Raw genomic sequence first — 57,671 nt, forward strand, 5'->3', positions numbered from 1 at the left:
CCTCACTCGCGTTGCGGTACGAAGCCGTTTACGTGAGCAGAATGAGTGATAATAACTCTCGCAACACCATCATAACTCAACCGGATCCAGCGGTTGAGTATTCGAAACGATGATCAAGGGACATCACTTGATCATGCTTTCGCTCCAAATCGATGAAACTGGAACAATGATCAAGGTAACAAACCCTAAATCTCATCAATTGAACCTCGCGATCTTTCATCGCAAATGATCGGATCAATGATCAAGTGAATTGATGCTTAGGAAGCATGTAAAATAGAGGTTTATTTACGGACAAATGCAGATGGAATAAGAACTCATGCCAAAATAGCGGTGTTTAGCCAATAAATCAGATTGACAGGCACAGAATATGGGAAGAAACACGAATCACTTGATCATGCTTTCGAGCTACATCGTCATAGAAGCCGTTGAGAGCAAAGTTGGCCGAGGTTGTCGTTCAAATGCGATGATGGACAATAAACGGTGGAAATCTGAGCGAAATAAGCGACACTGCTCAAAAACATCAGCAGAAATGGCGTTGCCTTGATCATGTTTTCGGTATCACAGAGCGCTCAGCACAACCAATAAACCGCCGCTTATTGACACTTAACTATTCGCTCTGTGGATAACGTGTGAGAGAGTGATGATCATGCTTCTGCCAGCCCAATGATCATTGATTCAGAAACCACATGATCATGGTTCTTGGATATTTTGATCATGCTTTCAATAACTTAATGATCATGCTTTCGTCTTTTACATGATCATGCTTTCCAAGTCAGAAAAAATAACGCGCCAATAAACAATGACTTAGAAGACAACTGACGGCCAGATCATAAGATCATATAACCAATATAGATCAAATAAATCAAAAAGATCAGTTATTTAAAAACCTTTAATTTTTTCTTTATTTATGATCTTTTTTTCTTTATTCTTCAGGAACTATAGCGATATTACGGCTAGTGTGATACGGATCTAATCATGAGTTCTGACGAAAAAATACTGATCAAAGCCCCAAGAAGCCACAAGGATGGCCATTTATTTGAGGTGTCTGAAACGGCTGTCCACTGGATAGAACAATACCAACACTTCAAAGGGGTGACGAAAAGTATTGTCGAACTGCTCAACCTCATCTCACTACGAGGATTCAGCAGCAAAGATGGTTTGGTTTCAACCACTGAGTTGATCGATGCAACAGATGGGCAAGTCACACGAGCAGCCATTCAGCAGCGATTACGCGCCGCAGTCAACATCGGCCTTTTTTTGCAGGTACCAGTGCGTTTTGAAGAAGGACTAGCGGGCAAAACCATGCTCCATCGCTTTGTTAACCCAAACCAGTTGATTTCCGTGTTGGGCGCCACCAGCTTGGTCACGGAATCGGTGAAGCAAAGTGAGAAACAAAAACGCTCTAAGGCACTGGCTCAAACTCAAGTGAACAAACGCTTGCTCAATGAGCATGGCTTGAATATTCCCCCAGCAATGAAAGATGAGGCGGATCAGTTTGTGGTATCGCCTACCAACTGGGCGGGCATTATCGATCAAGCCCTAGCGCCGCCCAGAACGCGCAAACAGTACCAAAAAAGCATGGTGTCGATCTCAGGTACGCGTGCAGTGATCGAAACACGATCATCAAAAAACATCATGACGGTGGATGATCTGATGACGCTCTTTGCGCTGTTCACCTTAACCGTGCAATACCATGAGCACCACCAGCAACAATATCAACTCGATGCAACGCACGTGCCTAACAAAACGCCACTCTACATCACCGACATTTTGTCGCTGCGTGGCAAAAAAGACAGCGGCCCTGCACGAGACTCCATTCGTGACAGCATCGATAGAATCGAGTTTACCGACTTTCAGTTACACGAACTCACCGGCCGCTGGCTGAGCGAGAACATGCCAGAAGGCTTTAAGAGCGATCGTTTTCGTTTCTTGGCCCGAACCATTACCGCATCGGAAGAGGCACCTACAGAGGGCGCTGACGGCGAAATTCGCATTAAACCGAACCTCTACATCTTGGTTTGGGAGCCGTCGTTCTACGAAGAACTGCTCACGCGTGACTATTTCTTCTTGTTCCCACCTGAAATTCTGAAGCAGCATACCTTGGTCTTCCAGCTGTACAGCTATTTCCGTAGCCGTATGGTTCGTCGACACACAGATCAAATGCTCTTAAGCGAGCTAAATCAAAAGCTTGCGCGCAACATTGAGTGGCGCCGTTTTTCAATGGATTTGATCCGAGAGCTGAAAAAACTCTCGGAAGGGAAGGGCAGTGACGATCTGTTTGTGGTCAATTTGTGGGGTTATCACTTAACGATCCGCACGATCGCGGAAGGCGACAAGATCAAAGATTACGAATTCGACATCAAATGCGATGCTGAAGAAGTGCTGCGTTATTCGCGTGCACGTACCACCAACGCGGGTAAGCGCAACATGGCGCCGACGCTGCCCAACCCGCTACGTAATGAGATGGTCACACGCCAACAGCTTGATGAGATGTCGCAGATCATTGATGGCGAATTCGAGCCTATCCAACGTAAAGAGCGCGCGGCAAAAGGCAAATTGGGCCGTCGGGTAAAACAGCGTAAGCACTTAGTTGAGATCAACGCCGATGAGATCACCATTACTCTCTCCAAATATACCTCTCCAGAGGCTCTAGAACGCTCTATAACGGCGTTAGCGGCGATGACAGGGCACTCCCATAACTCCATCCAAGAAGAGTGTCTGGAGCTCATTGACAAGCTTGATTACCTGCGGGTCGGTGAAGAGGTCATCCCATACGAGACTTTGAGTAAAATGGTCGAGTTGTACAACAGCCAAAGTGAAAACAAGCACTTGTCGATCGAACGCTTGATTGCGGGCCTCGCCGTGCGCCGAAAAGTGTGCAAACAAGTCCATGAAGGGCATCTGGATGAGACCGTATTCCGCGCATTAGATGAAGTGGCGGTGTAGTTTGCGGCCTTGTCTGACAATTGGACACTATCACTACATTACCCTGACACTTTACTGACATAAAGCGCGCCGAGCTTGGCTATTATTTATCCCGAATAGACAACCTTTTGTCCTTTCTGATGAATGAGAGATAGGATTATCTCTGATAGATTGGCTCATATTGTTACATTCATTCTGAATATTTGGCGAGTTCGATGAACTCGCTATTTTTTTGCCTGTTGATCCCCTATTTCTCCTTTTACGCAGCTTCTCTTAAGCGCCCGCGCGACCTTCATCTCCTTGATCATGCTTTCGGATCACAGTGCAAGATTACCGACATCCCTTGATCATTCTTCCCAAGATTGAAATCTCGGTACTGACACCGCTTCGCTTGAATCTTTTTGTTTGGATAAACCTTGGTCTCAGGATGGAGTCAGCCCGTTGTTACGCTTCGGGAGTGCGGAGAGTTGGATGTGGCAGAGGGAGAGAGTAGGGCACACCTTAGAAAAAATGAGAGCTGGATCGCCTGACTTTTCTTAAGGGTAATCATTTAAATGTATCGCTAGTTTTTCTGCCCTGCAAAGGCTATTTATAAAATAATCGGTAAGAGTGTTCGAACTATTAGCGCAATCACATTCTGACGCTAAAATTCTTAACAAGGGATAGGCGTATTTGCTACAGATTAAGCGTCCCTAGCATGGTTTGTTCGGAGGTTACTATGTCCATCAATTCTATTGACCATGATGAAATGACTCATATTGCCGGTAAGTGGGACTTCACGGAAGAAGTAGAAACAAAAGAGCCAACCAAGGCAGTCAAATCTGCCGAGGCACGTAGACGTATTGAAGCATTGAGAGAGATACGTGAAAGCGGCTTATCGATTGAAGAAGCGAAAGAACTTGGCTTACTTCATTAAGCAATCCCCTAATTAGTTAAGGGCGGCCATAGTGCCGCCCTTAGTTTTTGCCAAAAGAGCGCTGTTTTTTGATCTCGGCGGGTGAGCGAGGTGATTGAGACTCTACTTTGCTCGCTGGTGTGTGGTATATTCCCACTCCATATTTTTACAGAAACTGAGCGTGATTTATGTCGATTAACCTGTCGAACCTTCCTGCCGAAGAAAAAAACAAGGTTGAGCTTGATAAACAAGCATCATTTTTGGTTTGGAAGCTCCGTGAGGCCAAAACTGGCCCTGATGAAGTGAATCAGCAAGCGGCCAAAATCAAAGACGAGAACGAGAAAGCGTTCTTCTTAGACTCTGTAGCCAAATATAAGCGAGTAATGGGCGTGTTATGACCCCATTTCTCAGCAAGGCGAGAAATTGAAAAGCCCTCGCATTTTGCTAAAATCCTTCGCGTTAAATTGAAATTAGAGAGAACATCCCGATGGGAAGAAGTTTTGAAGTGCGCAAAGCCTCAATGGCGAAAACTGCAGGCGCAAAAATTAAAGTTTATTCCAAATACGGTAAAGAAATTTACGTGTGTGCAAAAAACGGCGGTTCAGACCCAGACATGAACCTGTCGCTTAAGCATTTGATTGCTAAAGCGAAAAAGGACCAAGTTCCTGCGCACGTGATCGATAAAGCGCTAGATAAAGCCAGCGGCGGTGGCGGTGAAGATTACCAACCTGCACGCTACGAAGGTTTCGGTCCGGGTGGCACGAGCGTTATCGTTGACTGTTTGACTGATAACGGCAATCGTACTTTCCAAGATGTTCGCCAGTGCTTTGTGAAAACAGGCGCGAAAATCGGTGTGGAAGGCTCAGTATCACACATGTTCGACCATCAAGCGGTGTTCCAGTTTAAAGGTGATGACGACGAGGTCATCCTAGAGACCTTGATGATGGAAGATGTGGACGTCACTGACGTAGAACTGGAAGATGGCGTGATCACAGTGTTCGCACCTCATACCGAGTTCTTCAAAACCAAAACGGCATTGAGCGCAGCGTTCCCAGACTTAGTTTTGGATGTTGAGGAAATTACTTTCGTACCGCAGACGCACACGCCAGTCAGTGGTGAGGATGCGGAGAAATTCCAAAAGTTCCTTGATATGCTTGATGATTGTGACGATGTTCAGCAGGTTTACCACAACGCTGAATTGTCGTAATCGACGAGTAAGACGAATAGAGTAACAAAAACCGAGCTTGGCTCGGTTTTTTTATGCCTGTGAGGTGGCCAACCAGGCTGATAAGCGGCGAATTTGTGGCAGTACCGTGAGGTTCAAGACCAAAGCGCATGGCCACGCCAAGGTAAAGCCTCTCATCCAAGCGGCGGGCCAGGTGGCGTTAAAGCCCAAATTGTAGCCAGACAGCAGCCCAGACATGATAAACGCCATTGTGAAGGATGACAGTAGGGCTGAAATCCAAAATTGTTTACGACTCATTGTAGCTCCTCAATAAAAGGTTGTTTTGTCTATTCTGCATGCGAGTGAGTCATATGTCTAACCGGTTTACAGTGTAAACCTCGTCGATTATGCGACACGCTTTCTATCGTGCGCTAGTGCCGAGACCGCTTGAGGAAGCAGTGACATAATGATCATGCCCAGCATTAAGCTGTACTGAAAGGGAGTGAAGGATTCACCAAGCAGTATCATCCCTGAAACGATGCCTGCGACCGGATTGGCAATGCCGCCAAAAGTAAAATCCACCACAGTCATTCTTTGTAGCAGCCAGACATACATGGCGTAGCTAAACGCCGTATTCAGACCGACTACCCAGAGTAACCCGAGTGCATTGCTCATTGAAAAATGCTCAATGACGGGGGCGTACTGCTCCGGGGATGAGACACTGTGGAGCAGCGCCGCTGCGGTGAGTACACCACCCCCAATGAGTAATTGCCATGTCAGGACTTTCCACCAGTGGATGCGATTGCCCAAAGATTTGGTCAACGCGCTGCCTGTTACTATGCATAAAATAGCGCCCATCATGGCGAGCAAGCCAACCGGATCTAGGACAATCGCACTGGGATCGAACAACCACCACGCAAGCATGATCAAGGATGCGCCGCAAATCGATTGCAGCAAGGTCGGTCTGATTTTATGAACGAGCGCAGCGTACCCCAGCGCAAACACAGGAACAGAGACCATGCCAACACCGGCAATTGCAGACGGCAATCGCAGTGCCATGACAAAAATCAAGCTGAAAAACAGCCCGATGTTGACCGTTCCGAGTAGAGCCAGTACTCGCCATTCGCCTCTTTTAGGCCAGCTCGGCTTTATTGCAAGCAATAACAGCCCAGCCGGCAGCGCACGCAATGCGCCAAGCAGCAAAGGCGGCCAGTCTGTAAGGGCGAACTGTGTCACGGCGTAAGTGGTACCCCAAAAAAATGCAGGGATCATGGCAAGCAATATATTCATTTAATTTATCTTTACGTTAAGATATTGGCTCGGACCATACGCCTATTCACCGTGCTTGTAAAGTATCTTTATGTTAAGGTAAATCCGCATGTCAGAATAATGAAGAGGCACCCCGGTGGATGTCATTGACACCTTGACCCAGCAGTGGTCGACAGAAAAACCGCATCTCGACACAGGACCGATGGCCATGATGGGGCGGTTATTGCGCATTGCGAAGCAGATCGAAGCGGCGCTGGCTCAATTGCACAAGCAGTATGACTTGAAATTGGGAGAATTCGACGTCTTGGCCACCCTGCGCCGCAGTGGCGCGCCGTATCGTTTGACTCCTTCTGAGCTTATCAACGCGATGCTGCTGACCTCTGGGGCGATGACCAACCGTCTTGATAAACTCACAAGTAAAGGCTTGATCGTACGTATTCACAGTGAGCAAGATAGACGCAGCGTTGCGGTTGAATTGACGGAGCGTGGGCGCACTGTGATTGATGCCTTGCTCGACGAGCACGTGGCCCTTCAGCATCGCCTTGTCGAAGGGCTGAACGTTTCGCAGCGTGAAGCGCTGACCGCTCTGCTTAAAGAGTGGCAGCAGCAACTGGAATCTTAGATGACGGACAACCAAAGAGTATGCCGATGCAATTAACCCCTGCCATCGCGCTTCATATTGTTGAGCGCGCCTCGTCCATCTTGCCTTATCCCGTCAATGTGATGGATGAATGTGGCATCGTCATTGGTTCGAGTGACGAGAGTCGTCTTCATCGCTCTCATAAAGGCGCCTTATTGGTACTGCAAGAGCAACGTGCGGTCGAAGTGGATAGTTCGATGGCTAAGGCGTTAGTGGGGGTTAAACAAGGGATCAATTTACCGATTCGTTATCGTGGACAATTGATTGGCGTAGTCGGCTTATCCGGAGAACCCCAAGAGGTACGCTATTACGCTGAGTTAGTCAAAATGACGGCGGAAATGGTCATTGAGCAAGCCGCTTTGGTGGCGGAACTGCAATGGGATAATCGCCATAGAGAAAAACTCCTGCAGCAATTACTAGGAGCGCCAAATGTTCAAGAAGGGCAATTGGCGACGATTGCCGAGCGGCTTACCATTGATTTGCGTCAGCCACGTCTTGCATTGATCCTCAAAGTGAGCTCAACGGTGCCAACGCCTTTGTCGCTAGAGGCGATTCAAGCGCTCATTGCGGATTTAGAGCATACTCAGCGTGACGCATTAATTGGCCTGATGCCTGATGCACCGGATGAGATTGTCTTGTTGGTGCCTGCGCAAGTTAAGGCTCAGCTCTGGGATAAATCTCGTGAGGAACATGCATGTTTGAGGCGATGGCAGACCATTGAGCAGTGCATCCAGCGCCATTGTGATAGCGGCTACTCCGCTCGGTTGAGCGTTGGGCACTACTATCCAGGGCTAGATGGTCTTAAGCGCTCGTATCTCAGCGCTCAATCACTGCTGTTTATCGCCACTTCTGAGTCTCTGTCCATCCAGTTTTATCATCAACACGCCTTGGCGGCATTGGTGGCGAGTTTACGACAATCGTCCTGGCATCAGCATCAGCTTGTAGAGCCGATTGAGCGTCTAATAGCCAAAGATCGTAAGGGCGTGCTGCTACATACGCTACGCACCTATTTTGAGCACAATGAGGATGCGATGAGCACGTGCCAAATGTTGGATATTCATAAAAATACGCTGCGCTACCGTCTAGAGAAAGTGGAAGTACTCACTGATAAACGACTTTCTTGCCTCGAGGATAAAGTGGCGCTTTACCTTGCGCTGCAAGCAAAAATTGTTTGTTGATACAATAAATCAGCATTATTTTTTTGGTTTTATTGTAAAAATGTCCAATTTAATGGCGTTCAAGCCATTCTATACTGGTGATACTCATTTGTGCTTGGCGAAATAGGAAAACCGATGAAAGTAGTGATTGCTCCAGATTCATTTAAAGAAAGCTTAACCGCGATGGAGGTCGCTGATGCGATTGAGCGAGGCTGCCGCTCCGTTTGGCCGGATGCGAATTACATCAAGCTGCCGATGGCCGATGGCGGGGAGGGCACAGTGCAGTCGCTGGTTGACGCCACGGGAGGCAGCATTGTACCCGTCGTGGTAACCGGCCCGATGGGTGAGCCTGTTGAGGCGTTTTATGGATTGCTGGGTGATGGCCGCACTGCGGTGATAGAGATGGCTGCGGCATCGGGCATTCACCTCGTTGCCGCAGAGGATCGCAATCCGCTTACCACCACCAGCTATGGAACGGGAGAGCTGATTCTCGCTGCCATCGCACAGGGCGTCACGTCCATCATCATTGGTATTGGTGGGAGTGCGACCAACGATGGCGGAGTCGGCATGTTGCAGGCGCTTGGCGCGCGTTGTCTGGACAGACAAGGCAATGAGATCGCATTCGGTGGCGGTGCGTTGCGTGAGCTAGATTGCCTTGACCTCAGTGGACTCCATCCTGCCTTGACTCAGGTGGAGCTTAACGTCGCGTGCGATGTGGACAACCCACTGTGTGGTGAGCTTGGCGCTTCTGCTGTGTTCGGTCCGCAAAAAGGGGCGACACCAGCGATGGTGAAGCAGCTAGATGACAACTTAGCGCATTATGCTGACATCATTGAGCGCACCACTGGGGCTATGGTCAAACATCAGGCCGGAGCGGGCGCCGCTGGTGGTCTAGGGGCGGCGTTACTGGGCGTGCTTCATGCGAAGCTGACACCCGGCATTGATATTGTGATGCAAGCGCTGGCGCTTGATTCTCACCTCCAAGGTGCGGATTTGGTGATTACAGGTGAAGGACGCATCGATAGCCAAAGCATTCATGGTAAAACCCCCATCGGTGTGGCTAAAGCCGCCAAACGCTACGATATTCCTGTGATCGGTATTGCTGGTAGTCTTGCCAAAGATTGCGCGATTGTCCATCAACATGGGCTTGATGCCGTGTTCAGCGTCGTACTCGGCGCCACCGATCTTCCTACTGCACTAAAAGAAGCCGCCTTTAATGTGGAGCTGACGGCGAGAAACGTTGCGGCGGCGCTGGCTCTTTGTGTTAAGTGAACATTTTCAAAAGATTAGGAAGGGAGCAATACGCTCCCTTCCTTGCCATTTAACGCGGCTCTCGCACTATTTTGATGGCCCCGTCGAGGTGAATATCACGCTGCGGGTAGGCGATGGTGATGCCGTGCTCGTTAAACGCGGCGTCAATCTCGAAGCGAATCTCACTTGAGACGGATCGGATGCCCCCTTCAACTTGCGAGTGAATCCAGAAGAAGGATTCAAAGATCAGCGCGTTGTCGCCAAAGTCTTGGAAAAAGACTTTGGGTTCAGGTTTAGGCAGCACCTTTGGATTGCTGGTGGTGATCTCACGCATCAGCTTTTCGACCAAGCGAACATCACTGCCGTATGCCACACCGACGACAACCGACGCGCGCACCAGTTCATCGCGTAGCGTCCAGTTGATCACTGTATTTTCAAGCAACTTGCTGTTTGGGATCAACATATGCACGCCATCGACACGGCGAATACGGGTCGAGCGGGTGTTGATTTGCTCCACCGTGCCCTTTGCGCCTTCCACTTCAAGAAAGTCGCCGATTCGAATCGGCTTTTCGCCTATCAAAATCCAACCACTGATGAAGTTGTTGATGATGTTTTGGGCGCCGAAACCAAAACCGATCGCAATGGCACCGGAGAGAAACGCAAACGCCGTGATCGGGATGTTGAGCATCGACAAGGTGGTGAGGAAGATCATGCCAAGGGCAATCACAAACAAAATCCGCTCAATCAAATGGATGATGTTGGGATCTTTGCCATTGGACGCCAGCCTTGATGAAACCGCTTTGATCATCAATTTCGCGATCCACAAGCTCACCACCACCCAAGTAGGGACCATCAAGATGGCCCACAAGGTGATCGGTTGTTCGTTAAAGGTAAAGAGCGTCATTTCTAACCATGAAATGGCTTGCTCAAACATAGTGTTCTACTCCTGTATGCTAGACCCGCAAAATACCTGCGCAGGGTCGATTAAAAAGCGTTTGCCCATCGCTTGGCGGCCTAGCAACATCAAATAAGTCATGTCTGAGCGGTCGGTGAGCGTGATTTGAATCGGCCACTCTAACTCGCCCAATTTGGCCATCGTTTCAATCACGTAGCGCTGCTCTGACATACCGTTGGATGACTTGATTTTGCGCAGGTCATACAACTCAGATTTGCATCGCACCACTTTGTCGACGTCGTGCACTTCTGGGTGAATATCAAACTGAATACCGGGTTTACCGTTCACTTTGATAAGCTTAATGTGATCAACGTGTAGGGACGAGGTTTGCGCGCCTGAATCCACTCGCACTGTGAGATTATCAATGCCCAGTTCAGGCAAGGAAATGTTCTCTAAGCGACCAATAATGACTTTTTCTGTGTTGCTGCTTTTCATTACAGACCTTCTTTTATCTCTCTAGAGGCGACGTCTTCAGACAGCTTATCTATCTGTTCGGCTACCGCTTTTTCATCTTCATCAAAATAGGCGATGTGATACATGGCTTCGCCTTCTTGAACCAAAGGAATGTTTTGCTTACCGATGATGACCCCTGTGCGAGGCGCGACAATCACCGCCAATTTTTCACCGTACGCACTGCTAATGGTAGCCAGTTCATCGCCCTTCTTGACGTAGTCACCCAACTGGTACTTATGTCTGACGATGCCACTGGCACTGCCGCGCACCCATTGGCTGCCACGAGCGACCACAGGCTCAGGGACCCCTTTGCGTTGGTTGCGACCTTTGCTGACCATGTTGAGATGGCGCAGGACGCGAATCACGCCACGGGTGCCCATACGAATAGAGGTCTCATCAAAGCGCAGTGCTTCGCCTCCTTCATACACCAAGACTTTGGTATTCGAGTTGGCGGCGCAATCGCGCAGTGAGCCGTCAATTTCTTCCGAGTGCAGTACCACAGGCGCACCAAAGGCGTTGGCGAGTTCTGCGGTCACCTCATCTTCGACGTTAGCCCGGATCTGTGGCAAGTTGGTGCGATGAATCGCGCCGGTATGCAAATCGATACCGTATTGGCATTTGTCGATGATTTCGGTTTTAAAAATATTGGCGACTCGAGCCGCGAGCGACCCTTTAGGCGAGCCCGGAAAGCTGCGGTTAAGATCGCGTCTATCTGGTAAATAACGGCTTTGATGAATCACACCATGCACGTTAACCATAGGCACAAAAATCACCGTACCACGCAGGACACGAAAGCGTTTCATGTTGATGATGCGATGGACAATTTCAATGCCATTGAGCTCATCACCATGCACCGCGGCACTGACGAAAATCGTCGGCCCTGCCTGTTTTCCACGCACGATATACACCGGCAGCGAAACTTCGGCGTCTGTATACAGCTTTGCTACTGGCAGCGCAATCTTTTTACGCTCGCCCGGCTTAATCGTGTGAGCGCCAATTTTCAGTTCTGTCATGCTTATTAACCCTTGCCACGCGTCTTGTTGGCGTTAAATTTGGCGTTTTTCTCAATAAATTCGTACAGCTTGCCCGCCACATCGAGGTTGGTTGCTTTTTCAATGCCTTCTAGACCTGGAGAGGAATTGACTTCCATCACCATCGGGCCGCTGTTGGAGCGCAGCAAATCAACGCCACAGAAATTCAAGCCCATTACTTTGGCCGCATTGACCGCGGTTTCGCGCTCTTCTTTGGTCAAACGAATGATCTCCGCAGAGCCGCCACGGTGCAGGTTGGAGCGAAACTCCCCTTCCGCCGCTTGGCGCTTCATTGCAGCAACCACGCGTCCACCAATCACCAAACAGCGAATGTCAGCGCCGCCAGACTCTTTGATGTACTCTTGAATCAAAATGTTCGCTTGCAGTCCCATAAAGGCTTCGATGATGCTCTCCGCCGCTTTTGAGGTTTCCGCAAGTACCACGCCAATGCCTTGGGTACCTTCAAGCAATTTAATGACCAGCGGTGCGCCGCCGACGTTTTTGATCAAGTCTTTGATGTTGTCCGGTTTGCTTGCAAAGCCTGTTCTTGGTAGACCAATGCCTTTGCGAGACAGCAATTGTAGCGAGCGCAATTTGTCACGAGAGCGGCTGATCGCCACCGACTCATTGACGTTAAAGGTGCCCATCATTTCAAACTGTCTTGCCACCGCAGTGCCATAGAAAGTGATGGAAGAGCCAATACGCGGAATCACCGCATCGTACAGCGGCAACTCTTCACCGTGATAACGTACGGTAGGGCGGCTGCTTGTTATATCCATGTAACAGTGTAGAGTGTCGATCACATCGACTTCGTGGCCACGTTCGATACCCGCCTCGACGAGACGCTGAGTGGAATAGAGTTTTTTATTGCGAGACAGAATAGCGATTTTCATGAGGCACTCCTTTGTGTTTGTGTGACTTAACTGTAGTCTTTGAAAATCGATAAATAAAACTCTATATTTCTTACAGTTTGTTTGAAAAAATTTATCAAAGCCGATGAAGATTGAATTATTAAAGACCTTTATTGAAGTGAGCCAAACGCTCCATATTCGGATGTCTGCTCAGAACTTACACCTGACGCAGGCGGCGGTCAGCTCCCGAATCAAACAGCTTGAAGATGAGTTGGGGGTGATGCTGTTTGATCGCGCTAACAAGCGCCTAAAACTGACCGCAGAAGGCGATAAAATGGTCAAGCACGCCAACGACATGATGGCGATGTGGCACAAAATTAAGCAAGAAGTCGGCGTGACAGACAGCGATGGCTCGCAGCTATTTTTAGGTGCCATGATGTCCATTTGGGATATCGTGCTGCATGACTGGTTACAAAAAATTCACCGTAATATTGATGATGCCCATCTTTACACCCACACATACTCATCGGTGGAATTGCGTAAACGGGTCCTCAACCGAATCTTAGATATCGCGTTTCTGTTTGAGCCGCCACATACCGATGAAGTCGTGGCGAAAAAGCTCTGCACTGTCCCTTTGGTGTTGGTCAGTACGACGCCAGTAAGGGAAGCGTCGGAGCTAGAGAGCTTTGTGATGGTGGATTACGGTGATGCGATTAACTCTATGTTTTCCCATCACTTTGGCGAAGAGCTCGCGCCAAGGCATCATATGACGCAGCCCAATGTTGCCCTCTCATTTATTCTCGAGGCGGGCGGGGCGGCGTACTTGCCGCGGCAGATGTGTTTTGCTCAGTTGCGACGTCAGCAACTGCATTTGGTGCCCAATACGCCGACGTTTCATCGTGATATCTATGCGATTTACTTGGCCAACAGCCACAAACGTGAGCTGATTGAGGATTCACTGATGCTGTTTCCCTATAGTATTAGATAACCTTCAGCATTAGATAATGTTTGTTTTATCCCGTTAATTGTTCGATTTTTTTTATCAACTCACTTTTTAACCGTAAAAAATCACGGTTGGGCGTGAAAATTAAGGAGCGTCAGAGTGCTAAAAGCGTTTTATCTACATGACCATCAGTTGTCCGAAGGCGGCGAGGAGTTAATCACTCAGTGGCAAACTCAAGGTGGCCACATTTGGTTAGATTTTTATGCAGAGCCCGCTCAGCAGGAAGCCGAGCTTCTCGCTAAGCTAGGCTGCCACCCATTAGCCATTCAAGATGCGCAGCGCGATCGCCGTCCGCCTAAGGTGGAAGAGTTTGATCAGCATACTTTTGTGCTTTATCGCGGATTTAGTCATGTCGAAGAACATCTCGATTTAAAAACCATGGCGCTTGCCTGTTTTGTCGGTGAAAAAATCCTGATCACCCGCCGTGTGGAACACTCGTTTGGTATTGAAGCGTTAGCGGCGCACAAATCGCTGGCGAAGTATTTGCGTTCACCAAGCTTGCTGTTGAGTAAAATCATGAACGCCTCGGCGCAGCGTTTTACCGATGCGGTGTTAGAAGCGGAAGATGAAATCAGTGAGTTGGAAGATGGCATGCTGACGCAATCGAGTGATGAGCTGATGCAGCGACTGATTTTGCTTAAATCCCATCTGCGTAAAATTCACCGCGTGCAGTCCTACCACGTGAAGTTGATTGATCAGGTGATGGAAGAAGAGCTGGCCTTCATTGATATGAACGATTCAGAGGTGAAACACAGCTTCCGTGATGTGTTTGATAAATTCGATCGTCTCGAAAGTTTAACTTCTATGTACTACGACTTGTGCGGCGACTTGATTGAAGGTTACATCTCGCTGAGTTCGCATCAACTGAACAAGACCATGCAGCTATTGACGGTGGTATCAGCGATTTTCGTGCCGCTGACCTTTATTGCCGGTATCTACGGAATGAACTTCGAATACATTCCTGAGCTGCGGTTTGAGCACGGCTATTTTGTGTTGTGGGGCGTGATGATTGGTGTCGCGTCGGCGCTATTGTACGTCTTTAGGCGCAAACGCTGGTTGTAGCGAGCGGTTATTCATAAACGCCATCGCCCACCAAATCGGTGGGCGATGGTTTTTTATGGCTTGGCGTGTGATGCTTCGCCGAGCGCCGTTACTCGGCTTTTGCCTCTCGGCCGTTATTGTCTTTGAGAGTGCTGTCTTTGTGATTGTTCTCTTTGCTGTGGATCAGTGACACCATGATTTCGCCCGCCACGGGCTTGAGTTCATCAGGCTGGCTGACAATATGGATGCGGTTTTTCACATTGACCACAAACAACGGCACTACGGTGGCGTCTTTGTATTGCGCCTTGTAATCCTCAAAGGTGAAGTTATCACTGATCTTGGTGTGCTTCATTTCTGCCCCTTGACCAATCATACTGGCCAACTTTTTATAGCTGACTGTGCCACCGAGCAGCAGGGAGTAGGCGTGTTCAGAGTTGTGAGTATGCTTATCTTGTGACTCATCGCTTTTCTTTTCATGCAGACAAAACACCTTGCGATGGCCAAAGTCGGTCGCCAACTGCACACTGGCAATAGAGTTGAAATGTTGGTCGGGGGTGACCGCCAGCACCTGACCAATACCAATCAGGTCGAGGTTGTCTTCGGCATGGCTCGAGGTTGGGTTGCCGTAGTAGCTATCAAACCCGTCCATGCGCGCTTTGCGTACGTAGTCCCAGTTGGAATCGGCCATCAGAATTCGGCAGTCGTAGGTTGAAATCGCTTTACCAATTTTGCGCGCAACATCGTTGGCACCCACAATCAAAAAGCCTCTTGGCGAAGGCTCTGCGACACCCAGCCAAGCCGCGATCGGGCGGGCCGTGGCACTTTGCAGCACCACGGTGCCGATGATGACCATAAAGATCAGTGGCACCAGCAAGTTTGCGCCGTCGACCTCCAAAAAGGTCAGTTTAATGGCAAACAGTGAAGAGACCGCAGCGGCAACGATACCGCGCGGGGCAACCCAAGCGAGGAAGGCTTTCTCTTTGGTCGACAGCTGGCTGCGCGCCGTGGACAGGAAAATTGACACCGGACGAGACACCAACTGGATGACGGCAAACAGCACCAACGCCGCGAAACCAAGCTGCTCAAAGTCGGACACTTGCACTCGCGCGGCGAGTAGAATAAACAGACCAGAGATAAAGAGAATGGTGAGGTTCTCTTTAAAATGGAGGATGTGTGCAATGCTGACGCCTTTGACGTTGGCAAGCCATACGCCCATCACGGTTACGGTCAAAAGACCCGATTCGTGTTCAAGATAATTGGAGGCGGCAAATACCCCTAGTACAATGGTCAGCACGGCAAACGGTTGCAAATACTCTGGTAACCAATGGCGGCGCATCATGGCGGCCACCAACACGCCTGCTGCGATGCCCAAACCAAAACCGACCACCAAAATGGTGCCGAATACGGCTAAGCTGTGCACTTCGCTTTGTGAGACGATGAATTCATACACCATCACCACAAACAGCGCGCCTAATGGGTCAATTAAGATCCCTTCCCAGCGCAAAATATTGGCCAGGCGTGAGCTTGGCCTGACCGTGCGTAGCAGCGGCACGATCACCGTTGGCCCTGTCACCACCGTCAAGCTGCCAAAGAGGAAGGCGATGCTCCAGTCTAGGCCAAGCAAATAATGGGTCGTGAACGAGGTAATGATCCAAGAGATCACTGCCCCTATGGTGACAATACTCCAAACACTTTTACTGATCCCCCTTATTTGTTTGAAGTTTAGGGTTAAGCTGCCTTCAAACAGAATCACGGCAACAGCCAGTGAAATGATGGGGAAAAACAGATCGCCCAAGGCTTGCTCGGGTGAGAACAGGCCAAGCACTGGCCCCACTAGCAATCCAGCAATCAACAAAAATAGAATCGCCGGCAGTTTAAGTTGCCATGCGACCCATTGACAGACTAAGCCTAGAACCCCGACACCGGCTAGGGTCAAGGCGATCATCTCTGAACTCATTGTTATTCCTTTTGAAAATGGATGATGTCTTTGAAATTCAAGCTACACATGAAACTGGGCGCTTGCACCCTTTTTCTTATCCACTTAGAGTGAAAATCCATACGTTAAGTGAACAAGAGCTGTCAGTGGACAAGCGCAGTCAGTAAGAACTGTCAATCAGTAAGAATAGTCAAGTTAGGGGAACATCATGGAAAATAGGCTTGATCCGAGCGAGATTTCATTTCTTTTACCAGACACCGACGCTGGGCTTGCCGTGCATAACCCTGCAACAGGCGAGCCAGTGGGTGTAGTGCCTGTTAGCACTTCGCAAGAGATAGAGCAGGCCATCGGGCGCGCGCATAAGGCACAGCCTGAGTGGGCGGCACTGAGCGCCAAAGCGCGGGCGAATCGCCTGCTTGCCTGGCATGCCTTGCTGCTTGAACACCAAGAAGCACTGGCAACCCTGATGACGCTTGAGCAAGGTAAACCGCTGCCCGAAGCGCGAGGTGAGGTGGCCTATGGCGCGAGCTTTATTCAGTGGTTTGCAGAAGAGGGAAAGCGAGCCTACGGTGAAACCATCCCCGCACCAAGTGGGGATAAGCGCATTGTGACCATAAAGCAGCCGGTAGGCGTGGCTTGCGCCATTACGCCGTGGAACTTTCCGATTGCCATGATCACTCGCAAAGCGGCGCCAGCGTTGGCGGCGGGATGCAGCTTTATCGCTAAGCCGTCTGAACTCACCCCGCTGAGCGCGTTCGCATTGGCCAAATTGGCGTATCAAGCGGGCATCCACCCTGATCTGTTTCAGGTGGTGATTGGGCGCAGCGCGCCAGAGGTGGGTGAACGGTTTACCTCTTCTCCGTTGATTCGCAAACTCTCGTTTACTGGCTCTACTCGAGTGGGCAAAACCTTGCTGGCGCAAAGCGCACATGACGTTAAACGCACATCGATGGAGCTGGGCGGTAACGCCCCTTTTATCGTGTTTGCCGATGCAGATGTAGATGCGGCGGTAGATGGGGCTATCGCCTCTAAGTTTCGCAATGCTGGGCAGACCTGCGTGTGCGCCAACCGCTTTTATGTTCAGCGTGACATCTACGACTTATTCGTGGCGAAATTTGTTGCGAAAGTGGAGGCGTTAAAGGTTGGCAATGGCCTCGACGAAGGCGTAGAGATAGGCCCCATCATTACCCATGAAGCCAAACAAAAGCTTTTGTCGCTGGTGGAACAGGCCAAAGCGCAAGGCGCGGTCGTGGCCAACAAAGCGCGGACGTTAGACGGGCAGTTTATGGCGCCAGTGGTACTGACAAATGTTGAGCACACGATGGCACTGGTCCAAGATGAAATTTTCGGCCCCATCGCGCCCATCATCGCCTTTGACGATGAGGCGCAGTTAATTGAGCAGGCCAACGACACGCCATATGGTCTCGCCGCCTACTTTTATACTCAGCATATTGGCCGAGCTTGGCGGGTCGCCGAGGCGCTGGACTATGGCATGGTTGGCATCAATGAAGGGATTATCTCTACCGAAGTGGCGCCATTTGGCGGCGTAAAGCAGTCCGGTATCGGCAGAGAAGGTGCCAAGCAGGGACTGGATGAGTACCTCGACATCAAATACCTCTGCTTTGGTGGCGTATAGCGCTAAGTCAATCGGTGGACTGTGCAGAGCGCTCGGCTGCGGCTGAGCGCTCAACTTCATCAAACCCGCGCAAAATATTGCTCAGGGTCACCGCCGCAAACAGTGCGATGACAAACGATAAATGCCAAGCCTGACTGAGACCGAGCTGCACTAGCGTCATACTCACTAGCGCAGAGACGACCATTTGCCCGCCTCCCGACATTGCCGCCGCCGCGCCCGCTTGCTTTTTGTAGGGCAGCATCACCATCGCTTGCGCGCAAGGCAGCGCAATACCATTGCCTAAGATCATCAACAGTTGCCCCAACATTAAAAACAGTGGTTCTACCGGGCAAAAGAACAGCCATAGCGCTGCGCTGAGGTGTAAGGCGGGGGTAAACAGCAGCATCTTTTTGGTGCCAATCAGCGGTCTTACTCGGTTGCACAGGCTCGTCCCTGCCAACATACCCAGTGTTGGGATCAGCGCCCACATTGCGTATTCGTCGGAGGTCATGCCGATGTGATCTTGCATAATAAATGGCATCACCGACACCGTGGTGATCATCAAGCTAAAATTAAGCCAGCCGATGCTAGCAAAGCTCATAAAGTAGCGCGAGGTCAGCAGAGCACGGTATTGGCTCACCATCGCCTTTGGCGAGGGGATGGCGCTGGTGCTGTGCAGCGTTTCATCAAAACGGAGCGCAATCACTACCCAGGCTAACCCGAGATAGCCGAGCAGTGAGACGAACACCATCGTCCAGCCAAAGTGAAAGTTGATAAAGCCGCCAAGCACCGGCGCCATGACTGGGGTAATGGACGCCGCCATCGCAATGTATGACATTGCCACAGGCAGCTCTGGGCCGCTAAATCGGTCACGAGTCGAAGCGCGCGCTAATACTGCGCAGCAGCCAGTGCCGAGCCCTTGTAGAAAGCGCCCCGCGACCATGCCCATAAATGAGTCGCTCAGCGCAATGATCAGCATAAGACCTGACATGGCGATCAGCAGCCCAGTCAGCAACACTTTTTTGCGACCCAAGGCATCAGAGATAGGACCGTAGATAAATTGCGAAGGACCAAAGCCGAGCAGGTAAATGCCGACCAACAGCTGCGCTTCATCAAGCGTGATCGCGAAATCTTTTGCGATCCAAGGCAGCGCTGGAAAGACCAACCCCATACTGAGTTGGCCGATACTGATGATAAGACACGCCAGTAAGATGGAGCGAAAGTGAATCGCCTTGGCCATTAACGGTCCCCTTTGCGTGTCAAGTTAGCGTGTTTTCCATGACCGCGGCGGCGCAATCCACCTTCGTGGTCATGCTCACTGAGCTTGGCTTTAACGCGTTTGACAGTCGATAAACTGACATCACACTGCTCGGCAACCTGAGCTAAGGTAAGGCCTTCAAAGAGCAGCGCGGCAATCTGTTTGTGCTTGCTGCGATCGGCAGGTCTACCACGAAATTTCTGTTTCCATTGTTCAGGCTGACGCTTGAGTGCTCGGCGCCCTTGCTCGGCGGCAAACAAACGATGCTGTGTTTGTACTTGCGCGTATCCGCTGAGCATACTCAGTAGCGTTTGCGTTTCTGCGGAATTAGGCGCAAAGGTCATGGGTTGGCAAAGGGTTTGCAGTGTCACGCCCTTGTCGAGAATATCCTCGATTGTTGCGAGAGCTTGGCTAAAATCACGCCCAAACACGGTGAACCACCAAATCACCAGCGTATCGCCAGATTGTAGAGTGTTGGAGAGTGATTGAAATTGCTCCCGTTCATTGGGTGGCACGCAGCCTTGTACTTGGTCTTCAAAGTGCTTGGCATCGCGGGTGTGTGCTTGCAGTGCAGCCAAGTGTTCTTGATACGCTCGGTTTTTGGGCGAGAAGCGAGTGTAGAGGTAAGTCGCCATAGTGACTCCTTAGGTAACGTAAAGGTCCAAATAATGTATTGGCTCATAATTGAGTTCACTATACTCGGGTTCATAATTTATGCAAACACCAAATGAGCCATTTACACTTCTTTACGCGGGCAAGTGAGAAGTTTACGTGGGCAAGTGACAAGGCGCCGTTGTTGGCGCCTTGTCACTCTTTCACCCATGAGTCATAGAGCGGCTAATCCCCGAGCGGTTGGCGCTCTAAGCCGCCGCGGTAGGAATCGAGCGCTAACTTAAGCCGTCTTAACTTATCGCGTGAACGGCGTTTGTGGTTGACGGCAAGTGCCATCGACAAGACATCGACCAAGGCGAGCATGGCATAGCGAGAGGCAGAGGGCTTGTAGATAAAATCGGTCTCGTGATGCTCAATCGGCAGGGTAAGATCCGCAATCTTAGCCAGTGGTGTGGAAGCCGGGGTAATGGCGATGACTTTAACGTCGTACTCTTTGGCAAGCTCCGCGGTATCAAGGATGGACGGCGTAAAACCCGTTGCCGAGAGCACGACAAGTACATCATTGGCGTCGGCGGTGGAGGCGACCATGCGCGCCAGTAGCCCATCGTTATACGCCACAATCGGGTAGCCTAAACGAAACAGTCTGTGTTGCATTTCTTGCGCGGCGATGGTCGAGCCGCCGCCCATGCCAACGGTGATCACCTGACGAGCGTGATGCAGCCAGTTCACGGCCTGATCAATATCCGCCTCGTTGATTAAGTTGCGGTTGACATCCAACGACTGTTTGATCGATTCGTATATCCCTTGGTAGCCACTTTGATCCGGCGGCTCAAGAATAAAGCGTTGACCGACCGTGAGGGTCTGCGCCAATTTGATTTTCATGTCGCGCACGTTTTTGCACCCCACCGCTTTGGCAAAGCGGGTAATGGTGGCTTCACTCACTTGCGCCTGCGCGGCGAGTTCGGTGATGCTGGCGTTGGCTGCACCTTGGATGTCATCCATGATCAGCTTGGCCACTTTCTTTTCTGCGTCACGCAGCGCACTAAAGCGCTCGGTCATGCGTGAGATAATATCGACTTCAAGGCTCACATCGATCCCTTATAAAAAATGAGGCTGTGGCGAGTGTACCACAGCGCTGTATCACAGTTAGAAGCGTGTTTCTACCCAATGCGTCACTTGGTATTCGTCATCACAAATGGCTAAGGCGCGCCATTTGTCTATGGTCAAACAAGGGTGAGAGGTAGAAAAGGCGAGAATGTCCCCGACTTCCAGTACGCTATCGGCCGAGACTTCGATAAAGGCGTGTTGATCCATCACGGCAGTGGTGACGGCCTGGCCCAATTCTAGCGCTTTTCCCTCTCGGTAGGCGCGCTCGGCCATCGGCAGCCCGGCATCAAACGCGACGTCTCGCTTACCTAAACCGGCGACAATTTTGGTCGGTTCGGGTCTTGAAATCACATGCGCCCAGACTTCAAGTGAGGATTGCAGATCGCCGCCAAGTCCACAGGCGATGCCTTGGTTGGCCTGCGCGCGTTGCATCACTTTGCTTTGCGCGTCGAGATAAATACCAGTGTCGTGAATGGCGTAGCAACCCGGGCGAATCACCGCGTCAATATCGTCTAAATGGGCAAGCGTCTCAGAGACGACGTCATACCACGCAGAGCCTGCGCCGGTGACCATAGGCTGGCCGGTCACCCAGCCATTTTGTTTTAACTCGCGCGCCAGTGCGACGGTTTGGGTTAAGAATTGGCGAATCTTGTGCTCGGCATCGTCACCATGAATCACGCCTTCATACACTTCAATGCCGCGAAGATTGAGCCCCTCAAGTGCGTGGATCGCTTTGGCGAGTGCGCGTACTTCATCGGCGGTTCGGCAGCCGCAGCGACCACCTTCTACTCCAAACTCAATCAGTACATTGAGGGTGAGCTGATGCGTTTGGAAGAAGTGAGAGAGCGCGCGCGCGTTGGCAAGTGAGTCAACACACACCGTCACCGTGTGTTGATCTTTATTGATCAACGCCGCAAGGATCGCCATGTTGACCTTTCCCACCACCTGATTGGCAATCAGGATCTCTTTTGCCCCGGCCAGGGCCGCGATTTCTGCTTGCGCTGCGCTGGCCACCGTTAATCCCCATGCGCCATGTTTAAGCTGCTGGCGAAACAGCGCTGGGGTCATGCTGGTTTTACCGTGAGGGCAAAGTTTGACCCCGTTGGCGTTAGCAAAGCGCTGCATCCAATCCAAATTGTTGCCTAAGTGCGACGCCACCAATACCGCGGCAGGCAGGCTGACTTCATCGTCGGTGAGGCGGTAGCGAGTGTGTGCACTGCCCGGCAAAGGCTGCGCTTTCTCACCATAACTGGGTGTCGTGTAGAAGGCTTTATGATAGTTATTATCATCAGTGTCGAGCATTTTCATTGGTCATCCCTTGCGTCTAACATGAGTTAAGTATTTGATTTTAAGTGTTTGTTATTATCTACATTAAATTATGTGGTAGAAAGTATCAAACTTTTTGGGTTTGTATGTGTGTTTTATCACTGAACGGCGGCGCAAAATCATTAGCATAAAGGTTATCCAAAGAGCGTGAAGAGAGTCAGTCATGTTGTTCGATACTCTAATCAAACAGGTCACCGTATTTGATGGTCGTGGCAGTGAGCCATTTGTCGCCGATGTCGCCGTACTCGGGGATAAAATTGCCCAGATTGGCAGCCTCGACCACAGCCAGGCCAAGCAGGTCATTGATGGCGTAGGGCTTGCCCTCGCCCCGGGTTTTATTGATGTTCACACTCATGACGATACCAATGTGATTCGTTTTCCTCAGTGTGAGGCCAAAGTGAGTCAAGGCGTCACCACGGTGATCGTTGGTAACTGCGGCATTAGCGCAAGCCCAACCATACTGGCGGGCGATCCGCCGGATCCGATGAATTTACTGGGTAAGCGCGAAGATTTTCAATACGCGACGTTTGCCGATTACGCACAAGCGGTCAACGCTGCGCAGCCTGCGGTCAACGTTGCTGCGTTGGTGGGCCACACGACGCTGCGCAATAACGTGATGGATAACCTCAATCGCACCGCCAGTGATGAGGAAATTGAGCAGATGAAAGCCGCACTGGCGTGCGCAATGGAACAAGGTGCATTAGGGCTAAGCTCCGGTTTGGCTTATGCCAGCGCCAAGCAAGCCACCGCCGATGAAGTGATGCGTCTTGCCAGTGTGCTAGGCGAGCACGGCGGCATTTACACCACGCACATGCGTACAGAGTTTGAGGCGATTTTAGCGGCGATGGACGAAGCCTTTGAAACCGGTCAATACGCCAAAGTGCCAGTGGTCATTTCACACCTTAAGTGTGCGGGGGCTGGCAATTGGGGCCGAACGGTTGAGGTGCTTGAGCGTATGGATCACGCGCACACCCATCAGGACGTCGCGTGCGACTGCTACCCGTACTCGGCGAGCTCTTCAACGCTCGATTTGAATCAAGTCACCGATGAGATTGATATTTTTATTACCTGGTCTGAGGCGCACCCTGAACAGAGCGGAAAAATGCTTAAACAGATCGCCGATGAAATGGGCTTATCACTTATGGCGGCGGCGAAAGCGATTCAACCAGCGGGCGCGGTATACCACTGCATGGATGAAGCGGATGTCGAGCGCGTATTGAGCTACAAGCTCACGATGGTGGGATCGGACGGCTTACCGAACGATCCACATCCTCACCCAAGGCTTTGGGGCACGTTTCCGAAAGTGCTCGGTCATTACAGCCGCGAGCAAGGGCTATTTTCACTGGCCGAGGCCATTCACAAAATGACGGGCATGTCTGCAAAGCGATTTAATTTAACGGGACGCGGCGATATTGCTGTTGGCGCGTTTGCCGATTTAGTGTTGTTTGATCCCAACACAATTAAAGATACCGCGACCTTTGAACAACCGATTTCAAAAGCGCGTGGTATTTATAAAGTCTTTGTTAATGGCTCACTCACTTATTCCGAAGGGGAGGTCAGCGAGCAGAGAAAAGGCACATTTATTTATCGACAGGGAAATAATTACCAATAGTGAAGTTAATTATTTCAATCCCTTTATTTATTCAACCCATTATAAAACCGATAAAAATATATCGACTGGAGTAAATCATGACAATTAAACGTTACGGTATTGAAGGCGGAACAGGCACAGGTGGTCAGCACCTTCCTTTTGCACGCGCGACGGAAGCGGGCGGCTTTCTCTATGTATCGGGTCAAACACCGATGACCGACGGTGAAGTCGTTGAAGGGGGCATCATTGATCAATCTCGTCTTGCGATTCAGAACTGTGTCGACATCATGACTGAGGCGGGCTACGGCCTAGAAGACGTAGTGCACGTTAAAGTGGTATTGACGGATTCACGCTACTTCCAATCCTTCAACAAGGTGTTTAAAGAGTTCTTTGGTGAGCACCCACCGGCGCGTATCTGCATGGTGTGCGACCTAGTGGTGGACGTGAAAGTTGAGGTCGATGTCACGTGTTATCGTGAAGACCGTCGTTAACCTCACAAAATAATATTGATATCGCGTCTTGATGACACAACCCCTGTTACTGTCATCGTTCAGTTTGTCATTGAGACGCTTATATCCCCTACACATATAATTTCTAATATTGGCATTTGTTGTTACTCGTTATTTAGCGAGAAACACGCGTGGAATAATAATTAAATATCGCCAAGGAAATTATATATCTGAAAGATGGATTTTGACATTGAGAGGTGTCCAATGAATAGTACACTTTTTCTTACTGGCTTCGGCGCATATGTCGTTTTTCTTATTTGGCTTGGATGGTTTGTATCACGCAACCAAAAGTCGGGTGAAGATTTTCTACTGGGTGGTCGCGGTTTACCTCTGTTTCTTGTTTTAGGTACCACAGTGGCGACGATGGTCGGCACCGGTTCGAGTATGGGCGCGGTCGGATTTGGCTATGCCAATGGCTGGGCTGGCGCGCTGTATGGCATCGGTGGTGCCCTGGGTATTTTACTCTTGGCCTTATGGTTTGCGCCGGTGCGCAAGCTCAACTTTATGACCATGAGTGAAGAGCTCGCTTACTATGTCGGTGCCAATCGCATCGTGAAAAACGTGGTGGGGCTACTGATCTTTATCGCTTCAATTGGCTGGCTAGGCGCGCACATTCTGGGTGGCGGTATGTATCTCGCTTGGATTGCCGATATTGAGCTCAACACGGCGAAATTGATCATTGCTGCTGCTTTTACCATTTATGTGGTGATTGGTGGGTACACGGCCGTCGTCTGGACGGATACCATCCAAGCGGTGATCTTGTTTGTCGGCTTCATTTTGATGGCAGTGCTCTCGGTACAACACATTGGCGGCCTGGAGAACCTGTATGAATCGATGGATCCGGCGGCCACCAGTTTCCTCGCGATTGAAAAACTTGGCGCTCTGCCAGCATTGTCATTGGCCGTGGTGATCGGTGTGGGCGTTTTGGCGACACCTTCATTTAGACAGCGCATCTACTCGGGCAAAGACGTGTCGACGATTCGTCGCTCGTTTGTGGCCTCGGGTGTGCTTTATCTGTTCTTCTCTTTTATCCCTGCGATCATTGGTATGGCGGCGCACGCCATCGACCCAAGTCTCGATAATGCCAACTTTGCCTTCCCTTACTTGGCGGCAACGGTATTGCCTGTCGGCGTCGGTATGATTGTGCTGATTGCGGGCCTCTCTGCCACCATGTCGAGCGCAAGCTCAGATGCGATAGCTGGGGTGTCGATCTTATTGCGTGATGTGTATGTGATGTTCACAGGTCGTGTGCCAGAGAAAGGCGCAATGATGGCGTATTCTCGCATCGCGTTGGTAGTGGTGATTGGTTTTGCGCTGCTGTTTGCGCTGACTTCTAACGACATCATCAGTTACATCACTAAGATGATCTCAACCGTGATGTCTGGGATGTTTGTCTGCGGTATGTTGGGCCGATTCTGGACGCGCTATAACTGGCAGGGCGCACTTGCGACGTTGGCTGGCGCATCGGTGGCCTCACTAACGGTGATGTTTAGCCCAGAGCTTAGCGCATTTTGGGGCAACCCAGTCATTCCATCTTGCCTCAGTGCCCTGACCTTGGGCGTGGTGGTCAGTTTGCTAACGCCGGCCAACCAGATCTCTTGTGAACAAGCGGCGAAGATCTTAGATGATGAGCGTGCTGCGATGGAAATGACCCAAGGCGGATCAGAAGAGCCGTCGGGGGAGGCAACCCCAGTTCACTCCTCACAGGGGGCGTAACCCCGCACTCTCCCTTTAATTTTCGAGGCGCTTCACAGCGCCTTTTTTTAGCCCGCAAGCACGTCGTGAAAAGTGCTAATTTAAGGACAAACAGTATGAAAAAAGCGACCTTAGTTATGGCGATCTCCAGCTTATTGGCCACAATGCCGGCCTTATCGAGTGCGCCCAATACCGCACTCAATCTTATGCCTTACCCGCAATCGGTGGAACTGGGCTCAGGCACAGTGGCAATAGACAAATCTTTTTCCATCTTTATTAAAGGCCACGATTCTGAGCGCGTACGCTTCAATGCCAAACGTACCGTAGAGCGGCTTTACCGCCAGACGGGTCTACCCATGTTGCACTGGCAAGCGCCCGATGAACAATCCGCGACCTTGGTGATTGATATCGCGCAGCCACCTGAACCAGCAGGGCAGAATCTGAGCAGTGATGAGTCTTATCAGCTGTATGTGCGTGATGGGAAAATTCACCTCACTGCCCCCATGCCTTATGGTGCGTTTCATGGTTTAGAAACCCTGTTGCAACTGGTGATCACCGATGCCAACGGTGTTTATGTGCCTGATGTGAGGATTGTGGATCAGCCGCGATTTAAGTGGCGTGGCGTCTCTTACGACACCTCACGTCATTTCATCGAACTTGAGGTCATTTTGCGTCAGCTAGACGCGATGGCGTCTGCTAAGATGAACGTTTTCCATTGGCATATCTGGGACGATCAAGCGATCCGAATCGAAATTGAGAGTTACCCGAAATTGTGGCAAGCGACCGCCGATGGGGATTATTACAGCAAAGATGAGATTCGTCAGGTGGTGGCCTATGCGCACAACCTAGGTATTCGCGTTATCCCTGAGATTTCATTACCTGGCCACGCATCGGCCGTGGCACACGCCTACCCAGAGCTGATGTCGGGGGTTGGCGAGCAAGCCTATCCGCAGCAGCGCGGGTGGGGCGTGTTTGAACCGCTGATGGACCCGACCAATCCAGAGTTGTATCGGATGTTGGAGAGCGTGTTTGATGAGGTGGTGGCGCTGTTCCCGGATGAGTATATCCACATTGGAGGGGATGAGCCGAACTACAAACAGTGGCAAGACAATCCCCAAATCCAAGCCTTTATAGAGCAGCATCAGCTTGATGGCGAGCGCGGGTTGCAGTCTTACCTCAATACCAAGGTTGAGAAAATGCTGGCGGCGCGGGGTAAAAAAATGTCAGGTTGGGATGAAATCTGGCATAAAGATTTGCCTACCTCGATCGTGATTCAAAGTTGGCGAGGTCATGACAGTATCGGACGCGCTGCTCAAGAGGGCTATCAAGGTGTCCTCTCAACGGGCTATTACCTGGATCAGCCGCAGCCCACCAGTTACCATTATCGCAATGATCCGATGCCCAAAGGCATCACGGTGGATGACACGTTGCACAGTGGCGAAACGTTTGAAACTTATCAATGGGTGAAGCCGCGTAACAAGGGCGGCCCGCGTAAAGGTCTATTGACCATCATCCAAAACCCGGATGGCAGCGCGCGCGCATTTACTGACTACAACGGCAAATCCCGTGAAGAAGTCCATATTTTAGAGTATGTACCGGGCGAGTATTTTAAGGGCCATTTTGACAACTTTATGTCTTACACCGAGTTTAACTACTGGTTTGCAGACGGTCAGCTTGCGCCAAGCAGCTACCAAAAAGTGGGTAATGTACGCTGGCCGGCAACGGGTGAAAAAATCGCCGCTAGCGACCTTGATGCCAACACGATTCCGGCGCCGACAGGCGGTTACCCTGCGCAATTAACCGATGAGCAGCAGTCACTCATCCTTGGCGGCGAGATCACCATTTGGGGCGAGAATCTCGATACGCTCACCATAGAGCAGCGATTGTGGCCACGCAGTTACGCGATTGCGGAGCGCTTATGGTCCGCTCAGTCACTCACCGATGAGCGCAGCATGTATCAGCGTATGAGTGTGATGGACACCTGGTCGGAAATCTCCCTTGGCTTGCGACATCACGCTGACGCCCAGATGATGCTCAAGCGTCTGGCCAATGGTGGGCCGGTCGAGGCATTGGCAACACTGGCCCGATATGTGGAGCCAGCGCAATATTACGCGAGGCATTGGGAAAAATGGATCTCAACAGCCAATAAAGGCGATCTGTATAACCAATATGAACGCCTAAACCGTTTTGCTGATGCGCTGCCGGTTGAAAGCTTGGCGGTGTATGAGATGAACGATAAAGTGGCGCAATATCAGGCGGGTGATCTTCACGCATTGGATGGGTTGGCAAGGCACTATCACACCGCGCTTAGCGCCGCCGAGCAAGCGCAGCCCATTTTTGCCAGCCATGTTGCCTCTATCGAGACGGTACCCGTTGCGCAAAGCACCATCACGCTTGCTCAGCTTGGCCTAAGTTTGGTTGAGAAAGCGCAGCAAGGCGTGACACTGAGCCGCGAAGAGCTGACGAGCTATCAGCAGGTGATTGATGAGAATGCCATCATCATGGATGAAATCATTGTCGCCATCGTCACGCCAACTGAGAGGCTACTTCACACTTTCGATAAGTGATCGCTCAGTACGATTGCCGCCAGCGTCTGCTGGCGGCATGGTAGAACAAACTCCATCAAGACACGCATTATGACCATAACGCAGAGACATTTTTACGTCGGCACCTACACCGATGCCCCTAGCCAAAGCCGCGGCATTGCCCGCATCGCCCTAGATACCCAGACAGGAGAAATCACACGTTTAGAGGATGTGTGTGAGCTGCGTAATCCTTCTTATCTGGTGAACACCTCGACTGGGCTCTACACCTTCTCGGAGGTGTCTGAGCAAGAGGGGGCGCAAGTTGTCCATCTCCAACCAGCGGAGAACAACGGAGCAATGAACTGTGCGCCGATCCACGGCGATGCGCCTTGCCATATCGCCATCGATGCCGCTCAACGGTTTGTCGCTGTTGCTAACTATGGCAGTGGCAATGTAAGTGTTCACTTACTCGATGAGAATCATCACCCTTCTTCTACGTCGACAACGCTTTTTATTGACGGATTTGGACCTAAGACTCACCGCCAATCAAGCCCGCACGCGCATCAAGTCACCTTTATCGATGGGTATTTGGTGGTGGTCGATTTAGGCAGTGATCGGGTCCATTTTTATCGGCATCAAGATTCGCTCGCGTCGTTTGAACTGGACTACTCCGTGGCCCTTTCTCCCGGCAGTGGACCGCGTCACCTTGTATTCAATCAAGCTAGCAACCTCGCTTATGTGGTGTGTGAGCTCTCTGAAACGCTTGCGGTGCTGACCTATTCTCAAGGCCATTGGTCACAGAGCGCTGAGATCCCGCTATTGCCAGAAGAGACAGTCTATGAGGCGGCGAGTGCGATTTACCTTAGCCAAGATGAGCGCTACGTGTACGTCTCTTGTCGTAAGCAGAACTGCCTTTCTATTTTGGATGTCTCAGTGACCCCACCTCAGAATATTGGCAGAGTCGATACACAAGGTCAGTTCCCGCGCGATTTTACCCTGAGCGCGTGTGAGCATTGGCTGCTGGTGGCCAATCAGCACTCCAATAACATCGTCAGTTTTCATCGAGAGGCCCTCAGTGATGCATTCAGGCCCACCGGTTATGAGTGCTCAATTGATGCGCCTGTCTGCTTGGTGGAATACCAAGCTTAAAGCGTTGAAAATGGGCTGATAACGCCGCTTGCTCCACGTTCAATTACATGGGTATAGATTTGAGTGGTTTTGACATCCGTATGGCCAAGCTGCTCTTGCACGGTTCGAATGTCGGCGCCACTCTCAAGAAGATGCGTGGCGAACGAGTGGCGCAGCGTATGTGAGGTCACCGGTTTTTCAATCTTGGCCCGTTTGGCCGCCGCTTTAATCGCTCGTTGAATGGTGGTGACATCAATGTGGTGCCTGCGAGTTTGATTGGACGCGGGATCGACACTAAGCCTGTCGGAAGGAAAGAGAAATTGCCAATTGAGCGTTTTGTTGGCGCCTGGATACTTTTTGTCTAGCGCGCTAGGCATCATCACACCGGCATACTCCGTTGCGAGCAGGTCGGTTTGCCAAAGGCGGGCTACCGCTTCTCTTTGCTGATGCAGTGCTGGACAAAGTTCTTTAGCCAAGGTCACAACGCGACTTTTATTCCCCTTGGAGAGGTGGATACGCAACGCGTAAAAATCAAAATCGACGTCACCATAACGCAGCCTGACACACTCTTTGACCCTTAAACCTGAGCCATACATTAACTGGATAGGCAAACGCCATTTGGGATTGGTATGCTCGAGCAGCGCGCGGATTTCTTGTTTGGTTAACACCACTGGCAGTTTCTTTTGTTTGGTCGCTTTTCGATATCGGATGTCGACTTTAATCGGCTGTTTCAAGATATGCTCATAGAGGAAAACCAGCGCGTTTAGTGCTTGAGCCTGAGTATTCGCCGCGACATTTCGATCAAGCGATAGGTGCGAGAGAAACTGCTCAACATGCTGGACATCAAGCGTGCTCGGATGCTGTTTATCATGATGGAGAATATAGCGTTTGATCCACGACACGTAAGCCTCAATCGTTTTATTGGCATAGTGCGATGCTCGCATATAATCGGTCACTTGTTGCAGAAACGGTGATTGGATTTTCATGACGTTTTGTGTGTCGGTTAACGGATATAAACCAGTGTACGCTGCCCTATTGGTGTTAGACTGCACTTTGCCGCACATTGCGACCAGTATCATAAGGGTTCATCCTTTAGCGAGTTGTTTTGCAAGGATTTAGCCGATTCCGTTCACAGAAACGATGCAGAATAGGCGGCGCTAGTTGGTTGGGTTAGGTGGCTTGGGGTTGTATATAAAGCGTTAGAACATAGTTTAAGTATAGAAGTAGGATATTAATGGAAATCGCAAGGTATATTCAGTTACCTCAATTTATTAGCCTGATCACAAAAGGTCTGTTTATCCCTAAAACATCGTTATTTGAAGATGAATTAGAGGGGCTTGCATCGGTTATGTTCAACTCTGATGGACAGGGAATTGCCCCTAAAATGGAAAATGATTGGGCTAAAGAATGGATTTATACCAGCTGCTGGTATAAATCCACTGGTGAGTCTATGGCTATGTGGAACCTATATGGTTCAAATGCAGAGTCACTTATGATCAAGACTACGACAACGAAACTGCAAAGTCTTATCGAGCATTCAAAAAAATACAAATCATATCCTTGCCGTTTAAACTTTGTGTCGTACTTTAGTTTCTCTGAGTATCCCAAACCATTGTATCAAAGGGAATGCACTCGAAGTTCCTCAAGAGAGTGTGTACATTTGTTTAACGGCAAGCTTGATGATTTTTTCTACAAGCATCCTGCGTATCGTCATGAGCAAGAAATTCGACTTTGTGTTATCGATAAATCTGCTGTCGAACCATACGAGTTAAATCGAAATTTTGGGGTTACTTTGCCTGTCGGCAAAGACTTTGTAGATGAAATTATATTTGCTCCCAACGCAACTCCCTGGTTTAAAGATGTTGTATATGAAATTATGACAAAGTACGGTATTGAAGCTTACACTGAAGAATCAGAATTAGACTGGCATAAAGAGCTATTTAGCCCGCGCTCGCTATTGTTCTAACAAAGCGTTTAAGACAGATTCCCAACGCTTGGCATTTTCGGCTTACTTTAAATTTAGTGCTTACGGTACAATGGTTTAGGTTAGGTGGTAGCGTTGCTCACTACTTAACGCGGCGTTAGGCGATGGGCAGGAAAATTCTTTGTTCTCATCTTCTTAGTTCTCTTTGAGCATTCGTTTTTCTATGTCGGCAATTCAACATTGTCGGTTCAAATTCTTGAACCTCTCCAGCCGTAAAACACGCCAATGTTCGTGGGTTGCCTCATTGGTTATTGGAGTCGGTTAGCGGCGAGTTTCACTGGCTCAAAGCGTGGCAAGGGCAAGTCAACTGAAGCTTTCGAATTTGCTGTTAGTTTGCAGCTTTGGGTTTCTCGGGTTCAAAACCTTCTTTATTGCTAGAGGTCTGCATTTCGTGCTCGTTGGAATCTTGGCTGAAACATAGTGGCTTTTATGGTTCTTGAATCACAAAAAGTCAGTGGGTGTTTGGTTGCTTATTTTGTTTCAGGTAATCTGCTTTCAAAACAACTTAAACACTGGTGGAAAACTTCGCCTAACAAGGCGTTTAAGGCGGATTCACAACGCTTGGCGAACCCGGTTTAAGTTAGGTTAAGTGTTTAAGATACAATGGTTTAGGTTTGGTGGTTGGCGTTGTTCACCACTTAACGCGGCGTTATATTTATAGTCATGTCTGGAGTTCAAAATGGCATTACCAGCATTAGATGTATCAGAAAATAAGAACAACTCGCCTCACGTGGTCATCTTGGGGGCGGGAGCAAGCTTTGCTGCTTTTCCAAACGGTGACAAAAATGGTCGAAAGTTGCCTTTGATGTACAACCTTGTGGAAGTTTTAGGGATCGGTTATCTCTTTGAGAAACACGGCGTAAAATATGATGGTGAGAACTTTGAGGCAGTTTACGACCAATTATCTAAATCAGGTCAGCATGAAGAGCTCGTTCAAGAAATTGAGACTGCTGTTGAAGAGTATTTCCGTGATATGGAACTACCTGATGAACCGACTATTTACGATTACTTAATCCTTAGCCACAGACCTAAAGATATTATAGCTACATTTAACTGGGACCCTTTCTTAGCTCAAGCTTATCAACGGAATATGAGAGCTGTTGGTTTTGAAAATATGCCTAGAATAGTTTTCTTACATGGCAACGTTTCTATTGGCGCTTGTATGCCATGTAAGACCAAGGGTTGGGTTTATAATCGCTGTGATTCTTGCGGAAAGCAGTTTACACCTTCAAAGCTCTTATACCCAGTAAGTGACAAAAACTATAGTGCAGACCCCTTACTATTTGGTGAGTGGGATGAGCTACAACGTCACGTAAAACACGCTTATTTTGTAACTGTATTTGGTTACAGTGCGCCTGTAACCGATGCTGAAGCTAGAAAGTTGTTATTAGATGTATGGCAAGAGAACCAAGTTAAAGACTTTGCTTTAATCGAGGTCATCGATATCAAAAGCTCCGAAGAAGTTAAGGCTAGTTGGGCTGACTTTATCGTCAGAGAAAACTATGCAATTTACAATGACTTCTTTAATACCTATGCGGCCGTTCACCCCCGTAGAAGTTGTGATGCTTATGCCATGGCAACTCTTCAACAAAGCCCTTGGCAAGACAATCCTTTTGTTAAAGGACAGACGTTAAAAGAGCTTCAAGAGTGGACCCTTAACTTAGTGAAAGAAGAGCAGGGTGTTCTATCAAGTAAAGGTGTTACAAAATAAATATAACAAACTGTTTAAGAGTGATTCGCAACGCGTGGCATTTTTACTATGCGTTGGTTTTAGTGTTTAAGGTGGTATGCGGGAGCTTCGGTATTGCGTTGCTCAAACCTTAACAGGGCGTTATGCGTATTTAAACAAATCGGAGAAATATGAAAGTTAGAAAAAGAGTAAGCCCATGGCGTGGAGAGATTTCAAGGAAGCAACTTTCTGACGGTAGCACACGCATACGTTATGGTATTCCGGTTTATGTGCGCATACGTGCAAAAGTAGTTAATTCTTACCGAGACTTGCTTAACTTTCTCACAAATAACCTTTCTCGGTTTATGGGCGGAGTACTGACTGTTGCACTTTTCCTCATGTTAAAAGAGTCAAGTTTTCCTGTGCCTAATAGTCTCAAGGGAACTGTATTGGAAGAATATGTGCTCAAGAGTGCAGGATATTCAGACATAATAATGGCTATCGCAACTGGTTTGTTTGCTGGTTACTTTGTTTGGCTTTTTGATTCATATCTTCCTAGCTATCTAACTGATAAGAAGAGTGAAAGATTATTATCAACTATAGTTCTGCCAATGTACCGACAAACCGAGAGCTTGTATCATTTCCTTATTAAGGATAGAGCTGATCCTTTAATGGGTTATTATTTGGATAGTGACATGATTTACCCTGAGGGGTTCGATTATGCTTTTGCTCCCACGAATCGTATATTTGACGAAAATATTCTCATTACAATTAAAAAACTTGAAGTTGCAGTAAACGAACTTCGACAAATTGACAGCTATTGGGACTTCGATACGTCTGTTTTTATTTCAGAATTACATATAGCTATCAAGAATGTCATTGTTGAAATGGAAAGTAGCGCTTCTTCTAGGGAATGGCGGTTAGGTCAAATTATGGGGCTGTTCAAGCGTTCCTGTAGCATTCTCATTGAAAAGCAGGTTTTGGTAGCTTTGAAGCAAGTAAACTACGAAAGTGTTAATGAGTTTTCGCAGTACTTATCTAAAGTTAGAGTATCGAGTGAATCATACGCATAACAAACGCTTCAATAGGGACAGCCAACGCTTGGCGAGTTCATTATCACTCGCAAAGTCTTGTGTTTACGGTGCTCTGGTTTAGTAAAATGGTAGCGTTGTCTGCCCATTAAGCGGGCGTTATGCAAATGAGGTCAAATTTGGCAACCAAGAAAGGTTATAAGCGAGAGCATGTTTTCCCAAATGAGTCCTATGTTCAAGAAGCTATCGATCGTCACTTTTTGTCTACTGGTCACGAGATTATAGATGATAAGTATACAGATTTAGTTTGTAGGCATCCTATAACTGAAGAAACGTGGTATATCGAAGCTAAGGGGTTAACATCCCAAGTTGGTTTGGACTTCCGTACCTGTATAGGACAGGTGGTGCAAAGAATGAAAGTTCAGGGAGCAAATTACGCAATTGCAGTACCTGACATTCAAAAGTTCAGAGACCAAATTCTACTTGTCGCTCCTCATGTAAGAGAGAGGTTAAATCTACACTGGATTTTAGTGGATGAAAAACAGTCAGTAATAGTAGTGCCTCCCTCGCAAGATTTGCATAACAAATTGCTTAAGAGTGACGGCTAACCATCGGCATTTTTGGTTCGGTTGGGTTTAGTGATTACGGTGGCTTTGCTTAGGTTTTGTGGTTTAGCCGCACCTTAGCAAGGCGTTATGTGCTAGGAGATATAAAAATGGATGTTGATAGCAATAAAGGGTATATCGAGAGATTTCATGGGACAATTGAGTGGGTTCTATCTGCTCTTCTAGGTGTTTCTTTTGCATCGTTTTTGTTCATCGAATCTGTATCTTCGGTAAATAACGAAACAATCAAAGCAGTTTCTAGTTCGCTTCATTTGTTCGCTATTCCCTTCTACATTAGCGGGCTAATTAGTTGTAGAGACGCAAAATACAGCAGTGACACTGAACAAAGTGATAAGTATTTACCTATATTCTTGATGGTAGGCTTACTTAGTACATTTTTTGGCTTTATAGGTATGATCATGTGCATCAATATTGCCTATGGCGTAGTTTTTGGTGGCGCACTATTGCTAAGTACTGGCGTAATGAAGCTACAAGTTAGGAAACGCACATAACAAACAATTCAAGCTGATTCGCAACGCTCGGCGCTCTCGGTTTCAATTGGTTTGGTGATTGCGGTGAAGTGTTTGAGTGCGGTGGCAGCGTTGCTCACAACTTAATTGGGCGTTAGTTGGCGGGTAATTTTTTGAGGCTAGTTCATCGTCTTCTTTGGCCATTCGTCCGGTGCCATCGGCAATTTGGCATTGTCGGTGTCAGTTCTTGAATTACTCAAACCAAAGCACGTTTCAATGTTCGTGGATTTGCCTCATTGCGGTTTCGTACAGGTTTGTGGCGAGAATCGTAGGCGTAACGTTGCGTTGAGTTTTGGTGTTTCAGGGGCAGGTTTATGTGCTTTTCATTTGCTCGTCAGCATTGCCGTTTCAACAACTTGAACTGGTGTTTTGTGTGCGCTTTCTTTGCCGGAGTGTAGTGGCTCACATTGCTTTGAGTAAATCGTGGGTAACTTCGAGTGTGGTGTTGTACGCTTGCGGGTAGTGGTTTACTTTTTCGTACGGTGGCGTTTCTGGTAGAGCAACGCACTAGCCAACTAACAAGTTACTCAAGTGGACGCCAAACGCTCGGCGGTTTTGGTTTGGAGCTCAGTGGATTTTGCGAGTTCATCACAGGCGCCACTTAGCAAGGCGTTAGGTTTATAGGTCGAAATATTGCATGAAATTACAACAACTCTTAGCGTGGTTAACACCATATAGCTTGTTTATATCTATCTTGTACTTATTCGGGTTCTGGAGCTCATTCGATGTTAATATTTTAGAGTATATTGCTCTATCGGATGTTCTTAAGAGTGCAATGACACCACTGTTGTACTCGGCTCTTCTGGTTACCGTAGGCTTTGCTATTGGTAACGTGTTAGGGATGCCAATAGCAAAGCATTTACCTGCAGGTGGAGGACAGCACTTACCAGTGGCTAAATATGTTAGGCTAGCGTTTAGGGTTGCATTTTGGGCCTTGTTTCTAGCAATAATTTATCAAATTGTGTTTGAGTCTGGAAATTATAGGTGGTTCAAAGTAGCTGCATTAACAATGTTAATTGTTCCGGTTTTAGTTGGTGATGCAAAAGAGCTAGAAAACCATATTCCTTATAAAAGTGTTCGGGTTATTGTTGTTAATGTATTGGTTGCAGTTGCGGCCTACGCATTTGGTTGGGGAGCAATTGATGCTAGAGCTGCCAAAACCGATGATCAGCATCTCAAAATAAACGGTTTTGAGGTCGGGTATCAATATGTAGGCTGGGCTGGGGATTATTTATTTCTTTGGGATAACGAAAGTCATGTGGTTATTGCTATGGCTAAAAGAACTGTAGACTCAATAGAGTTTTCGGTAGTGGAAGAAAAATCAATTTTTGAACGGTACACGACAGCAAATAAACCTAACAAATTGCTTAAGAGTGACGGCTAACCTTTGGCATTTTTGGTTCGGTTTAGTTTAGTGATTACGGTGGCTTTGCTTCGGTTCAGTGGTTTAGCCGCACCTTAGCAAGGCGTTAGTTGGCGGGTGATTTTTTAAGGCTAGTTCAGCGTCATCTCTGGCCATTCGTCTGGTGTTATCGGCAATTTGGCATTGTCGGTATCAGTTCTTGAATCACTCGAACCAAGTGCTTTTTAATGTTCGTGGGTTGCCTCATTGTGGTTTCGTGCAGGTTGGTGGCGGGTTTCGTGGGCGTAAAGTTGCGTGGAGTTTTGGTGTTTCAGGGGCTGGTTTATGCGCTGTTCATCTGCTCGTCAGAATTGCCGCCTCAATAACTTCAACGGGTATTTTGTGTCCGCTTTCTTTTTTGGAGTGTAGTGGCTCACATTCCTTTGAGTAAATCATGGGTTACTTTGGTTGCGGTGTTGTGGGCTTGGGTTCGGTGGTTTACTTTTTCGTACGGTGGCGTTTCTGGCAGAGCAACGAACTAGCCAACTAACTAGTTACTCAAGTGGACGCCAAACGCTCGGCGGTTTTGGCTTGGAGTCAAGTGGGTTTTGCGGGTTCTTCGCAAGCGCCACTTAGCAAGGCGTTAGTTGGCGGGTGAATTTTTGGGGCTAGTTCATTGTCTTCTTTGGCCATTCGTCCAGTGTCATCGGCAATTTCGCATTGTCGGTGTCAGTTCTTGAATCACTCATGCCAAGCGCTTTTCAATGTTCGTGGGTTTGCCTCATTTTGGTTTCGTGCAGGTTGGTGGCTAGAATCGTGGGCGTAAAGTTGTGTTGAGTTTTGGTGTTTCAGGTGCAGGTTTATGTGTTGAAAGTCTGCTCGTTAACTTTGCCGTTTCAACAACTCGAACTGGTGTTTTGTGCCCGCTTTCTTTGTCTGAGTGTAGTGGTTCACATTGCTTTGAGTAAATCGTGGGTAACTTTGGGTTCAGTGTTGTGCGTTTGGCTGTGGTGGTTTACTTTTTCGTACGGTGGCATTTCTGGCAGAGCAACGCACTAGCCAACTAACCAGTTACTCAAGTGGACGCCAAATTCTCGGCGGTTTTGGTTTGGAGTTCAGTGGGTTTTGCGCGTTCATCGCAGGCGCCACTTAGCAAAGCGTTAGTTGGCGGGTGAATTTTTGGGGCTAGTTCATCGTTGTCTCAGGCAATTCGTTCGGTGTTATCGGTCATTTGGCATTGTCGGTATCAGTTCTTGAATCACACAAGCCAAGCGCTTTCAATGTTCGTGGATTTGCCTCATTTTGGTTTCGTGCAGGTTGGTTGCCAGTTTCGTGGGCGTAAAGTCGCGTTGAGTTTTGGTGTTTCAGGGGCAGGTTTATGCGCTTTTCATTTGTTCGTCAGCATTGCCGCTTCAACAGCTCGAACTGGTGTTTTTTGTCCGCTTTCTTTTTCGGGTTGCAGTGGCTCACATTACTTTGAGTAAATCGTGGGTAACTTTGGGTGCGGTGTTGTGCGCTTGCCTTTGGTGGTTTACTTTTTCGCACGGTGGCGTTTCTGGCCGAGCAACGAACTAGCCGACTAACCATTTACTCAAGTGGACGCCAAACGCTCGGCGGTTTTGGCTTGGAGTTCAGTGGGTTTTGCAGGTTCATCGCAGGCGCCACTTAGCAAGGCGTTATGTAACAGGCTGATTTTCTATAATATTTAGTCCTCCGAAAAGCCAAACTACTTAACTAGTTTTTAGTTATTGGTTCAGCGTTTTGAGTTGGCTTCTTCGCAAAGATTCTAGGTCAACGATAGTGTTTCTCGCTTGGAAAGGTCATTTCGGCTTGTTTCTCTAGGTTCAAAAGCAAAGTCACTCGCTGAAACTCACTGTCCTGAAATCGTTGTAACTCCTCCACTTCGAATTTGGCCTTAGCACTCAAATCCATAATAAGAGCCTTGAGTGCAAGGACGTTTTTAGTAGTCTGAAGGCAAGAATAAAGTCCGAGTGCGTCATTACATAACAAACAATTTAAGCAGACCCTCAACGCTTGCCATTTTTGGTTTGCAGTCAGTTCAGCGTTTAAGGTGTCATGCAGAAGCTATCGTTGTGCGTTTCGGGCTACTTAATCGGGCGTTATACCTACTGGATAATTCAATAAAAGGAAATATATGAAGTCTGTAATTGTTAGAGATAAAAAAGAACTCAAGAAAGCATTAAAAAGTGATGTAGATGAAATTGTTATTGAAAATCACTCACTAGAGAAAAAGTTAAAATCAGTTGCATTAATAAGGAAAGCAGGGCCATACGCAATTGCTGCCATTGTCGCAGCAATACCCTTCATTCCTTTTACAGGTGGGGCAAGTGTACCTGCAACAATGGTTGGTTTTATGGGGGCTTCTGGTGCGGCAGCTTCTACTGGAGTAATTAGTCTAGTGGCAGCGATTGGTGGGATAGTTGTTATTGGAATTTTCACAGACTGGGAAGAAGTAGAAATTGCAGGAGTCTTCAAACTTAAGAGAAAGCGTAAGTAGGTATAACAAAGCATTTAAGAGTGATTCGCAACGCTTGGCAGTTTCGCTTCGCTCAAGTATAGCCAAACGTCGCTCACACCTTAATGCGGCGTTATATTTTTAATCGAGTTCAGAGCTAGAATCATGGATGAAAGAAGTAAATCATATTTAGAACAATACCTTAGTTCCTTACCTGACGAAGTGGCATCAAAATACACCTCATTCAGCGCAGATTACTTTTGTGCTGACGAATACAATGCAAATGTTTGTGCAGAACTGATATTGAAAGGTGAAAAGACCGCTACGTGTAGTCTTGATATCTGGTATAGCGAGCAAGGTGAAACGATGCCAGAAGTAGGGCATCTAATGGTCGTAACAAATTGGAACGGTGATCCTGTTTGTATTGTGGAAGTGACATCGGTTAGTAAGTGCAAATACAACGAAGTTACTGAAGAATTTGCAGCATCAGAGGGTGAGGGCGACAAAACACTCAGTTGGTGGAAAAAAGCTCATTGGAACTTCTTTTCAAAGGAGTGTGCCGAGCTCAATATTAGTCCATCAGAAGATATGTTGTTAGTTTTGGAACGGTTCAAACGGGTATACCCACAAAAAATATAACAAAGCGTTTAAGACAGATTCCCAACGCTTGGCATTTTCAGTACAAGGTTGGGTATTGTGTTTACGGTGCAATGTTTTTGGTTCGGTGGTTAGCGTTGCTCACTACTTAACGCGGCGTTAGTTGGCGGGTGAATTTTTAAAGGCTAGTTCAACGTAATCTCTGGCCATTCGTCTGGTGTCATCGGCAATTTGGTATTGTCGGTGTCAGTTCTTGAATAACTCAAACCAAGCGCTTTTCAATGTTCGTGGGTTGCCTCATTTTGGTTTCGTGCAGGTTGGTGGCGAGTTTCGTGGGCGTAAAGTTGCTTTGAATTTTGGTGTTTCAGATGCACCGTTATTGGCTTTCAATCTGCTCATTGGCGTTGTCGTCGTAAAAGGTTTAGGCGGTGTGTTTTGTCTGCTTTCTCTGCTGAAATGCAGTGGCTCACATTCCTTTGAGTAAATCGTGGGTAACTTTGGGTTCATTGTTGTGCGCTTGGCTGTGGTGGTTTACTTTTTCGTACGGTGGCGTTTCTGGCAGAGCAACGCACTAGCCAACTAACAAGTTACTCAAGTGGACGCCAAACGCTCGGCGGTTTTGGCTTGGAGTGCAGTGGGTTTTGTGTGTTCATCGCTGGCGCCACTTAGCAAGGCGTTATGACACGACGGTCCTCACAGGTTGTATGTACTGTGATGATACTCAAGTTTGATTGTAATCTAATGGGATGGCAGAAAAACGGCAAAAAGGGCGAATATTGGTTATTTCCATGCTAACCTTGAGGCGCTTTCGCGATCCTTAATACGGCGCGCGATTAAAGAGATCGCGCAAGCGCTACTCAAGGTAGTGCGATAACAAATACTTCGGCTTCGATTTTTTGTCTTTTTACTCCTACCTTATTGTATTAAAAGAATATTTCACTTAAATTTGAATGAAATTGGTCGTGACATAACAATGCATTCAAGAGTGATTCGAGCCTGCGTGTGTCCACAGTTTACTTTTGCTAGGTAGGTTAAACGTGGTCTGCAGATAGTACAGTACTCACGGCTCTCACACCTTAATGCGCGCGTTAGTTGGCGGGTGATTTTTTAGGGCTAGTTCAGCGTCTTCTTTGGCCATTCGTCTGGTGTTATCGGCAATTTGGCATTGTCGGTATCAGTTCTTGAATCACTCGAACCAAGTGCTTTTTAATGTTCGTGGGTTGCCTCATTGAGGTTTCGTGCAGGTTGGTTGCCAGTTTCGTGGGCGTAAAGTTGCGTTGAGTTTTGGTGTTTCAGGAGATGGTTTATGTGTTGTTCATCTGCTCGTCAGAATTGCCGCCTCAATAACTTCAACGGGTATTTTGTGTCCGCTTTCTTTGTCGGAGCGTAGTGGCTCACATTCCTTTGAGTAAATCGTGGGTAACTTTGGTTTCGGTGTTGTGGGCTTGGGTTCGGTGGTTTACTTTTTCGTACGGTGGCGTTTCTGGCGGAGCAACGAACTAGCCAACTAACAAGTTACTCAAGTGGACGCCAAACGCTCGGCGGTTTTGGCTTGGAGTTCAGTGGGTTTTGTGCGTTTATCGCAGGCGCCACTTAGCAAGGCGTTATAAGCCACGAGCAAATCAGTGAGTTTACATTGCAGGGCTGTAGGTTTTCTCACAAGGAAGGAGTAAATTAATGAGAATCGAAAATTTCTTAAGAGGGTTGTTTGTTGGGTTTGGTTGCTATCTATCAGTTAAAGTGATCACGATGATTGGTCCAGATCTAGCAAATACCAATGAACCCTTATTTCTACTTACGCTTCTAACTAACTCAGTAGGTTATGTTGTGGTATTCAATAAGGTGTTTGACGGCGTGTCGTGGTTTATAGGTCAGAGAAAACGTAAGATAAATGGCTTATAACAAAGCGTTTAAGGCAGATTCGCAACGCTTGGCATTTCGGGTTTGTATCGGCTTTAGTGTTTACGGCACAATGGGTTAGGTTATGTGGTCGCGTTGCTCACTACTTAACGCGGCGTTAGTTGGCGGGGGATTTTTTAGGGCTATTTCAGCGTCATCTCTGGCCATTCGTCTGGTGTTATCGGCAATTTGGCATTGTCGGTATCAGTTCTTGAATCACTCGAACCAAGTGCTTTTCAATGTTCGTGGATTTGTCTCATTTTGGTTTCGTGCAGGTTGGTGGCCAGTTTCGTGGGCGTAAAGTCGTGTTGATTTTTGGTGTTTCAGGTGCGGGTTTATGCGCTTTTCATTTGCTCGTCAGCATTGCCGTTTCAATAATTCCAACTGGTGTTTTGTGTCCGCTTTCTTTGTCGGAGTGCAGTGGCTCACATTGCTTTGAGTAAGTCGTGGGTAACTTTAGTTTCGGTGTTGTGCGCTTAGTTGCGTTGGTTTACTTTTTCGTACGGTGGCGTTTCTGGCGCAGCAACGAACTAGCCAACTAACCAGTTACTCAAGTGGACGCCAAACGCTCGGCGGTTTTGGCTTAGAGTTCAGTGGGTTTTGTGGGTTTATCGCAGGCGCCACTTAGCAAGGCGTTAGGCATCAAAATATATTGGACAATTTATGACTATAGAAGAATTTCGTAACCTAGCTCAGGCTTTCCAAGCTATCTTCGTAGCAGTCGGAGCTATAATTGCGAGTGGTTGGGCAGTATATACCTTTTCCAAATTGAAATCGGTTCAGAAAGCAAAAATTGAGCTGGATAAGCTGCAATATGAAATAGAGAAAACTAAGCTAGACCTCAAAGGGACACCGATTCTAAAGTTAAAGCTAGCAGCTGAAACTTTTGGTACTGGGAAGGAACGATTTATAAAAGGTAAACTCTACATAGAGAATACAGGTTCAATTGACGAAGTAATTTCGTGGAAGCAGTCAAAAATATACGCAACTAAAGTTAACTCAATCGATGATGGTAAAGCTATAGGTCATCAAAATATTAAGGGTGCGATAGCACGCCTAAACGGGCTTATTGCAACGGCCACACACCTTTCACCAAAGGAAGTAGCGAATGAAGAATTCTTATTTCCAATACAAGAAGATGGTATTTATATTGTGAGCGCGACACTAGTCGTTGCAACTGACAACCAAACTAAAATCAAAGAGCAGTATGACTTGCCTGGAGAAATGGTTTCCTATAGTCAAACAGTTTACCTAGACACGGTGGCTAATGCCTAACAAACGCTTTAAGACGGATTCGCAACGCGTGGCATTTCTACCATGCGTTGATTTTAGTGATTTAGGTGGTATGCGGAAACATCGCATTGCGTTGCTCACCACTTAAGCGGGCGTTAGTTCCCCAGAGGAAGCAATCAATCCGTAGGGAATTTTTGTTTCTGGTGGAGTACACGCATAACACGGATGATATCGCCCTCAACCCAGTAAGATACAATCATCGAAATCTCAGGAATAATGAGCAATCGTCCGCGGATGCCATCTCGTTGTACACCCATTAAAGGTTGTTCAAGCAAGTTTTCTACTTTTGCTTCAATGAGGTTGTCAGTTTTTTCTGCCGCATCAGGGTTGAAGTCATAGAGAAACTCGAAGATCTTTTCACGATCATTAAGTGACTCTTCTTCCCATAAAATCATTGCTTACCTCGATTACGGATTCTGGCTTTGCGCTCTTCCATTCGAGACTTAGCAGTTTGGTGCTCAACGAAAACAGATTTTCCTGAGTCAAACTTCTCAAATGCTAGGTTTACTTGTTCAGTTAGCCATGCATCGTGAGATAATGTTTTTCTTTGTTGTTCAGCGAGTTGCTCAGTAAGTTCACGGCAAGCATCACTTAAAGTTCGACCTTGGCTCTCAGCCATTTGTTGAGCTAGGCGTTTTGTTTCTTCATCAACACGAAATTGAATTCTAGTGTCCATGATATATTCCTTTGTTGGTGTGTGTACAAATGTTAGCACTAGGCTTTGAGATGGGCAACTAACAAACAATTTAAGAGTGATTCGGCACGCGTGGCATTTTTGCTATGCGTTGGTTTTAGTGATTAAGGTGGTATGCGGGAGCGTCGTATTGCGTGCCTCACACCTTAATTGGGCGTTAGGCATCAGGAGGTTTGCATGAAACATCCAAAGTTTAAAGGTGTTGGCACATTAGATGCCGAAATCGAAAAGTGCGAAAAAAATTTGTTGAAAAAGGAAATCGAGTTCAACTGGATTGTTCAGAAACTGAAGTCTGCAGACCCGTCACTAGATAATATCAATAAGCTTAGACAGCAACTTCGTGCTAAAGAGAAACAAGTGATAAAGGCTCGAAAACAAGTAAAGGTAAAAAAGGATCAAAAGTCTCGTAAGGTTAATGAGAGGCAAAGAACCAAGTTTGGTGGTCAAGCTAGGAAAAAAGAACGATTGGCTTTAAATCGAGCGATTAATGAAGAGATGGATAATCAGGAGAACATTTTGTCCCAGTTAAAAAACATAGCAATTGAGTTTCAATCTGATAAAGAAGAACCACAATCAGGGACTGAGTTATTCATTTCCCACGCTTCGGAAGATAAAGCCGATTTTGTTAAACCACTAGCTGACGAGTTAATAAAGTTGGGTGTGTCAGTGTGGTACGACGAATATACACTGCGCATTGGAGACAGCTTGCGCGGTTCAATTGACCAAGGTCTTTCTGAATCAAAGTATGGTCTAATTATCCTGTCTAAAGCATTTTTTGAAAAAAATTGGACTCAGTACGAACTGAATGGGTTAGTAGTAAGAGAAATGGAAGGAGATAAGGTCATATTACCTATCTGGCACAACATTACCAAAGACGAGATTATGAAACTAAGCCCTTCTTTAGTCGATAAGGTAGCGTTGAACTCAACTATGTTCACGATTAGAGAAATAGCTGAGAAAGTGGCTGACGCTGTGAAAAATGCCTAACAAAGCGTTTAATACAGATTCCCAACGCTTGGCATTTTCGGTTTGCTTTGAATTTAGTGTTTACAGCACAAAGGTTTAGGTTTGGTGGTCTGCGTTGCTCACTACTTAACGCGGCGTTAGTTGGCGGGTGATTTTTTAGGGCTAGTTCAGCGTCATCTCTGGCAATTCGTTCGGGATTTTCGGCAATTTAGCATTGTCTGCATCAATTCTTGAACCACTCAAGCCAAGGTGCGTTTCAATGTTCGTGGGCTTGCCTCATTGTAGCTTTGTGCAGGTTGGTGGTGAGTCTCGTTGGCGTAAAGTTGCGTTGAGTTTTGGTGTTTCAGATGCAACGTTGTTGGCTTTCAATCCGCTTATTGGCGTTGTCTGTCGTAAAAGGTTTTGGCGGTGTGTTTTGTCTGCTTTCTCTGCTGAAATGCAGTGGCTCACATTCCTTTGAGTAAATCGTGGGTAACTTTGGGTTCAGTGTTGTGCGCTTGGCTGTGGTGGTTTACTTTTTCGTACGGTGGCGTTTCTGGCAGAGCAACGAACTAGCCAACTAACCAGTTACTCAAGTGGACGCCAAACGCTCGGCGGTTTTGGCTTGGAGTGCAGTGGGTTTTGTGTGTTCATCGCAGGCGCCACTTAGCAAGGCGTTAGTTGGCGGGTGATTTTTTAGGGCTAGTTCATCGTCTTCTTTGGCCATTAGTCCGGTGTTATCGGCAATTTGGCATTGTCGGTATCAGTTCTTGAATCAATCGAACCAAGTGCTTTTCAATGTTCGTGGATTTGCCTCATTTTCGTTTCGTGCACGTTGGTGGCCATTTTCGTGGGCGTAAAGTTGCCTCATTTTCGTTTCGTGCACGTTGGTGGCCATTTTCGTGGGCGTAAAGTTGCTTTGAGTTTTGGTGTTTCAGGTGCAGGTTTATGTGTTGAAAATCTGCTCGTTAGCTTTGCCGTTGCAATAACTCGAACTGGTGTTTTGTGTCCGCTTTCTTTGTCGGAGTGTACTGGCTCACATTGTTTTGAGTAAATCGTGGGTAACTTTGGGTTCGGTGTTGTGCGCTTGGCTGCGGTGGTTTACTTTTTCGTACGGTGGCGTTTCTGGCAGAGCAACGAACTAGCCAACTAACCAGTTACTCAAGTGGACGCCAAACGCTCGGCGGTTTTGGTTTGGAGTTCAGTGGGTTTTGTGCGTTGGTCGCAGGCGCCACTTAGCAAGGCGTTAGTTGGCGCGAACATTTTTAGTTTTAACTGTCAAAGGTAACGGGTATAATTTTGTCTAAATAAACAAGAGATATGAATAACCAATATGACGTCATCTATTGACCATTTACATAAGCCCACTAGAGAGCCAAGAGGCTACTTGGGGGAGCCGATTCCTAGCCAAAAGGAATGGTTATCTTGGTCGCAGGATAAACGAAATAAGTACGATGACGAAATAAGAGAGGAGATATATACTGGCTTTGGTTCAGATTTTGATACTCATGTTGAAGTGTGGATGGATGTTTGTTGTTTTGCTAAATCAGCACTAGATGAACCTGTATATATGAGGATGAGAGCATCATTAGAGCATCCGATGCACAATGCATGCACCCTACGAGATACTAGATATTATTTACATACTCGTGTTCCCGAGTTTTTAGAGAAGTATCAGGTCGGAGTGGCATCAGATATATATACTGAGAAAAAATTAGGAAAGCAGTTCAATTTTATTCACCAACCGGTAGTTAAGTTGGGCGATTCTGAATACCCGATATACATATATCCGACCCAAAGAGATGGAATGACCAGAGTTAGTTTTACTCGCAATAGTTGGAAATCACATAAACGTGAAGATACGTTTACTACTTACTATTATCTTGTTCCTAGAGCAGACCTTATTCCAATCTACAAAAACGCATTGGAAGTTCAAAATAGAAGAGCTAAACTTTTGCAAGAAAAGTAAAGCCTATATCTTTTACTACCCTCAAGCACATCTGTTGTATACCACCTAACAAACGCTTCAACCGGACAGTCAACGCTTGGCGGTTTTGCTGCTACAGTTAGCTTCGGTGATTATGGTGTATTAGTTTTGCTTTGGTGGCGGCGTTGTCTGCCAGTTAAGCGGGCGTTAGTTGGCGGGGGGTTTTTTAGGGCTGTTTCAGCGTCATCTCTGGCCATTCGTCTGGTGTTATCGGCAATTTGGCATTGTCGGTATCAGTTCTTGAATTACTCGAACCAAGTGCTTTTCAATGTTCGTGGATTTGCCTCATTTTGATTTCGTGCAGGTTGGTGGCCAGTTTCGTGGGCGTAAAGTCGTGTTGATTTTTGGTGTTTCAGGTGCGGGTTTATGCGCTTTTCATTTGCTCGTCAGCATTGCCGTTTCAATAATTCCAACTGGTGTTTTGTGTCCGCTTTCTTTGCTGGGGTGTAGTGGCTCACATTGCTTTGAGTAAATCGTGGGTAACTTTGGTTTCGGTGTTGTGTGCTTGGGTTCGGTGGTTTACTTTTTCGTACGGTGGCGTTTCTGGCGGAGCAACGAACTAGCCAACTAACAAGTTACTCAAGTGGACGCCAAACGCTCGGCGGTTTTGGCTTGGAGTTCAGTGGGTTTTGCAGGTTCATCGCAGGCGCCACTTAGTAAAGCGTTATGCGCCCCAAGAGGATGGATGGTAATTTATGAGGAATAAGATTTGGCGATAGAATCACCTTTATTTCAGAGCGCTATGGAGTTACTTGGTCACTCTATAACCCACTACAATGGTAAGAAAGAATTAGATCGAAAATTGCTAATTTTACATTTAGCAAATGCTGTAGAACTAGTCTTAAAAGACTTAGTGCTTGACGCTGGTGAATCAATATACAAAGGCCCCAAAGAAACAATTACTATCCAAGGTTGCCTTAAGGTCTTGCAAGATAAATCGATAAGCTTACCTCTGCTGAACAAAATAGAGCTCTTGATAGATGAAAGAAATGCTCTACAGCATCGCTTCGGTTCACCAAACGAATTGACTAGCATTTTCTATATGAATATCGCGGAGAACTTTTTTCGAGAGGTGCTTAAAACTCATTACGATCAGGAATACGATGAAGTTATCAATCAATTCGCTGACGAATCAGACTTGCTTGAATATAAGCTAAATGACCCAACTAATGATCAAGAGTTAGATAAACTTAAAGATTTAGCAAAAATACACCCATTGGGTGCATTGCTCTCGGCTTGGACTTACATTGAAAAAGAAATCGAAGAATTTGCAGATAAAACAAGCTTAAATTTCCTCCGTCGTCGTCCTTCAACAATAGACTTAGTCAATGGGCGTTGGGAAAAATTTGGTGTCGTCGTACCAAACTCACTTAGTGAACGTTTTAACGAAGCTCGTCGATTAAGAAATATGGCTGCACATGGCCGCATCGAACCGACGACGGAAGATGTTATATCCTCTGTGGAGACAATCGAGGCATTTGAAAAATATTTACTAAATCTAGATAAAGCTAGCATCAAGGAATACGCTGAGATTGAGAAAGAAAGGCTTGAAAAAGAAAGGCAAGAATATCTTGAAAAACGAGCAAAAGAAAAGCAACAGTTAGAAATCATTGATATGTTCGGCGGTACAGGCGCATAACAAACAATTTAAGAGTGATTCAGCACGCTTGGCATTTTTGGTTTGAATTAAGTTCAGTGTTTACGGTGTTCAAATTGAGTTACGTGGTTACGTGCTTCACACCTTAATTGGGCGTTATAAATACAACCAACCTACGTGAATATGGTTTAGATTTTAAGACTCATGGTATACTCGTTATCTACTAAAAAATAAAAGAAAAGTTAGGAAATTATGTGGTATTTAGATTGGCAATTTTGGTCTGCTGTTGTGGCTTTTTTAGCATTGGTGTTATCGCAACTACCCCCTTTAAAGTCCCTTCTGAAAAAAGGTAAAGTCGAGCTAAAGAAACATACTTCAATTTTTATTCATCACTCAATTGGCACTCCAAACGTCAATGTTTTTGTCAGTTTGAAGAATGTAGGAGGAAGAGCTTTAACCGTAAACTCATTACGGATTCAGCTAAGAAGGGATGGTAAGGATCTGCCAGAACTGGTGGCAACTGGATATTATTCTGATCTTAACGCACAGCAAACTACGATGTTTACTCCATTTGAATTGGGAACAGGAGAAAGCTGGGCTCATACGATCAACTGCCATGAAAAGTGGAATCGTACTCAGCAACAAAAATTTAGAGCAATTTCGTCGAAAGTCAGAGATACAATAAGTGAGAAGTTAAAGTTGGGTCCATTACCTAATGGTGAGCTGCATGAAGCTAACGCTGATCAAGTTGAGCAAATTCATGAACAGTTCATAAATAACTTTCAATGGTTGCCTGGTGAATACAGCGGCATCATTCAAGCTTCTGATAGTAAAGGGAAAATTCTACTTTCCGACGAGTTTAAATTTACTATTTTTGAGAGTGAATCTAACGAGCTTAAAGCAGGAGTGGACGACTACCGATATGGTTACGGGATTTATCTTCCGATATCTCAGAAGCAACAGGGCATATGGATTGACCTTGTAGGATAAGTATTTATAACAAAGCATTTAAGAGTGATTCCCAACGCTTGGCATTTTTCATTCCATCGTTGGGTTTCGTGTTTACGGTGGTAAGGTTAAGTTTCGTGGTCGCGTTGTTCACACCTTAATGCGGCGTTAGTTTTATGGAGGAAATATTGTGGAAATCTGGAAGTTATTGTTCTTTATACCTGCGTGTTTTGCGCTCAATATGACTCCGGGTCCAAACAATCTATTGTCCATGAACAATGCTCGTTGTTACGGTTTCAAGTCCGCTTTTATTGCTGGGCTTGGTCGTATTGCTGCATTCGCTGTAATGATTGCCTTGGCTGCTTCTGGCTTAGCAGTAGTGCTCTATGCTTCTGAGACTCTATTTCTAACGATTAAAATTGTGGGCGCGGCTTACTTGTTGTGGATTGCCTTTAATCTTTGGCGTTCGGAAGCAAGTCCTGTTTCTGAACTAGAAAACACTCGTAACCGATTAGGTTTAGCTAAACAAGAATTTTTGCTAGCCGCTGGTAATCCAAAGGCGATCTTAATCTTTACCGCCTTTCTACCACAGTTCGTCGATGTTTCAGCGAATGTAAATGAACAGTTTTTCGCTCTAGGGGTTACGTTCCTAGTTTTAGAAATGGGTGCAATATCGATTTATGCAATATTTGGAATGTACTTAAGGCAGTGGTTTACGAAGCCGAAAATGGCTAAGCGCTTCAATAGAGGTTGTGCTACTTTTTTGGCTATGTCTGGAGCAAGCTTGTTACTGAGTCGCCAGCAATAAAACTAACAAACTGTTCAAGAGTGATTCGCAACGCGTGGCATTTTCACTATGCGTTGTGTTTAGTGTTTAAGGTGGTATGCGGCGGCTATGGTATTGCGTTGCTCACACCTTAACAGGGCGTTAGTTGACGGGTGATTTTTTAGGGCTAGTTCATCGTCTTCTTTGGCCATTCGTCTGGTGTTATCGGCAATTTGGCATTGTCGGTATCAGTTCTTGAATCACTCGAACCAAGTGCTTTTTAATGTTCGTGGGTTGCCTCATTGAGGTTTCGTGCAGGTTGGTGGCTAGAATCGTGGGCGTAAAGTTGCTTTGAGTTTTGGTGTTTCAGGTGCAGGTTTATGTGTTGAAAATCTGCTCGTTAGCTTTGCCGTTGCAATAACTCGAACTGGTGTTTTGTGTCCGCTTTCTTTGTCGGAGTGTACTGGCTCACATTGTTTTGAGTAAATCGTGGGTAACTTTGGGTTCGGTGTTGTGCGCTTGGCTGCGGTGGCTTACTTTTTCGTACGGTGGCGTTTCTGGCAGAGCAACGAACTAGCCAACTAACCAGTTACTCAAGTGGACGCCAAACGCTCGGCGGTTTTGGTTTGGAGTTCAGTGGGTTTTGTGCGTTGGTCGCAGGCGCCACTTAGCAAGGCGTTAGTTGGCGGGTGAATTTTTGGGGCTAGTTCATCGTCTTCTTTGGCCATTCGTCCGGTGTCATCGGCAATTTGGCATTGTCGGTGGCAATTCTTGAATCACTCAAACCAAAGCACGTTTCAATGTTCGTGGGTTTGCCTCACTTTGGTTTCGTGCGGGTTGCTGGCGAGTTTTTCGGGTGTAAAGTTGCGTTGAGTTTTGGTGTTTCAGAGGCAGGTTTATGTGTTGTGAATCCACTCGTCAGAATTGTCGCTTCAACAAATCCAACTGGTGTTTTTTGTCCATTTTCTTGGTCGGAGTGTAGTGGCTCACATTACTTTGAGTCAATCGTGGGTAACTTTGGTTGCGGTGTTGTGCGCTTGCCGGTGGTGGTTTACTTTTTCGTACGGTGGCGTTTCTGGTAGAGCGACGAACTAGCCAACTAACAAGTTACTCAAGTGGACGCCAAACGCTCGGCGGTTTTGGTTTGGAGTTCAGTGGGTTTTGTGAGTTCATCGCAGGCGCCACTTAGCAAGGCGTTATACGCTTTCGAGGAAATGATGATTCAGAGTATCTATGATCAAATGTGGCAAAGGTTTGAGTTGGCATCTACTCACAACGATTATGAGCTCGATTCTCATTTATTAGATGTTGCCAATGACACTCGTAGAGGTATCACAGCTTTAGCGTATTTAAAGCAGGGTAACAGCGTCGTCCTTGATGAAATTACCAATTTTCAGAAAGCGGTGCGAGAAATTGAACCTAATCAATATTATCATCCGCTTGATGAGCTTCATCTTACTGTTTTATCGGTAATTTCATGTGTTCCAGACTTCGATCTAAACGAAATCAATATTCAGGTGTATGCTGACATATTTCTCTCGGTGTTGAACACAATACAACCGATTGAAATACATTATCGTGGCGTTAGTGCATCACCCAATTGCATTGTGCTTCAAGGTTTTCCTACCAGTAACTCTTTAGAGCAGTTCAGGCATAAACTTAGGACTCAGCTAAGTGGCGCGGGATTAAGGGTAACTTTTGATAGCCGCTATAAATTAGTAACAGCCCACAGCTCTCTCATTCGTTTTAAGAACCCAATTAACGATGGTCAGCAACTTTTGGAGTTATGTCAGCAGTATCGAAACTATGACTTTGGTAGCATCGTTCTGAAAGACTTTGAGTTGGTGTTTAATAACTGGTATCAGAACTTGGCAGTCACGAAGTCTCTGGCTAATGGTTCAGTGACAGACCAACCACGCGTATAACAAAGCGTTTAAGACAGATTCGCAACGCTTGGCAATATTGGTTTGGTTGAGTTTTGGTGTTTACGGTGGCAAGGTCAGGTTCAGTGGTAGTGTTGCTCACTACTTAACGCAGCGTTAGTTGGCGGGTGAATTTTTGGGGCTAGTTCATCATCCTCTTTGGCCATTCGTCCGGTGTTATCGGCAATTTGGCATTGTCGGTGGCAGTTCTTTAATCACTCCAACCAAAGCACGTTTCAATCTTCGTGGAATTGCCTCATTGCGGTTTCGTGCAGGTTTGTGGCGAGAATCGTAGTCGCAAAGTTGCGTTGATTTTTGGTGTTTCAGGGGCGGGTTTATGCGCTTTTCATTTGTTTGTCAGCATTGCCGTTTCAACAACTCCATCTGGTGTTTTGTGCGCGCTTTCTTTGTCGGAGTGTAGTGGCTCACATTACTTTGCGTAAATCGTGGGTAACTTTGGGTTCAGTGTTGTGCGCTTGGGTTCAGTGGTTTACTTTTTCGTACGGTGGCGTTTCTGATAGAGCAACGCACTAGCCAACTAACCAGTTACTCAAGTGGACGCCAAACGCTCGGCGGTTTTGGCTTGGAGTTCAGTGGGTTTTGCGGGTTCATCGCAGGCGCCACTTAGCAAGGCGTTAGTTGGCGGGTGAATTTTTGGGGCTAGTTCATCGTCATCTCCGGCCATTCGTTCGATGCTATCGGCAATTTAATATTGTCGGTATCAGCTCTTGAATTACTCGAACCAAAGCACGTTTCAATGTTCGCGGGTTTACCTCATTTTGGTTTCGTGCAGGTTGGTGGCGAGTTTCGTGGGCGTAAAGTTGTGTGGAGTTTTGGTGTTTCAGGGGCAGGTTTATGCGCTGTTCATCTGCTCGTCAGAATTGCCGCCTCAATAACTTCAACGGGTATTTTGTGTCCGCTTTCTTTGCCGTGTTGTAGTGGGTCACATTACTTTGAGTAAATCGTGGGTAACTTTGGGTGCGGTGTTGTGCGCTTGGCTGTGGTGGTTTACTTTTTCGTACGGTGGCGTTTCTGGTAGAGCAACGCACTAGCCAACTAACAAGTTACTCAAGTGGACGCTAAACGCTCGGCGGTGTTGGCTTGGAGTTCAGTGGGTTTTGCGGGTTCATCGCAGGCGCCACTTAGTAAAGCGTTAGGCCAACAGCGAGGATTGGCGTTTGGAAAACAAGAATGAAGAAGAAAGTAAACTTTTAGATGCAATAGAGCATTTTGAAGATAGAGCGCATAAAACTATTGAGTTGGAAAAGCTGCTAGAAAGTGACACTTTTCGGTCAAAAGTAGACATTAGAGATATGAAGTCTGTTGAAAAACGGGCCAAGGAGTTTCTTTTAGTTGCGAAGGCTAGATATGATTCTGGCAATATTTCTGAGCATGAGCTTGCATTCTATACGTGTTGCGCCATCGAAAATCAGGTGCACGAGTTGAGGTGGTCTAATGGTTTTTATGACGAAGAGCTTCAACCAATTGGTGATGCAATGAAAAATGTCGAAAGAAAATACGGACTAAAAGATGACGAATTTTGGCATCTGTCCGATGCCCCTGATGAATATCTACAGCTTGCGGCTAAGTATGATGCTGTGCTTGAGAATAAGCTATTGGAAACATTTGAAGAGTTTGATGCTCCAGAAATGGCGAGACTATACCGCGAGGATCCAAATAAATTCAAAGAATTACACTCTATCGGTTACAGCTCAGTATTCACCAAAGATGACAATGCAAGGTTGTTGGCATTAGCACATATATATGAACTAGAAGCTATCAATGCTTCAAAAGGCGAAGCATATTTTGCTGCTTCAGTCATGTTAGGCTCTGCAATTGAAACGCGGTTGATAATTACTTGTATAAATAATAAATCGACAGTTAAGGACGCTTTACAAAGGTTAGGGTTATCCAATAAAAAACTGAAGTCGAAAAATCCGTTAACCTGGAAATTAGAAACGTTAATTGATGTCTGTTTTGAGGCTGGTTGGTTGCCTAAATTTGAAACCGAAAGGTTTGTCTATAGTAGGCATGCGATGGCAAATTTTTTGCGTTCAATTCGTAATAATGTTCACCCTGATGTTAAGTTAAAGAAGCAGGCTGGTCTGTCTTTTGGTAAAGAGCAGTATAAAGATGTTTATCATATACACCAACTGCTTACATCAGAGTTAAATTGGCCTAACAAATTGCTTAAGAGCGATTCGTAACGCGTGGCATTTTTACTATGCAGTGGCTTGTGGTGATTAAGGCGCCGTGCGGTAGCTTTTGTATTGCGTTACTCACACCTTAGCAAGGCGTTAGTTGGCGGGTGAATTTTTGGGGCTAGTTCAACGTAATCTCTGGCCATTCGTCTGGTGTTATCGGCAATTTGGCATTGTTGGTATCAGTTCTTGAATCACTCGAACCAGGCGCTTTTCAATGTTCGTGGATTTGCCTCATTTTGGTTTTGAGCAGGTTGGTGGCTAGCATCGTGGGCGTAAAGTTGTGTTGAGTTTTGGTGTTTCAGGTGCAGGTTTATGCGCTGTTCATCTGCTCGTCAGAATTGCGCCTCAATAACTTCAACGGGTATTTTGTGTCCGCTTTCTTTGTCGGAGTGTAGTGGCTCACATTCCTTTGAGTAAATCGTGGGTAACTTTAGTTTCGGTGTTGTGCGCTTAGTTGCGTTGGTTTACTTTTTCGTACGGTGGCGTTTCTGGCGCAGCAACGAACTAGCCAACTAACCAGTTACTCAAGTGGACGCCAAACGCTCGGCGGTTTTGGCTTAGAGTTCAGTGGGTTTTGTGGGTTTATCGCAGGCGCCACTTAGCAAGGCGTTAGTTGGCGGGTGATTTTTTAAGGTTAGTTCATCGTCATCTCTGGCCATTCGTCTGGTGTTATCGGCAATTTGGTGTTGTCGGTATCAGTTCTTGAATCACTCGAACCAAGTGCTTTCAATGTTCGTGGGTTGCCTCATTGTGGTTTCGTGCAGGTTGGTGGCCATTTTCGTGGGCGTAAAGTTGCTTTGAGTTTTGGTGTTTCAGGTGCAGGTTTATGTGTTGAAAATCTGCTCGTTAGCTTTGCCGTTGCAACAACTCGAACTGGTGTTTTGTGTCCGCTTTCTTTGTCGGAGTGTACTGGCTCACATTGCTTTGAGTAAATCGTGGGTAACTTTGGGGTCGGTGTTGTGCGCTTGGCTGCGGTGGCTTACTTTTTCGTACGGTGGCGTTTCTGGTAGAGCAACGCACTAGCCAACTAACCAGTTACTCAAGTGGACGCCAAACGCTCGGCGGTTTTGGCTTGGAGTTCAGTGGGTTTTGTGCGTTTATCGCAGGCGCCACTTAGCAAGGCGTTATAAGCCACGAGCAAATCAGTGAGTTTACATTGCAGGGCTGTAGGTTTTCTCACAAGGAAGGAGTAAATTAATGAGAATCGAAAATTTCTTAAGAGGGTTGTTTGTTGGGTTTGGTTGCTATCTATCAGTTAAAGTGATCACGATGATTGGTCCAGATTTAGCAAATACCAATGAACCCTTATTTCTACTTACGCTTCTAACTAACTCAGTAGGTTATATTGTGGTATTCAATAAGGTGTTTGACGGCGTGTCGTGGTTTATAGGTCAGAGAAAACGTAAGATAAATGGCTTATAACAAAGCGTTTAAGACGGATTCCCAACGCTTGGCATTTTCAGTTTACTTTGGGTTAAGTGTTTATGTCACAATGGGTTAGGTAGGGTGGTGGCGTTGCTCACCACTTAACGCGGCGTTAGGCGCAAGGAGGCATTAGTGGACATTGACGTTAGTAGTTTGATTGCGTGGTGGGGTGCAGGTTTGTCAACCTTATTGGCGATAGTCAAACTCTATGAATTTTGGCGTGATCGTTTCCGAGTTGAAATTGGGTATGGATTTACTGGCGACGTCAATCATGGCAATGACATCCATATTAGGAATCTCTCTAGTAGACCTATCATCCTGTCATATTGGGAGCTTTTTTATCGAAAGAGCTACTGGTCTGCTAAAAATGATAAGTATATCGCTTCACCGGAAGCTTTTGCTTATGACTTAAAAATTGATCCACATTCAAGTCATACATTGAACTTCAATGGTCAAGATCACTTTTCATGGAGCAATGCCGATGACACTAAAATCTACATAAGACTTCATATCGCAGGTCGTAGACCAGCAGTGAAGAAAGTGTACGGCTAATGCGCCTAACAAATTGCTCAAGCAGACAGCTAACGCTCGGCGATTTTGGTTTGGTTGAGTTCAGTGATTACGTGGCTTTGCTTGGGTGCTGTGTTCGTTAGCTGCAACTTAGCAAGGCGTTAGTTGGCGGGTGAATTTTTGGGGCTAGTTCATTGTCTTCTTTGGCCATTCGTCCAGTGTCATCGGCAATTTGGCATTGTCGGTGTCAGTTCTTGAACCACTCAAACCAAAGCACTGCCCAATGTTCGTTGGTTTGCCTCATTTTAGTTTTGTGTAGGTTGGTTGCCAGTATTGCGGGCGTAAAGTTGCGTTGAGTTTTGATGTTTCAGGGACAGGTTTATGTGTTGTTCATCTGCTCGTTAGCATTGCCGTTTCAACAACTCGAACTGGTGTTTTGTGCCCTCTTTCTTTGTCGGAGTGTAGTGGTTCACATTGCTTTGAGTAAATAGTGGGTAACTTTGGGTTCAGTGTTGTGCGCTTGGCTGTGGTGGTTTACTTTTTCGTACGGTGGCGTTTCTGGCAGAGCAACGCACTAGCCAACTAACAAGTTACTCAAGTGGACGCCAAACGCTCGGCGGTTTTGGCTTGGAGTTCAGTGGGTTTTGCGCGTTCATCGCAGGCGCCACTTAGCAAGGCGTTAGAGTGCTATTCGGAATATCGACTATTCCTCAAAAAAATTGCATGTAGGTAAGCTACAAATTGGTTCAGGGATGATTGTAGTTGTATTGATAACCTAGGTACTTAAATTGAAAAAAATAATCCCATTACTTACTATTTTCGTTACATTTTCTTCTTCTGCAAATATCGATATCACTAAAATTCCGAATGTTATTGATAAAACTTATACCAGTGTGACTGGAGAATTGACGAGCTACATTGAAGAAACTACAACTCCTGTACTTGTATTAGGCTCTGATCGTGCTAGAGAAACAGCTTTCATCTTATCTCTAACTGGTTCGGACACACCTCAAGGTCATGTGTTCACGTGCCATCCAGAACTAAAAAAGGCTTCAAGTGGTACAAGGGTTATTATAAACATCAATGGTGGAGAGCCTCGAACGACATTCGACGGCAAACCAAATACCTCAATGTGGCACGGCAGTATCACAAATGATGGTTGTGCTTTCGCGCCAGTGAGCCTTAGTGAAGCACTATATAGAGTCATAGATGATAGGGTTGTAAATGTGGAGACTTGGATACCTCTGGATAACGATGTTAATACAACGGTTTCTAATGCCTATTTTATTGGTGATGCTACCATTGACAA

At 47.0% G+C, this 57,671-nt stretch carries 48 protein-coding genes (1 of these 48 running past the window's edge); 34 read left to right on the top strand and 14 right to left on the bottom strand.

Going from position 1 to position 57,671, the window contains the following annotated elements:
- The first annotated feature begins 975 nt into the window (after window positions 1-975).
- From AC6R0L_RS07315 to AC6R0L_RS07330, 4 genes are all read left to right on the top strand, one after another.
- On the top strand, window positions 976-2,946 hold the full coding sequence (locus AC6R0L_RS07315; protein WP_487902458.1) for a replication initiator protein RctB domain-containing protein: 1,971 nt from the start codon (window positions 976-978) through the stop codon (window positions 2,944-2,946).
- Window positions 2,947-3,643: 697 nt separating this feature from the next.
- Entirely contained in the window at window positions 3,644-3,841 is a 198-nt protein-coding gene (locus AC6R0L_RS07320) for a PA3496 family putative envelope integrity protein (protein WP_334553016.1), read from the top strand.
- Between the two features lie 167 nt (window positions 3,842-4,008).
- Window positions 4,009-4,218, top strand: a complete 210-nt coding sequence (locus AC6R0L_RS07325) for a DUF3283 family protein (protein ID WP_500627348.1) — start codon at window positions 4,009-4,011, stop codon at window positions 4,216-4,218.
- A gap of 89 nt (window positions 4,219-4,307) precedes the next feature.
- Entirely contained in the window at window positions 4,308-5,027 is a 720-nt protein-coding gene (locus tag AC6R0L_RS07330) for a YebC/PmpR family DNA-binding transcriptional regulator (protein WP_334553012.1), read from the top strand.
- A gap of 51 nt (window positions 5,028-5,078) precedes the next feature.
- On the opposite strand, the gene AC6R0L_RS07335 is transcribed toward AC6R0L_RS07330, so the two are convergent.
- Window positions 5,079-5,303 carry a DUF2798 domain-containing protein gene (locus AC6R0L_RS07335; RefSeq protein ID WP_500628742.1) on the bottom strand — a complete coding sequence of 75 codons (225 nt, stop codon included), beginning with the start codon at window positions 5,301-5,303 and terminating at the stop codon, window positions 5,079-5,081.
- A gap of 87 nt (window positions 5,304-5,390) precedes the next feature.
- A complete protein-coding gene (locus AC6R0L_RS07340; protein WP_500628743.1) occupies window positions 5,391-6,275 on the bottom strand; it encodes a DMT family transporter in 885 nt (294 codons plus the stop codon).
- Window positions 6,276-6,390: 115 nt separating this feature from the next.
- On the opposite strand from AC6R0L_RS07340, the gene AC6R0L_RS07345 reads away from it, so the two are divergent.
- The 3 genes from AC6R0L_RS07345 to AC6R0L_RS07355 all read left to right on the top strand — a co-directional run bounded on the left by AC6R0L_RS07345 (window position 6,391) and on the right by AC6R0L_RS07355 (window position 9,323).
- On the top strand, window positions 6,391-6,876 hold the full coding sequence (locus tag AC6R0L_RS07345) for a MarR family winged helix-turn-helix transcriptional regulator (RefSeq protein WP_500628744.1): 486 nt from the start codon (window positions 6,391-6,393) through the stop codon (window positions 6,874-6,876).
- A gap of 26 nt (window positions 6,877-6,902) precedes the next feature.
- Window positions 6,903-8,072, top strand: coding sequence for a sugar diacid recognition domain-containing protein (locus tag AC6R0L_RS07350; RefSeq protein WP_500628745.1), 1,170 nt, complete (start codon window positions 6,903-6,905; stop codon window positions 8,070-8,072).
- A gap of 114 nt (window positions 8,073-8,186) precedes the next feature.
- Window positions 8,187-9,323 (top strand): glycerate kinase, encoded by a 1,137-nt coding sequence (locus AC6R0L_RS07355; RefSeq protein ID WP_500628746.1) that lies wholly within the window; start codon window positions 8,187-8,189, stop codon window positions 9,321-9,323.
- A 49-nt stretch (window positions 9,324-9,372) separates the two neighbouring features.
- On the opposite strand, the gene AC6R0L_RS07360 is transcribed toward AC6R0L_RS07355, so the two are convergent.
- From AC6R0L_RS07360 to rimK, 4 genes are read right to left on the bottom strand one after another with little or no spacing between them, the layout of a single operon-like run.
- Window positions 9,373-10,236: a mechanosensitive ion channel family protein gene (locus tag AC6R0L_RS07360; protein ID WP_500628747.1), complete on the bottom strand. Its 864-nt coding sequence runs from the start codon at window positions 10,234-10,236 to the stop codon at window positions 9,373-9,375.
- Window positions 10,237-10,242: 6 nt separating this feature from the next.
- Window positions 10,243-10,692, bottom strand: a complete 450-nt coding sequence (locus tag AC6R0L_RS07365) for an ATP-dependent zinc protease family protein (protein ID WP_334552986.1) — start codon at window positions 10,690-10,692, stop codon at window positions 10,243-10,245.
- Window positions 10,692-11,723 (bottom strand): succinylglutamate desuccinylase/aspartoacylase family protein, encoded by a 1,032-nt coding sequence (locus AC6R0L_RS07370; protein WP_334552984.1) that lies wholly within the window; start codon window positions 11,721-11,723, stop codon window positions 10,692-10,694. Before AC6R0L_RS07370 ends, AC6R0L_RS07365 begins: the two co-directional genes overlap by 1 nt.
- Before the next feature lie 5 nt (window positions 11,724-11,728).
- Window positions 11,729-12,634, bottom strand: coding sequence for a 30S ribosomal protein S6--L-glutamate ligase (rimK, locus tag AC6R0L_RS07375; RefSeq protein ID WP_334552982.1), 906 nt, complete (start codon window positions 12,632-12,634; stop codon window positions 11,729-11,731).
- A gap of 103 nt (window positions 12,635-12,737) precedes the next feature.
- Between rimK and AC6R0L_RS07380 the strand changes: the two genes are divergently transcribed.
- Both AC6R0L_RS07380 and AC6R0L_RS07385 read left to right on the top strand, forming a co-directional pair.
- The gene (locus AC6R0L_RS07380; RefSeq protein WP_500627355.1) at window positions 12,738-13,580 is read left to right on the top strand and encodes a LysR family transcriptional regulator; all 843 of its coding nucleotides are present in this window, start codon (window positions 12,738-12,740) and stop codon (window positions 13,578-13,580) included.
- Window positions 13,581-13,694: 114 nt separating this feature from the next.
- On the top strand, window positions 13,695-14,657 hold the full coding sequence (locus AC6R0L_RS07385; RefSeq protein ID WP_500628748.1) for a magnesium transporter CorA family protein: 963 nt from the start codon (window positions 13,695-13,697) through the stop codon (window positions 14,655-14,657).
- Between the two features lie 88 nt (window positions 14,658-14,745).
- On the opposite strand, the gene AC6R0L_RS07390 is transcribed toward AC6R0L_RS07385, so the two are convergent.
- On the bottom strand, window positions 14,746-16,593 hold the full coding sequence (locus tag AC6R0L_RS07390) for a cation:proton antiporter (RefSeq protein ID WP_500628749.1): 1,848 nt from the start codon (window positions 16,591-16,593) through the stop codon (window positions 14,746-14,748).
- A 187-nt stretch (window positions 16,594-16,780) separates the two neighbouring features.
- Here AC6R0L_RS07390 and AC6R0L_RS07395 point away from each other — a divergent pair, with 187 nt between their 5' ends.
- Complete coding sequence (locus tag AC6R0L_RS07395) at window positions 16,781-18,208, top strand: NAD-dependent succinate-semialdehyde dehydrogenase (RefSeq protein WP_500628750.1); 1,428 nt, start codon at window positions 16,781-16,783, stop codon at window positions 18,206-18,208.
- Window positions 18,209-18,215: 7 nt separating this feature from the next.
- On the opposite strand, the gene AC6R0L_RS07400 is transcribed toward AC6R0L_RS07395, so the two are convergent.
- The 4 genes from AC6R0L_RS07400 to AC6R0L_RS07415 all read right to left on the bottom strand — a co-directional run bounded on the left by AC6R0L_RS07400 (window position 18,216) and on the right by AC6R0L_RS07415 (window position 22,472).
- Window positions 18,216-19,427, bottom strand: a complete 1,212-nt coding sequence (locus AC6R0L_RS07400) for a multidrug effflux MFS transporter (RefSeq protein WP_500628751.1) — start codon at window positions 19,425-19,427, stop codon at window positions 18,216-18,218.
- Complete coding sequence (locus AC6R0L_RS07405) at window positions 19,427-20,080, bottom strand: recombinase family protein (protein ID WP_500628752.1); 654 nt, start codon at window positions 20,078-20,080, stop codon at window positions 19,427-19,429. Before AC6R0L_RS07405 ends, AC6R0L_RS07400 begins: the two co-directional genes overlap by 1 nt.
- A gap of 202 nt (window positions 20,081-20,282) precedes the next feature.
- Complete coding sequence (locus AC6R0L_RS07410) at window positions 20,283-21,146, bottom strand: MurR/RpiR family transcriptional regulator (protein ID WP_334552970.1); 864 nt, start codon at window positions 21,144-21,146, stop codon at window positions 20,283-20,285.
- Window positions 21,147-21,203: 57 nt separating this feature from the next.
- On the bottom strand, window positions 21,204-22,472 hold the full coding sequence (locus tag AC6R0L_RS07415) for an amino acid deaminase (protein ID WP_500628753.1): 1,269 nt from the start codon (window positions 22,470-22,472) through the stop codon (window positions 21,204-21,206).
- A 181-nt stretch (window positions 22,473-22,653) separates the two neighbouring features.
- Here AC6R0L_RS07415 and AC6R0L_RS07420 point away from each other — a divergent pair, with 181 nt between their 5' ends.
- From AC6R0L_RS07420 to AC6R0L_RS07440, 5 genes are all read left to right on the top strand, one after another.
- Window positions 22,654-24,102, top strand: coding sequence for an N-acyl-D-amino-acid deacylase family protein (locus AC6R0L_RS07420; protein ID WP_500628754.1), 1,449 nt, complete (start codon window positions 22,654-22,656; stop codon window positions 24,100-24,102).
- Between the two features lie 77 nt (window positions 24,103-24,179).
- Entirely contained in the window at window positions 24,180-24,572 is a 393-nt protein-coding gene (locus tag AC6R0L_RS07425) for a RidA family protein (protein ID WP_334552966.1), read from the top strand.
- Between the two features lie 222 nt (window positions 24,573-24,794).
- Window positions 24,795-26,306 carry a sodium:solute symporter family protein gene (locus AC6R0L_RS07430; protein WP_500628755.1) on the top strand — a complete coding sequence of 504 codons (1,512 nt, stop codon included), beginning with the start codon at window positions 24,795-24,797 and terminating at the stop codon, window positions 26,304-26,306.
- Between the two features lie 95 nt (window positions 26,307-26,401).
- Window positions 26,402-28,852 (top strand): beta-N-acetylhexosaminidase, encoded by a 2,451-nt coding sequence (locus tag AC6R0L_RS07435; protein ID WP_500628756.1) that lies wholly within the window; start codon window positions 26,402-26,404, stop codon window positions 28,850-28,852.
- A 69-nt stretch (window positions 28,853-28,921) separates the two neighbouring features.
- The gene (locus AC6R0L_RS07440) at window positions 28,922-29,959 is read left to right on the top strand and encodes a lactonase family protein (protein WP_500628757.1); all 1,038 of its coding nucleotides are present in this window, start codon (window positions 28,922-28,924) and stop codon (window positions 29,957-29,959) included.
- Here AC6R0L_RS07440 and AC6R0L_RS07445 read toward each other — a convergent pair.
- On the bottom strand, window positions 29,956-30,918 hold the full coding sequence (locus AC6R0L_RS07445; RefSeq protein WP_500628776.1) for an integron integrase: 963 nt from the start codon (window positions 30,916-30,918) through the stop codon (window positions 29,956-29,958). The two genes, AC6R0L_RS07440 and AC6R0L_RS07445, sit on opposite strands and share 4 nt — an antisense overlap.
- A gap of 254 nt (window positions 30,919-31,172) precedes the next feature.
- Between AC6R0L_RS07445 and AC6R0L_RS07450 the strand changes: the two genes are divergently transcribed.
- The 10 genes from AC6R0L_RS07450 (at window position 31,173) to AC6R0L_RS07495 (ending at window position 43,346) form a co-directional block, all read left to right on the top strand.
- Window positions 31,173-31,904 (top strand): DUF2971 domain-containing protein, encoded by a 732-nt coding sequence (locus tag AC6R0L_RS07450; protein ID WP_500628758.1) that lies wholly within the window; start codon window positions 31,173-31,175, stop codon window positions 31,902-31,904.
- A gap of 697 nt (window positions 31,905-32,601) precedes the next feature.
- A complete protein-coding gene (locus tag AC6R0L_RS07455) occupies window positions 32,602-33,633 on the top strand; it encodes a hypothetical protein (protein ID WP_005475708.1) in 1,032 nt (343 codons plus the stop codon).
- Window positions 33,634-33,782: 149 nt separating this feature from the next.
- Window positions 33,783-34,664 carry a hypothetical protein gene (locus AC6R0L_RS07460; RefSeq protein ID WP_500628759.1) on the top strand — a complete coding sequence of 294 codons (882 nt, stop codon included), beginning with the start codon at window positions 33,783-33,785 and terminating at the stop codon, window positions 34,662-34,664.
- Between the two features lie 137 nt (window positions 34,665-34,801).
- Window positions 34,802-35,230 carry a hypothetical protein gene (locus tag AC6R0L_RS07465; RefSeq protein ID WP_500628760.1) on the top strand — a complete coding sequence of 143 codons (429 nt, stop codon included), beginning with the start codon at window positions 34,802-34,804 and terminating at the stop codon, window positions 35,228-35,230.
- 107 nt (window positions 35,231-35,337) lie between these two features.
- Window positions 35,338-35,739, top strand: coding sequence for a hypothetical protein (locus AC6R0L_RS07470; protein WP_500628761.1), 402 nt, complete (start codon window positions 35,338-35,340; stop codon window positions 35,737-35,739).
- Window positions 35,740-36,394: 655 nt separating this feature from the next.
- Window positions 36,395-37,141 (top strand): hypothetical protein, encoded by a 747-nt coding sequence (locus tag AC6R0L_RS07475; protein WP_500628762.1) that lies wholly within the window; start codon window positions 36,395-36,397, stop codon window positions 37,139-37,141.
- A 2,113-nt stretch (window positions 37,142-39,254) separates the two neighbouring features.
- A complete protein-coding gene (locus tag AC6R0L_RS07480; protein ID WP_140336093.1) occupies window positions 39,255-39,617 on the top strand; it encodes a PM1101 family membrane protein in 363 nt (120 codons plus the stop codon).
- A 123-nt stretch (window positions 39,618-39,740) separates the two neighbouring features.
- The gene (locus AC6R0L_RS07485) at window positions 39,741-40,214 is read left to right on the top strand and encodes an ASCH domain-containing protein (protein WP_500628763.1); all 474 of its coding nucleotides are present in this window, start codon (window positions 39,741-39,743) and stop codon (window positions 40,212-40,214) included.
- A gap of 211 nt (window positions 40,215-40,425) precedes the next feature.
- Complete coding sequence (locus AC6R0L_RS07490) at window positions 40,426-40,656, top strand: hypothetical protein (RefSeq protein WP_500628764.1); 231 nt, start codon at window positions 40,426-40,428, stop codon at window positions 40,654-40,656.
- A 2,078-nt stretch (window positions 40,657-42,734) separates the two neighbouring features.
- On the top strand, window positions 42,735-43,346 hold the full coding sequence (locus AC6R0L_RS07495) for a hypothetical protein (RefSeq protein ID WP_500628765.1): 612 nt from the start codon (window positions 42,735-42,737) through the stop codon (window positions 43,344-43,346).
- Between the two features lie 134 nt (window positions 43,347-43,480).
- Here the strand turns inward: AC6R0L_RS07495 and AC6R0L_RS07500 are convergent, their stop codons facing one another.
- The gene (locus tag AC6R0L_RS07500) at window positions 43,481-43,759 is read right to left on the bottom strand and encodes a type II toxin-antitoxin system RelE/ParE family toxin (protein WP_005398411.1); all 279 of its coding nucleotides are present in this window, start codon (window positions 43,757-43,759) and stop codon (window positions 43,481-43,483) included.
- Complete coding sequence (locus tag AC6R0L_RS07505) at window positions 43,756-44,040, bottom strand: type II toxin-antitoxin system TacA family antitoxin (RefSeq protein ID WP_005398409.1); 285 nt, start codon at window positions 44,038-44,040, stop codon at window positions 43,756-43,758. The genes AC6R0L_RS07500 and AC6R0L_RS07505 overlap by 4 nt, the downstream gene beginning before the upstream one ends.
- A gap of 195 nt (window positions 44,041-44,235) precedes the next feature.
- Between AC6R0L_RS07505 and AC6R0L_RS07510 the strand changes: the two genes are divergently transcribed.
- The 9 genes from AC6R0L_RS07510 to AC6R0L_RS07550 form a co-directional block, all read left to right on the top strand.
- Complete coding sequence (locus tag AC6R0L_RS07510) at window positions 44,236-45,045, top strand: toll/interleukin-1 receptor domain-containing protein (protein ID WP_500628766.1); 810 nt, start codon at window positions 44,236-44,238, stop codon at window positions 45,043-45,045.
- Between the two features lie 1,291 nt (window positions 45,046-46,336).
- Window positions 46,337-46,972, top strand: a complete 636-nt coding sequence (locus AC6R0L_RS07515) for a hypothetical protein (protein WP_500628767.1) — start codon at window positions 46,337-46,339, stop codon at window positions 46,970-46,972.
- Between the two features lie 727 nt (window positions 46,973-47,699).
- On the top strand, window positions 47,700-48,629 hold the full coding sequence (locus tag AC6R0L_RS07520; RefSeq protein WP_500628768.1) for a hypothetical protein: 930 nt from the start codon (window positions 47,700-47,702) through the stop codon (window positions 48,627-48,629).
- Between the two features lie 210 nt (window positions 48,630-48,839).
- Window positions 48,840-49,577: a hypothetical protein gene (locus AC6R0L_RS07525; protein WP_500628769.1), complete on the top strand. Its 738-nt coding sequence runs from the start codon at window positions 48,840-48,842 to the stop codon at window positions 49,575-49,577.
- 148 nt (window positions 49,578-49,725) lie between these two features.
- Window positions 49,726-50,343, top strand: a complete 618-nt coding sequence (locus AC6R0L_RS07530; protein WP_238764729.1) for a LysE family translocator — start codon at window positions 49,726-49,728, stop codon at window positions 50,341-50,343.
- A 1,175-nt stretch (window positions 50,344-51,518) separates the two neighbouring features.
- A complete protein-coding gene (locus AC6R0L_RS07535; RefSeq protein ID WP_500628777.1) occupies window positions 51,519-52,226 on the top strand; it encodes a 2'-5' RNA ligase family protein in 708 nt (235 codons plus the stop codon).
- Between the two features lie 1,175 nt (window positions 52,227-53,401).
- A complete protein-coding gene (locus tag AC6R0L_RS07540; RefSeq protein WP_500628770.1) occupies window positions 53,402-54,430 on the top strand; it encodes a hypothetical protein in 1,029 nt (342 codons plus the stop codon).
- A gap of 1,554 nt (window positions 54,431-55,984) precedes the next feature.
- Window positions 55,985-56,404: a hypothetical protein gene (locus tag AC6R0L_RS07545; RefSeq protein WP_500628771.1), complete on the top strand. Its 420-nt coding sequence runs from the start codon at window positions 55,985-55,987 to the stop codon at window positions 56,402-56,404.
- Window positions 56,405-57,150: 746 nt separating this feature from the next.
- Window positions 57,151-57,671, top strand: partial view of a hypothetical protein gene (locus tag AC6R0L_RS07550; RefSeq protein ID WP_500628772.1) — the 5' portion only. It continues 70 nt past the right edge of the window; the window shows 521 of its 591 coding nt (coding positions 1-521); it begins with the start codon at window positions 57,151-57,153; its stop codon lies beyond the right edge, outside the window.

It is taken from the genome of Vibrio sp. R15-SG3-ISO1A (assembly GCF_059833955.1).

Bases quoted from the DNA above. Each gene is read 5' to 3' on its own strand.
- AC6R0L_RS07315 (WP_487902458.1), top strand. From the start codon at position 976: ATGAGTTCTGACGAAAAAATACTGATCAAAGCCCCAAGAAGCCACAAG.
- AC6R0L_RS07320 (WP_334553016.1), top strand. From the start codon at position 3,644: ATGTCCATCAATTCTATTGACCATGATGAAATGACTCATATTGCCGGT.
- AC6R0L_RS07325 (WP_500627348.1), top strand. From the start codon at position 4,009: ATGTCGATTAACCTGTCGAACCTTCCTGCCGAAGAAAAAAACAAGGTT.
- AC6R0L_RS07330 (WP_334553012.1), top strand. From the start codon at position 4,308: ATGGGAAGAAGTTTTGAAGTGCGCAAAGCCTCAATGGCGAAAACTGCA.
- AC6R0L_RS07335 (WP_500628742.1), bottom strand. From the start codon at position 5,303: ATGAGTCGTAAACAATTTTGGATTTCAGCCCTACTGTCATCCTTCACA.
- AC6R0L_RS07340 (WP_500628743.1), bottom strand. From the start codon at position 6,275: ATGAATATATTGCTTGCCATGATCCCTGCATTTTTTTGGGGTACCACT.
- AC6R0L_RS07350 (WP_500628745.1), top strand. From the start codon at position 6,903: ATGCAATTAACCCCTGCCATCGCGCTTCATATTGTTGAGCGCGCCTCG.
- AC6R0L_RS07355 (WP_500628746.1), top strand. From the start codon at position 8,187: ATGAAAGTAGTGATTGCTCCAGATTCATTTAAAGAAAGCTTAACCGCG.
- AC6R0L_RS07360 (WP_500628747.1), bottom strand. From the start codon at position 10,236: ATGTTTGAGCAAGCCATTTCATGGTTAGAAATGACGCTCTTTACCTTT.
- AC6R0L_RS07365 (WP_334552986.1), bottom strand. From the start codon at position 10,692: ATGAAAAGCAGCAACACAGAAAAAGTCATTATTGGTCGCTTAGAGAAC.
- AC6R0L_RS07370 (WP_334552984.1), bottom strand. From the start codon at position 11,723: ATGACAGAACTGAAAATTGGCGCTCACACGATTAAGCCGGGCGAGCGT.
- rimK (WP_334552982.1), bottom strand. From the start codon at position 12,634: ATGAAAATCGCTATTCTGTCTCGCAATAAAAAACTCTATTCCACTCAG.
- AC6R0L_RS07380 (WP_500627355.1), top strand. From the start codon at position 12,738: ATGAAGATTGAATTATTAAAGACCTTTATTGAAGTGAGCCAAACGCTC.
- AC6R0L_RS07390 (WP_500628749.1), bottom strand. From the start codon at position 16,593: ATGAGTTCAGAGATGATCGCCTTGACCCTAGCCGGTGTCGGGGTTCTA.
- AC6R0L_RS07395 (WP_500628750.1), top strand. From the start codon at position 16,781: ATGGAAAATAGGCTTGATCCGAGCGAGATTTCATTTCTTTTACCAGAC.
- AC6R0L_RS07400 (WP_500628751.1), bottom strand. From the start codon at position 19,427: ATGGCCAAGGCGATTCACTTTCGCTCCATCTTACTGGCGTGTCTTATC.
- AC6R0L_RS07405 (WP_500628752.1), bottom strand. From the start codon at position 20,080: ATGGCGACTTACCTCTACACTCGCTTCTCGCCCAAAAACCGAGCGTAT.
- AC6R0L_RS07415 (WP_500628753.1), bottom strand. From the start codon at position 22,472: ATGAAAATGCTCGACACTGATGATAATAACTATCATAAAGCCTTCTAC.
- AC6R0L_RS07420 (WP_500628754.1), top strand. From the start codon at position 22,654: ATGTTGTTCGATACTCTAATCAAACAGGTCACCGTATTTGATGGTCGT.
- AC6R0L_RS07425 (WP_334552966.1), top strand. From the start codon at position 24,180: ATGACAATTAAACGTTACGGTATTGAAGGCGGAACAGGCACAGGTGGT.
- AC6R0L_RS07430 (WP_500628755.1), top strand. From the start codon at position 24,795: ATGAATAGTACACTTTTTCTTACTGGCTTCGGCGCATATGTCGTTTTT.
- AC6R0L_RS07435 (WP_500628756.1), top strand. From the start codon at position 26,402: ATGAAAAAAGCGACCTTAGTTATGGCGATCTCCAGCTTATTGGCCACA.
- AC6R0L_RS07440 (WP_500628757.1), top strand. From the start codon at position 28,922: ATGACCATAACGCAGAGACATTTTTACGTCGGCACCTACACCGATGCC.
- AC6R0L_RS07450 (WP_500628758.1), top strand. From the start codon at position 31,173: ATGGAAATCGCAAGGTATATTCAGTTACCTCAATTTATTAGCCTGATC.
- AC6R0L_RS07455 (WP_005475708.1), top strand. From the start codon at position 32,602: ATGGCATTACCAGCATTAGATGTATCAGAAAATAAGAACAACTCGCCT.
- AC6R0L_RS07460 (WP_500628759.1), top strand. From the start codon at position 33,783: ATGAAAGTTAGAAAAAGAGTAAGCCCATGGCGTGGAGAGATTTCAAGG.
- AC6R0L_RS07470 (WP_500628761.1), top strand. From the start codon at position 35,338: ATGGATGTTGATAGCAATAAAGGGTATATCGAGAGATTTCATGGGACA.
- AC6R0L_RS07475 (WP_500628762.1), top strand. From the start codon at position 36,395: ATGAAATTACAACAACTCTTAGCGTGGTTAACACCATATAGCTTGTTT.
- AC6R0L_RS07480 (WP_140336093.1), top strand. From the start codon at position 39,255: ATGAAGTCTGTAATTGTTAGAGATAAAAAAGAACTCAAGAAAGCATTA.
- AC6R0L_RS07485 (WP_500628763.1), top strand. From the start codon at position 39,741: ATGGATGAAAGAAGTAAATCATATTTAGAACAATACCTTAGTTCCTTA.
- AC6R0L_RS07495 (WP_500628765.1), top strand. From the start codon at position 42,735: ATGACTATAGAAGAATTTCGTAACCTAGCTCAGGCTTTCCAAGCTATC.
- AC6R0L_RS07500 (WP_005398411.1), bottom strand. From the start codon at position 43,759: ATGATTTTATGGGAAGAAGAGTCACTTAATGATCGTGAAAAGATCTTC.
- AC6R0L_RS07505 (WP_005398409.1), bottom strand. From the start codon at position 44,040: ATGGACACTAGAATTCAATTTCGTGTTGATGAAGAAACAAAACGCCTA.
- AC6R0L_RS07510 (WP_500628766.1), top strand. From the start codon at position 44,236: ATGAAACATCCAAAGTTTAAAGGTGTTGGCACATTAGATGCCGAAATC.
- AC6R0L_RS07515 (WP_500628767.1), top strand. From the start codon at position 46,337: ATGACGTCATCTATTGACCATTTACATAAGCCCACTAGAGAGCCAAGA.
- AC6R0L_RS07525 (WP_500628769.1), top strand. From the start codon at position 48,840: ATGTGGTATTTAGATTGGCAATTTTGGTCTGCTGTTGTGGCTTTTTTA.
- AC6R0L_RS07535 (WP_500628777.1), top strand. From the start codon at position 51,519: ATGATTCAGAGTATCTATGATCAAATGTGGCAAAGGTTTGAGTTGGCA.